Origin of the sequence: Streptomyces sp. NPDC058683 (assembly GCF_042716195.1) — a bacterium.
Classification (GTDB): Bacteria; Actinomycetota; Actinomycetes; order Streptomycetales; family Streptomycetaceae; genus Streptomyces.
In genome coordinates this window covers 1-57,671 of sequence record NZ_JBHXSK010000008.1, presented here as the reverse complement: position 1 = coordinate 57,671, position 57,671 = coordinate 1, and the positions used below count along the sequence as shown (strand labels likewise).

The 57,671-nt window shown below is 68.2% G+C and carries 42 protein-coding genes and 1 pseudogene (1 of these 43 running past the window's edge); 23 read left to right on the top strand and 20 right to left on the bottom strand.

The genetic code is table 11. The features are described from left to right. Window positions 1–184, top strand: the final stretch of a protein-coding gene (locus ACFWXC_RS10610) for an APC family permease (protein ID WP_384476270.1). The gene continues 1,862 nt to the left of window position 1, outside the view; only the last 184 of its 2,046 coding nucleotides appear in the window; the start codon falls outside the window, past its left edge; it ends in the stop codon at window positions 182–184. Between the two features lie 124 nt (window positions 185–308). Continuing rightward, window positions 309–1,637, top strand: a complete 1,329-nt coding sequence (locus tag ACFWXC_RS10605) for a class I SAM-dependent RNA methyltransferase (protein WP_384476267.1) — start codon at window positions 309–311, stop codon at window positions 1,635–1,637. 41 nt (window positions 1,638–1,678) lie between these two features. On the opposite strand, the gene ACFWXC_RS10600 is transcribed toward ACFWXC_RS10605, so the two are convergent. The 3 genes from ACFWXC_RS10600 to ACFWXC_RS10590 all read right to left on the bottom strand — a co-directional run bounded on the left by ACFWXC_RS10600 (window position 1,679) and on the right by ACFWXC_RS10590 (window position 4,347). Next, window positions 1,679–2,761 carry a hypothetical protein gene (locus tag ACFWXC_RS10600; protein ID WP_384476264.1) on the bottom strand — a complete coding sequence of 361 codons (1,083 nt, stop codon included), beginning with the start codon at window positions 2,759–2,761 and terminating at the stop codon, window positions 1,679–1,681. An 82-nt stretch (window positions 2,762–2,843) separates the two neighbouring features. Then, window positions 2,844–3,656 carry a hypothetical protein gene (locus ACFWXC_RS10595; RefSeq protein ID WP_384476262.1) on the bottom strand — a complete coding sequence of 271 codons (813 nt, stop codon included), beginning with the start codon at window positions 3,654–3,656 and terminating at the stop codon, window positions 2,844–2,846. Between the two features lie 187 nt (window positions 3,657–3,843). Beyond that, a complete protein-coding gene (locus ACFWXC_RS10590) occupies window positions 3,844–4,347 on the bottom strand; it encodes a CGNR zinc finger domain-containing protein (RefSeq protein ID WP_384476259.1) in 504 nt (167 codons plus the stop codon). 136 nt (window positions 4,348–4,483) lie between these two features. Between ACFWXC_RS10590 and ACFWXC_RS10585 the strand changes: the two genes are divergently transcribed. After that, a complete protein-coding gene (locus ACFWXC_RS10585) occupies window positions 4,484–5,722 on the top strand; it encodes an MFS transporter (protein ID WP_384476256.1) in 1,239 nt (412 codons plus the stop codon). A gap of 83 nt (window positions 5,723–5,805) precedes the next feature. Here ACFWXC_RS10585 and ACFWXC_RS10580 read toward each other — a convergent pair. Further along, a pseudogene (locus tag ACFWXC_RS10580) lies at window positions 5,806–6,081 on the bottom strand (amidase family protein); the annotation flags it as partial. Between the two features lie 63 nt (window positions 6,082–6,144). On the opposite strand from ACFWXC_RS10580, the gene ACFWXC_RS10575 reads away from it, so the two are divergent. After that, complete coding sequence (locus ACFWXC_RS10575; protein WP_384476253.1) at window positions 6,145–6,858, top strand: TIGR02391 family protein; 714 nt, start codon at window positions 6,145–6,147, stop codon at window positions 6,856–6,858. 134 nt (window positions 6,859–6,992) lie between these two features. On the opposite strand, the gene ACFWXC_RS10570 is transcribed toward ACFWXC_RS10575, so the two are convergent. The 3 genes from ACFWXC_RS10570 to ACFWXC_RS10560 are packed head-to-tail and all read right to left on the bottom strand — an operon-like array spanning window position 6,993 to window position 8,264. Then, entirely contained in the window at window positions 6,993–7,250 is a 258-nt protein-coding gene (locus tag ACFWXC_RS10570) for a hypothetical protein (protein ID WP_384476251.1), read from the bottom strand. Then, window positions 7,238–7,462 (bottom strand): hypothetical protein, encoded by a 225-nt coding sequence (locus ACFWXC_RS10565; RefSeq protein ID WP_384476248.1) that lies wholly within the window; start codon window positions 7,460–7,462, stop codon window positions 7,238–7,240. The genes ACFWXC_RS10570 and ACFWXC_RS10565 overlap by 13 nt, the downstream gene beginning before the upstream one ends. Further along, a complete protein-coding gene (locus ACFWXC_RS10560) occupies window positions 7,434–8,264 on the bottom strand; it encodes a TauD/TfdA family dioxygenase (RefSeq protein ID WP_384476245.1) in 831 nt (276 codons plus the stop codon). Before ACFWXC_RS10560 ends, ACFWXC_RS10565 begins: the two co-directional genes overlap by 29 nt. Window positions 8,265–8,433: 169 nt before the next feature. Here ACFWXC_RS10560 and ACFWXC_RS10555 point away from each other — a divergent pair, with 169 nt between their 5' ends. Both ACFWXC_RS10555 and ACFWXC_RS10550 read left to right on the top strand, forming a co-directional pair. After that, the gene (locus ACFWXC_RS10555) at window positions 8,434–8,910 is read left to right on the top strand and encodes an NUDIX domain-containing protein (RefSeq protein ID WP_384476242.1); all 477 of its coding nucleotides are present in this window, start codon (window positions 8,434–8,436) and stop codon (window positions 8,908–8,910) included. A 6-nt stretch (window positions 8,911–8,916) separates the two neighbouring features. Further along, window positions 8,917–10,113 carry a helix-turn-helix domain-containing protein gene (locus ACFWXC_RS10550; RefSeq protein ID WP_384476239.1) on the top strand — a complete coding sequence of 399 codons (1,197 nt, stop codon included), beginning with the start codon at window positions 8,917–8,919 and terminating at the stop codon, window positions 10,111–10,113. Between the two features lie 28 nt (window positions 10,114–10,141). On the opposite strand, the gene ACFWXC_RS10545 is transcribed toward ACFWXC_RS10550, so the two are convergent. Beyond that, window positions 10,142–11,857, bottom strand: coding sequence for a relaxase/mobilization nuclease domain-containing protein (locus ACFWXC_RS10545; RefSeq protein WP_384476236.1), 1,716 nt, complete (start codon window positions 11,855–11,857; stop codon window positions 10,142–10,144). A 14-nt stretch (window positions 11,858–11,871) separates the two neighbouring features. On the opposite strand from ACFWXC_RS10545, the gene ACFWXC_RS10540 reads away from it, so the two are divergent. Then, window positions 11,872–12,270 carry a hypothetical protein gene (locus tag ACFWXC_RS10540; protein WP_384476232.1) on the top strand — a complete coding sequence of 133 codons (399 nt, stop codon included), beginning with the start codon at window positions 11,872–11,874 and terminating at the stop codon, window positions 12,268–12,270. A gap of 856 nt (window positions 12,271–13,126) precedes the next feature. Here ACFWXC_RS10540 and ACFWXC_RS10535 read toward each other — a convergent pair. Both ACFWXC_RS10535 and ACFWXC_RS10530 read right to left on the bottom strand, forming a co-directional pair. Further along, window positions 13,127–13,819, bottom strand: a complete 693-nt coding sequence (locus ACFWXC_RS10535) for an ATP-binding protein (protein WP_384476675.1) — start codon at window positions 13,817–13,819, stop codon at window positions 13,127–13,129. Continuing rightward, entirely contained in the window at window positions 13,816–14,733 is a 918-nt protein-coding gene (locus tag ACFWXC_RS10530) for a hypothetical protein (protein WP_384476229.1), read from the bottom strand. Before ACFWXC_RS10530 ends, ACFWXC_RS10535 begins: the two co-directional genes overlap by 4 nt. 500 nt (window positions 14,734–15,233) lie before the next feature. On the opposite strand from ACFWXC_RS10530, the gene ACFWXC_RS10525 reads away from it, so the two are divergent. From ACFWXC_RS10525 to ACFWXC_RS10515, 3 genes are all read left to right on the top strand, one after another. Beyond that, window positions 15,234–15,524: a helix-turn-helix domain-containing protein gene (locus ACFWXC_RS10525; protein ID WP_384476226.1), complete on the top strand. Its 291-nt coding sequence runs from the start codon at window positions 15,234–15,236 to the stop codon at window positions 15,522–15,524. A gap of 453 nt (window positions 15,525–15,977) precedes the next feature. After that, a complete protein-coding gene (locus tag ACFWXC_RS10520) occupies window positions 15,978–16,184 on the top strand; it encodes a helix-turn-helix domain-containing protein (RefSeq protein ID WP_384476223.1) in 207 nt (68 codons plus the stop codon). A 337-nt stretch (window positions 16,185–16,521) separates the two neighbouring features. Beyond that, complete coding sequence (locus tag ACFWXC_RS10515) at window positions 16,522–17,337, top strand: tyrosine-type recombinase/integrase (RefSeq protein WP_384476220.1); 816 nt, start codon at window positions 16,522–16,524, stop codon at window positions 17,335–17,337. 309 nt (window positions 17,338–17,646) lie between these two features. Here ACFWXC_RS10515 and ACFWXC_RS10510 read toward each other — a convergent pair whose 3' ends face one another. The 6 genes from ACFWXC_RS10510 to ACFWXC_RS10485 form a co-directional block, all read right to left on the bottom strand. Next, window positions 17,647–18,198: a hypothetical protein gene (locus ACFWXC_RS10510; protein WP_384476217.1), complete on the bottom strand. Its 552-nt coding sequence runs from the start codon at window positions 18,196–18,198 to the stop codon at window positions 17,647–17,649. Window positions 18,199–18,344: 146 nt separating this feature from the next. After that, window positions 18,345–20,606 carry a hypothetical protein gene (locus tag ACFWXC_RS10505; RefSeq protein ID WP_384476215.1) on the bottom strand — a complete coding sequence of 754 codons (2,262 nt, stop codon included), beginning with the start codon at window positions 20,604–20,606 and terminating at the stop codon, window positions 18,345–18,347. Between the two features lie 55 nt (window positions 20,607–20,661). Next, window positions 20,662–21,477 (bottom strand): hypothetical protein, encoded by an 816-nt coding sequence (locus ACFWXC_RS10500; RefSeq protein WP_384476212.1) that lies wholly within the window; start codon window positions 21,475–21,477, stop codon window positions 20,662–20,664. 102 nt (window positions 21,478–21,579) lie between these two features. Beyond that, on the bottom strand, window positions 21,580–22,218 hold the full coding sequence (locus ACFWXC_RS10495) for a Crp/Fnr family transcriptional regulator (protein WP_384476209.1): 639 nt from the start codon (window positions 22,216–22,218) through the stop codon (window positions 21,580–21,582). A 64-nt stretch (window positions 22,219–22,282) separates the two neighbouring features. After that, window positions 22,283–22,774: a hypothetical protein gene (locus ACFWXC_RS10490; RefSeq protein ID WP_384476206.1), complete on the bottom strand. Its 492-nt coding sequence runs from the start codon at window positions 22,772–22,774 to the stop codon at window positions 22,283–22,285. 1,069 nt (window positions 22,775–23,843) lie between these two features. Then, window positions 23,844–28,892, bottom strand: a complete 5,049-nt coding sequence (locus ACFWXC_RS10485) for a LamG-like jellyroll fold domain-containing protein (RefSeq protein WP_384476203.1) — start codon at window positions 28,890–28,892, stop codon at window positions 23,844–23,846. Between the two features lie 799 nt (window positions 28,893–29,691). Between ACFWXC_RS10485 and ACFWXC_RS10480 the strand changes: the two genes are divergently transcribed. From ACFWXC_RS10480 to ACFWXC_RS10470, 3 genes are all read left to right on the top strand, one after another. Further along, window positions 29,692–36,555: a polymorphic toxin-type HINT domain-containing protein gene (locus ACFWXC_RS10480; protein WP_384476199.1), complete on the top strand. Its 6,864-nt coding sequence runs from the start codon at window positions 29,692–29,694 to the stop codon at window positions 36,553–36,555. Window positions 36,556–36,586: 31 nt separating this feature from the next. After that, a complete protein-coding gene (locus ACFWXC_RS10475; RefSeq protein ID WP_384476196.1) occupies window positions 36,587–37,135 on the top strand; it encodes a hypothetical protein in 549 nt (182 codons plus the stop codon). Between the two features lie 1,765 nt (window positions 37,136–38,900). Further along, window positions 38,901–39,116 carry a hypothetical protein gene (locus ACFWXC_RS10470; protein WP_384476193.1) on the top strand — a complete coding sequence of 72 codons (216 nt, stop codon included), beginning with the start codon at window positions 38,901–38,903 and terminating at the stop codon, window positions 39,114–39,116. A 179-nt stretch (window positions 39,117–39,295) separates the two neighbouring features. Here the strand turns inward: ACFWXC_RS10470 and ACFWXC_RS10465 are convergent, their stop codons facing one another. The 3 genes from ACFWXC_RS10465 to ACFWXC_RS10455 all read right to left on the bottom strand — a co-directional run bounded on the left by ACFWXC_RS10465 (window position 39,296) and on the right by ACFWXC_RS10455 (window position 41,971). Beyond that, on the bottom strand, window positions 39,296–40,060 hold the full coding sequence (locus ACFWXC_RS10465) for a DUF427 domain-containing protein (RefSeq protein WP_384476190.1): 765 nt from the start codon (window positions 40,058–40,060) through the stop codon (window positions 39,296–39,298). A 58-nt stretch (window positions 40,061–40,118) separates the two neighbouring features. Further along, window positions 40,119–40,556: a VOC family protein gene (locus ACFWXC_RS10460; RefSeq protein WP_384476187.1), complete on the bottom strand. Its 438-nt coding sequence runs from the start codon at window positions 40,554–40,556 to the stop codon at window positions 40,119–40,121. 260 nt (window positions 40,557–40,816) lie between these two features. After that, entirely contained in the window at window positions 40,817–41,971 is a 1,155-nt protein-coding gene (locus ACFWXC_RS10455) for a ferritin-like protein (protein WP_384476184.1), read from the bottom strand. Window positions 41,972–43,566: 1,595 nt separating this feature from the next. Here ACFWXC_RS10455 and ACFWXC_RS10450 point away from each other — a divergent pair. The 7 genes from ACFWXC_RS10450 (at window position 43,567) to ACFWXC_RS10420 (ending at window position 53,500) form a co-directional block, all read left to right on the top strand. Then, the gene (locus ACFWXC_RS10450) at window positions 43,567–44,916 is read left to right on the top strand and encodes a hypothetical protein (RefSeq protein WP_384476181.1); all 1,350 of its coding nucleotides are present in this window, start codon (window positions 43,567–43,569) and stop codon (window positions 44,914–44,916) included. 320 nt (window positions 44,917–45,236) lie between these two features. Further along, entirely contained in the window at window positions 45,237–47,861 is a 2,625-nt protein-coding gene (locus ACFWXC_RS10445) for a tetratricopeptide repeat protein (RefSeq protein ID WP_384476178.1), read from the top strand. Between the two features lie 3 nt (window positions 47,862–47,864). Then, entirely contained in the window at window positions 47,865–48,848 is a 984-nt protein-coding gene (locus ACFWXC_RS10440; RefSeq protein WP_384476175.1) for a protein phosphatase 2C domain-containing protein, read from the top strand. Between the two features lie 23 nt (window positions 48,849–48,871). Then, window positions 48,872–50,224 carry a VWA domain-containing protein gene (locus ACFWXC_RS10435; RefSeq protein WP_384476172.1) on the top strand — a complete coding sequence of 451 codons (1,353 nt, stop codon included), beginning with the start codon at window positions 48,872–48,874 and terminating at the stop codon, window positions 50,222–50,224. Window positions 50,225–50,331: 107 nt separating this feature from the next. Beyond that, window positions 50,332–50,916: an FHA domain-containing protein gene (locus ACFWXC_RS10430; protein ID WP_384476169.1), complete on the top strand. Its 585-nt coding sequence runs from the start codon at window positions 50,332–50,334 to the stop codon at window positions 50,914–50,916. A gap of 169 nt (window positions 50,917–51,085) precedes the next feature. After that, on the top strand, window positions 51,086–53,056 hold the full coding sequence (locus ACFWXC_RS10425; protein ID WP_384476166.1) for a potassium transporter Kup: 1,971 nt from the start codon (window positions 51,086–51,088) through the stop codon (window positions 53,054–53,056). Between the two features lie 225 nt (window positions 53,057–53,281). After that, complete coding sequence (locus ACFWXC_RS10420; RefSeq protein WP_384476163.1) at window positions 53,282–53,500, top strand: hypothetical protein; 219 nt, start codon at window positions 53,282–53,284, stop codon at window positions 53,498–53,500. 213 nt (window positions 53,501–53,713) lie between these two features. On the opposite strand, the gene ACFWXC_RS10415 is transcribed toward ACFWXC_RS10420, so the two are convergent. Next, window positions 53,714–54,571 carry a helix-turn-helix transcriptional regulator gene (locus tag ACFWXC_RS10415; protein ID WP_384476160.1) on the bottom strand — a complete coding sequence of 286 codons (858 nt, stop codon included), beginning with the start codon at window positions 54,569–54,571 and terminating at the stop codon, window positions 53,714–53,716. Between the two features lie 235 nt (window positions 54,572–54,806). Between ACFWXC_RS10415 and ACFWXC_RS10410 the strand changes: the two genes are divergently transcribed. The 3 genes from ACFWXC_RS10410 to ACFWXC_RS10400 all read left to right on the top strand — a co-directional run bounded on the left by ACFWXC_RS10410 (window position 54,807) and on the right by ACFWXC_RS10400 (window position 57,550). Next, window positions 54,807–55,682 (top strand): helix-turn-helix transcriptional regulator, encoded by an 876-nt coding sequence (locus ACFWXC_RS10410; RefSeq protein ID WP_384476157.1) that lies wholly within the window; start codon window positions 54,807–54,809, stop codon window positions 55,680–55,682. A gap of 127 nt (window positions 55,683–55,809) precedes the next feature. After that, window positions 55,810–56,649 carry an SDR family NAD(P)-dependent oxidoreductase gene (locus tag ACFWXC_RS10405; protein WP_384476154.1) on the top strand — a complete coding sequence of 280 codons (840 nt, stop codon included), beginning with the start codon at window positions 55,810–55,812 and terminating at the stop codon, window positions 56,647–56,649. A 118-nt stretch (window positions 56,650–56,767) separates the two neighbouring features. Further along, on the top strand, window positions 56,768–57,550 hold the full coding sequence (locus ACFWXC_RS10400) for an SDR family oxidoreductase (RefSeq protein ID WP_384476151.1): 783 nt from the start codon (window positions 56,768–56,770) through the stop codon (window positions 57,548–57,550). The last annotated feature ends 121 nt before the right edge of the window (window positions 57,551–57,671 follow it).

The following is a 57,671-nucleotide window of genomic DNA, read 5'->3' as shown; positions in this document are numbered from 1 at the left end:
CGCCCTGCGTCTCAAGGGCCGGCTGCTGTTCACGCCGGGTGTCATGGTGACCTCGGTGCCCTACCAGCTGGAGTCCTCGGAGGTCGCGAGGAACCGGGCCCGCAAGCGGCAGGACTGGAACGCACCGGGCGCGGTCCGGCGCGGGCCGGCCGAACACCGGCCCAAGGAGCACAGCGGGGGGTGACCGCGGCCCGGAGGCCCCGGCGATCACGATCAGCCGGGGCGCCTCGGCGAGCACGTAGACTGGTGGGCTGTCGTCGGCCCATGCGCGGCCGTACCCCCTCTCGTTGATCTGGAGTCACCCCGCCATGCAGGCAGAACCGAACAAATCTCTGGTGGGGACGGAGTACGAGGTCGAGGTGGGCCCGGTCGCGCACGGCGGGCACTGCATCGCCCGGACCGCCGAGGGCCAGGTGCTGTTCGTCCGGCACGCGCTGCCCGGCGAGCGGGTCGTGGCCCGGGTGACCGAGGGTGAGGAGGGGGCCCGCTTCCTGCGCGCCGACGCGGTCGACATCGTGGACGCCTCCAAGGACCGCGTCGAGGCCCCCTGCCCCTACGCCGGCCCCGGCCGCTGCGGCGGCTGCGACTGGCAGCACGCCAAGCCGGGCGCCCAGCGCCGGCTCAAGGGCGAGGTGATCGCCGAGCAGCTGCGGCGGCTGGCCGGCCTGACGCCGGAGGAGGCGGGCTGGGACGGCACGGTGATGCCCGCCGAGGGCGACAAGCTGCCGGCGGGCGAGGTGCCGCAGTGGCGCACGCGCGTGCAGTACGCGGTCGACGCCGACGGCAACGCGGGACTGCGCCGGCACCGCTCGCACGAGGTGGAGCCGATCGAGCACTGCATGATCGCGGCGCCGGGCGTCAGCGAACTCGGCATCGAGGAGCGCGACTGGTCGGGCATGGTGTCGGTGGACGCGATCGCGGCGACCGGTTCCCAGGACCGGATGGTGATCCTGGAGCCCCGCCCCGGCGCCCGCCTGCCCCTGGTCGAACTGGACAAGCCGGTCTCGGTCCTGCGGGTGGACGAGAACGACGGCGGCATCCACCGTGTCCACGGCCGCGCCTTCGTCCGCGAGCGGGCCGACGGCCGCACCCACCGGGTGGGCAACGGCGGCTTCTGGCAGGTCCACCCGAAGGCGGCGGACACCCTGGTGACGGCGGTGATGCAGGGCCTGCTGCCGCGCAAGGGCGAGATGGCGCTGGACCTCTACTGCGGAGTCGGCCTGTTCGCCGGCGCCCTCGCCGACCGCCTCGGCGAGAAGGGCGCGGTGCTGGGCATCGAGTCCGGCAAGCGGGCGGTGGAGGACGCGCGCCACAACCTGGCCGACTTCCCGCGGGTCCGCGTGGAGCAGGGCAAGGTCGAGTCGGTCCTCCCGCGCACCGGAATCACCGAGGTCGACCTCATCGTCCTCGACCCGCCCCGCGCGGGCGCGGGCCGCAAGACGGTGGAGCACCTGACTTCGCTGGACGCCCGCCGCATCGCCTACGTCGCCTGCGACCCGGCCGCCCTCGCCCGCGACCTGGCGTACTTCCGGGACGGCGGGTACCGGGTGCGGACGCTGCGGGCGTTCGATCTGTTTCCGATGACGCATCATGTGGAGTGCGTGGCGATCCTGGAGCCTGCCGGAAAGGCCGCCTGACCTGCGGGTTCGGGTGGTGTGCGCTATGTGCGGTGTGGGCGTTACGGGCGATATCTTGACGCTGAAATGACGCTCGCCGGGGTATCTTGACGCTCGTTTGACGCTCGTTCTGATGGAGCGTCAGGCGGGGGTGGCGCCTCCTGGCGCAGTACGTCGACGAGTGCTTCGCAGAGACTCTTGGCGTCGTCCAGAGCCCGGCGGCACATGTCCTCGGTGAGCACCAGGCGCTGTCCGACCCGTGCTGAGGAAGCGGGCACCCGGGTCAGGTACTTCTCGTCCACGATGCCGTCGTTGTGGGTGAAGACGTGCCGGGCGGCCCAGGTTTCGAGGAGGCGCTGCCAGGTCTGTGGGCCGAGGGCGGCCCGCAGGTCGGGGTAGCCGGCGGTGATGAGCAGGTCGGCCATGGGGTCGAGGCGCTGGAAGATCCCTCCTTTGCCGACCAGGAGAGCGTTCGCGTTCGGCACGGTCGCTTGGAAGAGCGCAGAAGCCAGGGCCTCCACGGTCCCCACCACGTTCTCGACGGTGTCGACCCAGTTGCGGGTGAAGACTCCCTGCTCACGGAGTGGGGCTTTCACTTCAGGGGCAAGTGCTTCCAGCGCGTCCAGGCGAGCGGCGTCGGCCAGCAGTGCGTCGAAGGCCACCGAAGGGGCGGGGAGCTGACCGCACACGGGGCAGTACCGGTGGTCTGAGAAGACTGCGTATCGGTTGTGGCAACTCGCGCAGGTGCGGACGCGGATGAGTTGCTCTTCGTCGATCCCCGGCAAGGGTCGAGGGGAGAAGGGCCGGGACTTGTACGAGAAGGAGATGGCACCGCCTCGCGAGCGGCGGGCAAGGCCCCGGAACGTCTTGTCCAACTCCCGGCTGACCCTTTGCATGGCGAAGTCGCCTACCGCTCGCATGACGCGCTCGCGCTGCTGCTCGGTGATGAACTCCGAGTGTTCCGCGTGATGTCCGCAGTAGACGCACCAGAGGGTCAGGTTCTCCGGCAGGGCCTTGTACTGCTCGGCGTCCATACGGAAGATCAACGCGCATTCCGGGCACTGGCGGCCGAGGAACCCGTTGTCGTCGAAAGGGATGCTGATCTGCATCTTGAACGAGTCGTCCTGCTGGTCGACCAGCTCCACGCCGTCGGTCAGCCTGAATCTGTGATTGTCGCGCATGAGTTGATTGTTCTCCTCGGTACTGACATCGCCGTCCGGCCACGGGTCAGCGGTGGCAGGTGGCGCGCTCCTTGAACAGCTCGAAGCCTCGCTGCAGCATTGCGACGGTGCGGTCCGTGGCCCAGAACAGCACCTTCGGGGAGCTCGTGATCTGGGTGAGGTTCACGCGGCCGTGCGTGTTGACGACGTTGCGTTCCAGGATGCTGAGGGTGCCGTAGACGTCGCCGTGGGCCAGCGAACTGCAGCTGCTCCACACGACCTCGGCCTGGTCGGCGCCCATGGAGGTGAGGGCGCCTGCTTCACGCACGATCTCCGAGTATGTGGTGGGCCGGAGGGCCTTCTTTGCGTCGGCCGGGTCCGTCCCTGCGCTGACGACGAGGTCCGTCAACTGCTGCATGCGTACGGCCGGCGACCGCTTGGGCTGCTGTTGCAGGAGGGCGGTCATGCGGTCGGACTTCTTGTACTCGCCGGCCTGCGTGCACAGTCGCCTCTGGACGCGTACGAGGCGCAGAGCCGGACCCAGCATCCACACCGCGCGAGCGCTGTTCTCGAAGGCGCCGCGGAGGAGCGAGTACTGCCCGTGCGTGTGGAGCGTGATGGACACCGAGTTGTCGTGCGGGTCGCCCGCAAAAGTGGAACGGAAGCAGTGGAGATGGTCGACGGCCACGCTCAGTGCGTTCCAGGCATTGTGGGAGACCTGGTAGGGGTCGGTCTTGGCGTCGTCCCCGGCGAGGGCGCTGCCCGGCTGGACCTGCCACTGTTTGGAGTCGGTCTGGGTGAGGCTCTCGTACGGCCGGGCGCTGTCCAGCAGGGACAGAATCCGCCGGAGGAATTGATCTTCCTCGGTTGTGATTGTCACACCTTGAGGGTATGGGTGTTGCTCATGATGATGCGCGGCATTTACGTGCCTCGCTGAATCGTCAAGGCAGCAGGTCGGGACGGCCAGTTGGTGATTGGGGGCAGCCACATCGTGGAGGACCCGTTCGACTATCGGCGCCGCCGAGTTCGGCATGCGCTCCCTCTTCGAACAGGCCGCTGAGGAACGGTCACCTCGCGGCGGCGGACGAGGTGCGGGCCCGGTGGCGGCGTACCGCGTCGCGGTTGGCGCAGCGCAGGGAGCAGTAGCGCTGTCTGCCGGTGCGCGAGGTGTCCGCGAAGATCGTGGTGCACTCGGTGACGGCGCAGCGCTGGAGACGGTGCATGCCGCGACCGGCGAGATGGAGTGCGGTGCCCATCGCGAAGAGGGCGGACAGCAGTCGGCCGACGGACTGGTCGTCGTCGCGGTAGTGCACGTGCCAGCCGCTGTCGGCGTGGTCGGTCAGACGGGGATGGCTGGTGGATGCGGCGAGCATCGCGTTGACCAGGTGGGCGCGCTCGTGGTCGCCGGCGGCGTCGACGATCCTCTCCCATCGGTCGAGCGTGTCCAGGGTGTCGTCGAGGTCCTGTGGCGTGGCGGGGGAGTGCAGCACGAGCCCTGCGGCGCGGCAGCGGTCCGTGAGCTCGGCGGCGCTCGTCGGGCGGCGGTTCGCCAGGTCGGCGGCCAGGTTCACGGCATCCTCGCCGTAAGGGTTGAGGTGCGTAAGGCCATTACAGCAGGGGCGGAGTGGTGTGCGGCCCGGGTCGGGTGCGAGGGCGCCGGCCCGGACGCGCCGTCCCTGTCGTATGCCCAGAACGCGGAGCCCTGTCTTGTCTCGGCTGATACCGGCGCCCGGACCGCAACGCGTCCTCGCCTTCTCGAACTTCGTCTACACGATCGGCAGCGGTCTCTATCTGACCGCCGGCGTCCTGTACTTCACCCAGGGGGTCGGTCTCCCAGCCGACCAGGTCGGGCTCGGTCTCGGTATCGCCGGATGCGTCGCGCTGGTTCTAGGCATCGCCGTAGGTCATCTCGCGGACCGGCGAGGCCCGCGCGGCGTGTACCTCGCCACCCTGCTGGTCCAGGCACTGGCGACGGCCGGTTTCCTGCTGGCGGAGAGCTTCTGGGCGTTTCTGCTCGCCGTGAGCGCGGCCGGTGGTGCGAAGGCGGGCGGGCTGGCCGCGCGCAGTCCGCTGATCAGGCGCTACGGCGGCGACCGGCCGCAGGAATTCCGTGCCTATCTGAGAGCGGTGACCAACATCGGTGTCTCGTTCGGGGCCCTGCTCGCGGGATGGGCGGTTCAGGTTGGCACCCACGCCGCCTATCAACTCCTCGTCGTGGGCAACGCCGTCGCTTTCGCGGTCGCCGTGCTCCCGCTCCTCGCGCTGCCGCCCGTCGAGCCGGTCGTGGGTGGCGAAGGGCCCCGCTGGATCGCGTTGCGCGATCGCCCCTACCTCGTGCTCACCGCTCTGGACGGGGTCATGGCCGTCCAGTTCAAGGTGCTCACCGTGGCCGTACCGCTCTGGCTGATCGGCTTCACCGACGCCCCGCACTGGCTGGTCTCGGGCACCATGCTCACCGGGACCGTCATGGTCGTCCTCCTTCAGGTGCGTGCCAGCCGGGACGTCGACTCCCCGGCGGCCGGCGGGCGTGCCTACCGGCGCGCGGGTGCGGCCTTTCTCGTCGCGTGTGCGCTGATCCCGTTGTCCATGGGGGTACCGGCGTGGGTCGCCGTCGTGGTGCTGTTGACCGCGGTGGTGATCCACACGGTCGGGGAACTCTGGCACTCCGCCGGGGGCTTCGAGATCTCCTTCGCACTGGCCCCGGAGCGGGCCACCGGCCAGTACCTCGGTGTCTTCGGCTTGGGCGCCGGGCTGGCCGAGGCGTTTGGACCGGGCTTGCTCATCGACTTGTGCATCAGCTGGGGCCGGCCCGGCTGGTACGTCGTGGGGGCTCTGTTCGCCGTCACGGGCCTGGCGGTCCCGCCTGTGGTCAGTTGGGCGCAGCGCCCGAGGCTGGCAACACGGCAGTGGCTTCCGGACAGGCGCGCCAGCCACCGCGGTGTGTGACGTCCGTACCGGCAGCCGCGGAATCCGAGTCGCTCTGGAACCCCAATGTCCAGGTGCCCGAGTCGAGTTCGCCCCCCGGAGGCATGTGAGCGGGCCGCCGGGACCACGTCCGTCGTGTGGACCGGGCCGAGGGTGGGCTTGATGCCGACGATGCCGTTGAAGGCGGCCGGGACTCGGACGGAGCCCGCTGTGTCCGTGCCGAGGACGATGCCGGCGATGCCCCGCGCGACGGTGACCCCCGAACCCGAGCCAGAGCCGCCGGAGACCTTCTCAGGACGCAGCGCCGCCCGCACCGGGCCGTAAGGGGCGCGGCTGCCGATCAGGCCCGTGGCGAACTGGTCCATGTTCCTTTTGCCGAGGTGGCGGGGGCAGGCCGCCTCGCTCTTTCTCCTCTTGTCAGAGGTGCCTTCTAGGATGCCGCCGTGGATCGTGACTGGATGCGGCAGCAGCTTGAAGAGTTCCTCGACCTGGCCACCCGCTACGACGCCGGCAGGCGGCCGGGCGACTACATCGGCGACCCGAACGTGTACGCCCGGCTGCATCGAGCCGAGCCCACCGTCAAGCAGATCCTGCGCGTGCTCGACCCCGCGATCGCCGACAAGGTCGACATCGACCAGATGGCCGGCGTCGCCATGGCGCGCAACGAGGTCCAGCGCGGTCTTGGCATCCTGGCGGACAAGGACGAATGGGCGACTCGCCCGGTGCCGGACGCTCCGACGCTCGCCGCCGACCGGTTCCATCCGTGGGTATGGGAGCCGGCAGCTCCACTGTGGGCCGCGGAGGCCCGTCAGGACGCGGTGCTCGCCGCCGCCCGGACTGTGAACCGGCGCCTCCAGCAGAAGCTGAACCGGCACGACATCGGCGAGACCGACCTCTGCCTTCAGACCTTCGACCTGAAGGAGCCCGTCACCGGAAAGCCGCGTCTGCGGTTTCCGGGGGACCGGAACACGCCGACCTGGCGTGCCCGGCAGGAGGGGGCCAAGTACCTTGCCGCCGGAGTCTTCCTGGCGATCCGGAACGTCGCCGCCCATGAGGACGATGTGCCCTGGACCGAGCAGGAGGCGTTGGAGCACCTCGCCACCCTCAGCGTCCTCGCCCGATGGATCGAGGAGTGCACGGTGGAGTCCGCCGCTTGAGGGACCCCAGCATTATTGAACTGTCCGGAGCTGGTGTCAGGGAGCCGATGCGACTGCGATACCGATCACGAATCCGCAGGACGCTGAGATCACGATGATGAGCAGTGGTCCCGCGAAGCGGCCCAGCCAGGCGATCACTGGTCACCTCGCACATGCCGCCAGGTGCGCCAGGGCCGCGTGATGATCTCCCGGTAGGTGTGGTGCGATGGGTGCTGTCCGCAGTGCTCCAGCACCCAGTTCTGGGGCTCGGTGAAGTTTCCGCTGGTGGGTGAGGTTTCTCCGTCTACGGCGCATTGCATGGCGTAGGTGGTCGGTTCGGCGTCGGGTTCTCGGTCGGGTTCGAGCGTCCAGGTCTCGTACCGCAGGACCGCTCGCGCGCTCACAGGCCCCACCGTCCGTTGGCAACTGCCACTTTGGCGCTGATTTCCTCAGCCTGGGTGGGCGGCCGCAGCTCCTCGGGCGGGACGTCCCATTCCCTGCCGCCCTGTGGCGGGCGGAGTTGGACGTAGGGCCCCGTGTGCGCCATCACCATGCCGACCTGGTCGTTGCGCTTGTCGACCATCAGGGTTCCCCTTTCATACTGCGGGGATTCGGTCATGGTCATCACCTCGGGTGGGGCGAGTGCTGGGCAGAACCGAGACCGTCGGGTGGGGAGCGAAGCCGGCCGGCAGGGGAGTACGGGGTTCGCCGAGGGCGCGCAGGAGCTGTCGGTCTCCGGAGAAGCGGGTGCGGGCGTGCAACCAGCGGTGGTTGTCGAGGAGGTAGCCCTGGCCCACTCCGAGCGTCAGGCGATGTCGGGTGTCGGCGATGGCCGTACGGAGTACGGGCAGGTACGGCTGGACGATCGGGCTCCAGCGGGCCAGGCCGTCCTGGCGCAGCCGTATGGAGATCCGGCCGTCCGGCTGGACGGTGAAGACCTGGGTGGCATGGCCGGCACCGGCTCCGAAGTAGGCGGTCCGGGGCTGGGAGAGCGCGACCGCGGCCTCGCGCGACGTCGTCATGAGGCGGGCGTGCGCCTCGTGTCCGTCGGCGAGCAGTGTCTCGCCGCCCGTCGTGGAGGGGCGCAGGCACACGAGGAGGATCAAGCGCGGAGGCGCGGGTGTGCCGGATCGCTCGGTGTGGGGCTCCAGGTCGCCGCTGCCCAGACCGGCGAAACCGGCCCGGTGGGCGTGGCTGCCCGTGTTGTGGATCAGGGTCAGGCCGTCCGGGGCGCTGTGGGGATGCGCGGTGATCGTCATCAGCCGGGAGGCGAAGGCCAGCACCGTCCGTCGGGTGGTGAGGCCGTCGAGGGTGACGAGGCCGGTCTCGCGAAGCTGTGCGGCGATCACGTCTTGGGCGTGCGGGGTGCGGAGGTTGACGTAGTGGTCCGCGAAGAGCTTTTCGGACCCTGCGGAGGCGTCGGGCATCGCCGTACTCCTTCGATCGGGATCGGTGTGATCAGAGTGGGAAGGGGAGGTGGTCGGGGTAAAGCGACGGATTGTCGACTCGGACAAATCAGCTGCTAAAGGCGTCGGGTTGGTGAGTGCGTGCTACGTTCCGAAGGCCCGGCTCGCACCCCGCAGGACGAGGACCTTCATGACGTACACGCCTCCGCTCTGGCCCGTCTCCGTGAAGGGCGTCGCGCTCGACGCGCACCATCGCGTGCTGCTGTTGAAGAACGAGCGGGACGAGTGGGAGCTGCCCGGCGGGCGCTTGGAGATCGGCAGCCCCGACGGCACGCAACTGCCTGACGTCGGCCCGGAGGCGGCGCTGGAGCGGGAGATCCAGGAGGAGACCGGCTGGGAGGTGAAGGCCGGTCCGCTGATCGACAGCGGGGTGTGGATCTACCAGCCGATTCCCGGACGGCGGGTCCTGATCGTGACGTACGGCTGCACCGTACTGACCCCAGACCGGCCACCGGTCGTCAGCCACGAGCACAAGCAGCTGGGCATGTTCACTGCCGACGAGGTGCCGGAACTGAACATGCCGGACGGCTACAAGCAGGCCATCGCAGCCTGGTACGGCCTCAAGCGCGCAGACTCCCAGGCACTGGACGACTACGAGCGGAGGTAGCCGACGATGGCCGACGGCGAGATCGTGAAGCGAGCGGACACGGGCGGCAGTCGGCTTCCCCGGCCCTCGGCCCGGCACGCCCAGTGGCACTGGGCGACCCCGCAGGCCCAACTGGTCCTGGCAAAGGGCGAGCTGGCCGATGTACTGCGTTTCTACCGGCGGGTCCACGGCCTCAACCAGACCGCCCTCGGCGCCCTCCTCGGTTACGACAAGACATACATCTCGGCGTTGGAGCTGGGGAAGCGCGCACTCGACGACATCGGCTCCCGCCGACGGATCTGCGAAGCCCTCAACCTCCCGCCCCACGTCCTCGGCGTCACCGATCCCACCGACACCGATCACCGGGCGATGCTCCAGTTCGGCGAGTCCACGGTCAGGCTGTCCGAGATCGCCCGCCAGTCCGGGCACGCCTCCGAAGCCGTCTCCGAACTGTGGCCCCTCGTCGCCCGCCTCGAAGCCCGCGTCGACGACGGCCATACCGAGCGCGACGTCCTGCACCTGCTCGCCCGGGCCCGCGTCGGCCTCGGCGTCGCGCTGGGCAACGTGCTGCCCGAGGAACGCCTGGCCACCGCCGCACACTGGACAGCCAAGAGTCTGGAGGTCGCCGAATACTTCGACGACCCCCGCATGACGTCGTACGTCCTGCGGATGCACGGCAACGAACTGCGCAAGGCCAATCTCCGAGGCGCTGCCGTGCAGCGGTTGTGCCGCGCCGTCACCATCGCACCCGACGACACCGCCCGCGCCGCTGTCCTGCCGCTGCTCGCCCGTGCCTCCGGTGCCCTGGGCAACGGCGAGTTGTTCGACCGGGTGATGCGCGAGACGGACCTGCTGGTGGACCGGGTTGAGCACACAAGCTTGTTCAACCCCTTCTCGTTGCACGAGATCCGCCTGCGCGGTCTCGTCTCCACCGGCCGTACGAAGGCCGCGATGCGACTGGTGGAGACGAGTCCGGTTCCCACGACCGTCGTGGCCCCGCAGTGGCGTGTCATCGAGCTGATCACCGTGGCGCACGTCCAGCTGCTTGCCGACGATCGCAGTAGTGCCGCCGGGTCGCTGGACACAGCGACCCGGGAGGCGGTCACCCAGCGACTCCCTCACCAACTCCAGCGGATCATGCGCACTGCGGGGACACGGTTGCCCGCGCAGCAGGCCGCGGCAGCCGATTTCCTGGACCGGATACGAGGTGAGATGGCGGCCTGACCGGACTGGTGCCTGACGGCCGAGCCGGTCAGCGTCGGGGACGGGACGTGCCCGGCTGCCGAGGCGTTTGGGGAGTCGGCGTGTTGCTGGTGCTCTGTCCATGACGTGGGTTGGTTGCGTCGGCGGGTAGGTCTGCCATACGCCGCAGGCGCCACGTCAGGACGTCGCTGGTGGAGGAGGCGCTGTCCAGTTCCCGCAGGTCGGCGGCTTCTGCCAGAAGCGTCCGGGGATCGTGTCCGGCCTGCTCGGCCTGCGCCATGGTGGCGACGAGAGCCGGCCATCCGGCCTCGGCCATAACCGAGTCCGCGACGTCGGGAAGAGCCATGTGGACCTGTAGGGCGTACCAGTCGCGGACTGGCTGGATGATCTGTCGGCCCTGTTCCCGCAGCAGGGCGAGGGGCGCTTCGGATGTTGTGGCGTAGGCGGTACGCAGGTGGGCTGCGGCCTGGCGGGCGGCCTGCGCCTGCTGGGCATGTCGGCGGTGGGCGTGCCAGTGGGCAGCGGCGAGCATCAGGAAGAAGAGGGTGTCGATCAGCATGGCGGTGGTGGCGCCGTCTTCTCCTCTGCCTCGGGCGGGCCCGCTGTAGAGGAGTTCGCGTGCGGCCAGGCGCAGGGCTTGGCCATGGCGGTGCTCGGCGCGGGTGTGCGACAGACGTGCGCGTTCGAACACCCAGGCCGCCTCTTTGAGCTGCTGGCGGGTGTCGGTGGCGCTGGTCATGGCGAGCGCGTCGAGGATCTCGCCGGTGGCGGTGATGCGAGCGGCCGTCGCACCCTCACCGTCCTGGTCGAAGATGCGCAGGGCGACCCAGGCAGCGTGGGTGGCCGAACGCCGAGCGGTGGCGGGGGCGGACGGCTTGTGCCCGTTACTGCCTGTTCCGTGGTCCGCGGTGTGCTGGTGCGCCTCGGCCGGGGTGGTGGTGAAGCGTTCTCGGATGCGGGGCAGGGACAGATCGGCAGAGAGGGTGGAGCCGGCGTAGTAGACCGGTTCGCCGGCCTGGTTTCGGTCGTCGGGGAGGGCGACGTTGTAGCCGAGCAGGTCACCTGATGGGGCCAGGCGCTGTCGGACGAGGAGACCGGTGGCATGGAGTCGGGCGAAGAACTCGTCTTCACTGGTTGCGCCTGCCAGGGCCTGCCGGACGGCTGTCCGCAGCTCTTCTCGTGCGGCGCGCTCGCGTCCCTGCCGGTCGGCTTTGTGCTGTTCGGCGCTTGTGGGGCGTTTCGGTGCGGTGCCGTCGCCAGGCGTCACTCGGTGCAGGTCGTAGCTGGCTTCGATGCGGCGGGCCTCGTCCTGGGCGCGCCTGCCGGAGCGGTGATGGTCGGGGCGTCGTCCGTCCTCCCGGACGAGGGTGGCGATGATGTGGATGTGGTCGTCGGCGTGCCGGACGGCGGCCCAGCGGCAGCCGGCGCCGTCGTCGGGGTCGATACCGGTGGCGGCGACCATGCGGCGTGCGATGTCCGCCCAGTCGGCATCGGACAGGACGCGGTCGCCCGGTGCGGCGCGCACCGAGCAGTGCCAGACGTGGCGGGGCGGGCGCTGGTCGTCGTCCAGGAGGTGAAGCGGCTGGTCGAGGATCTGCTGGAGAGCGGTGAGGCTGACGTTCCCGTCCCGTCCCGGATCGGGGGCCAAGCCGTCGTACGAGGCGACCAGATGCGGGTCGACGTGTTCTTCCTTGGTGCCCTTGCCGTACAGGTAGTTGAGCAGGCCGTAGGTGTTGCTGCCCTGTTTGTGGATCTTCGGGATCATGCAGCCTCGCCATAATGGCCGCGCTGCGACCGGGGTTGGGGGCTGCTCGGGTCGATGAGGGCGATGAAGTGCTGGACGGCTTCGTCGACGCGGTCGCGTGTGGTGGCCGTCCGCTCGATGGCATCGTTCAGGTACGGGACTTCCGCTCCGGCGTTGAGAGCCGCGACGGCCTGGTTGAGGAGGTTGCCGTACTGGGTGAGGGCACGGCGGGCGGCGAACAGTTCCTGAAGGACGTGGCGGTTGTCGGCGATCGCGGTGGTGACGCCGGTCAGGTCGCGGGCGGCGGCGAGGCCGGACTGGGCCAGGAACCCGGCCAGGGTCAGGTTCGCGGCCTGCGCGCCGGCTTGGGCGAGGGCTCTTTCGCTGCTGCTGAGCCGGACACTGACAGCCGGTCGCTGCTTCGGCTTTCGTGACCGGGATCGTGGCCTGGGCTTGCCCGGAGAGGGCGCGGTGGGCCCTGTTTGCTCGCCCTGTTGCGGTCCGCCCTCGGTCGCAGCCTGGTCGACCGGTGGCCCCTGGCTCCGGTCGTCCGCCTCCGCCACCCCCGGGGCGGAGACGGGTTGGGACGCTTCCCCTGCGGGGGAGTGTCCCAACCTCCAACTTGCTCCGGCTGAGGCCGGCGTTGTCGTCTCCTGCTGGTTGAAGGGGTGTTCGTGGTGTCGGTCGTGCATGTGCGGTTCTCCGGGGTGGGCTCGGTGTGGGAGTTGAGTCGTCGGCTGCTGGCCGGTGCGATTCGGCTGTTGTGGGACGTGGCCTGGTAGGCGCGAGGTAGGGGTTTCCCGAGTCGGAGCTGGGGCTGCGGGATCGGCTTCGGGGACCGGTCCCCGACGTTCTGCCGTCCCGGTCCCCAGACGCTTCGGGGACCGAGAGGGCGACGTTCGGGGACGGTCCCCCTGACACGTCGTCACGGGGACCGTCCCCTTCCACGGCACGATCCCGCTCCCCGAAGGGGCCGGAGCGGGAGGCTGCGGGAGGCGGTCCCGGTTGTCGGGGCACTGCGAGGACGGGCCTGATATGCCATCTGAGCTGCGGTTCCGAGAGGACCGGTCCCCACTTGGTCCCCGGCTCAGTGCCGCCACGGTCCCCGATTCCGATGCGCGACGGTCCCCACCAAGTGGCGAACGTGATCGCGGGGATTGTCGGGGACCGTAGCTCGGTCCCCGTGATGGGCGGTCCCCGATCGTCCGCGGTCTCCGGTGGATCAGCGCGCGGTCCCCGATCGGCTTTTGGCTCGGTCCCCGAGCACACGCCGACCTGGTGCTGTGAAGGTCAGGTGCGGGTGTGCCGTCTGCGGTCGGGGCCGGTGAGGACGACGCGCTCGGTCATCTCGGCGAGGCGGGAGGCGACTCGGTCGCCGAGTGCGGTCCGCAGATCCGGGATCGGCAGGTTGGTGGTGATGAGGGTGGGGAGCATGTGCTCGTACCGGTGGTTGATGAGCCGGTAGGTAAGTTCCTCCGTCCACTCGCTGCTCTTGGCCGCACCGAGGTCGTCCAGGACCAGCAGTGGGCAGCGGGCCAGCGTCTGCAACTCGCGTTCGCCGTCGTGGCCTGGGCGGGGGCGGAGCCGTGCGTGGAGGTCGGCGGAGGTGGTGGCCTCCCAGCGGAGCCTGACACCTCGCGTGAGGAGGGCGCGGACGGCGCCGTACGCCTGGTAGGTCTTGCCGGTGCCGGTGGGGCCGGCGATCAGCAGCGATGGTCCCTCGGCGATGCCCGGTCCGCCAGGGCCCGGGCGCCCGGCGCGGGCGACGTGGTCGGCCCAGGTGGTGATCTGGGGGTGGTCGGCAAGGGCGCGGCGGTAGCGGGCGGGGATGCGGGCGTCGGCGAGTTCGAGTGCCGTGACAGGCTCGGCCAGCGGTTCGTTGGCTGTGACGGCGGGGTCGATTCCCCTGCTGGCCAAGATTGTGTGCAGCCGGTCGGCGAGCGGGCCGGCCCGGTGAGGCTCGCGGGTGAGGGTGGCGTTCAGAGTTCACCTCCGTAGGCGGCATCGACGTCGCTGGGGTTCGTCCACGCCTTGTGGGGGACCGGCTTGGGTGTGGCGTTCATGGCCTCGTGGACGAGGCTCGGCAGGATGCTGGGGTGTAGTCCCTTGGCGCGGTGACGCGCCAGTCCCGCCCGGACGTGGGTGGCCGCGATGCCTTCGTCGAGGAGCTTGTGCACCTCGCGCCCGAGATGGCCCAGGACGCTTTCCGGCGGCCGGTGAGTGCACGCGGCGGCGTACTCGGCGATCAGCTGCTGGGCCGAGATGGTGTCGGGCGCGGGGGCGCTCGCGCCCCCCGAAGGGGTACTTCCTAGATCCATGATCCTAGGTCCTAGATCCGTACCCTGAGTGCTCACGGTTGCTCCATGGAGCGCTCCCTGCTTCCTCACGGAGGGCTCCGTGAATCGCTCCTGACCTGCACGTTCACCGCCATCCCTTGAATTCAGTGAGGGCTCCCGCATCTTGTGGGAGTTCTCCCGGAGGCTTCCGTGAGGCGACGGTGAGGGGGCGGTGACGTCGGCCGTCCCGACGAGCGCCGTGGTTCCGGCGGGTGCGTCGTGGTGCGGGCATCCGGGGAGACGGCTCTTGCTGGGGCGGTTGATCTTCTGGTGCTGGTGCCACGTGACGATGTGGAGGTACCGCTTGTCGTCCGGCCCCTTGTAGCGGCAGATCAGCCTGGCGGTGGCGAGCTGGGCGAGGTCCGTCTCGACGTCCGTGGGGCCGTGTTCCGGGCGCAGGACCCACAGCTGTCCGGCGATGATCGCGGCGTGGTCGCGGTGGCGCCCCTGGTCGTCGGCCTGGGTGAGCAGGCCGATGAAGGTCCGCTCGGCGGTCAGGGAGACCGCGGCCAGGGACTCGGAGACGAAGGCTTCGGGTTTGATGGTGCGGATTCGTGCCAAGAGCGGGGCGGTCCTCACTCGGTGGCCTGTGCGCGCGGACATCACGGCTCACCGTCGGTCGGGGCGGAATTCGAGGGGGCGGGTCGGCGCGGATGCGCGCCTGGAACCGATTGCGGTTTATGGGGATGTCGTCAACATAGCCACACCCGAGTCGCGCAAGTCCAGCCCTATCCAGCGCAATCTCTCACGGCAGAAAGGTCGCGAGAAAGTAGGCCGGGTAGCGGGCGGGAGCAAAACCGTAAGGCACGATCGGCTGTTGGCCAAATAGTTGCCCGGCCTGCAGAGCCAGAAGCATCACATCGGGAACCTGTTGACGTGCTGGCGACGGCGAAGCTACAACACAACACCCCACGTCAGAGGCGTATCGAGGAGTCCGTGCGAGGTCGCACCACATCTGCGTGGGAGCCGAAATCACCGACCTGCTCGCTTCGCAGGCGGGCGCAACATAGCCGACGATCGCCGGTTCACCAAACCGGCGAATGAGCGCTACAACTGGAGCCATGGCAGCACGCTCTCTGGAAATAGGTCCGGCCGGAATACGGACCGCCCGCACCATCGAAATCATCCGTACCGAACGCGGTCTCGCCCAGCGTCAGTTGGCCGACCGCGTCACAGCCCTCGGCCGCCCGATGTCCAACACGATGCTGTCCCGCATCGAACGCGGACAACGCCGCTGCGATGTCGACGATCTAGTCGTGATCGCCGAGGCCCTCTATGTCTCTCCGCTTGCTCTCCTTGAGGGGGATGCTGCGCTCGTGACACGCGATCCGAGCGCGCTTTGGGGCTTATAGCACCCATTTCCCGGTTTCCGAAACCGGTGATTCTCCGGATGGTTGCGGTGTCCATCGGGGCCAGCCTCTCTGCCCCACACCCACCCACACCTCAACCAAAGGAAGAACGGGACATGCCTGCAGTCCCTTCACTCGCCCCATCGCAAGATCGACCGCCGCCAGGCGCATGCCGCCTCTGGTCTCGTCGGATCGGCCATTCTGGCCGGTCCTGACCCGTTCGAGCGGTGAGCCGAGCCTGGGGCTCCGCTCGAAGTACGAAGTGGGCCGGCACCCGCTTGCCTCGCACAACGCCGGCCTTCGTGCCGACGACGCCGTCACGCCTTCGCCTGTGACGCCTCACGTGTCTGACAAGGCCGTCGACCTGGCCTTGCGACTGGCCGACAGCCCGGCTGCCCCCACTCGATTCCGCTTCCGGGCCCCATCCCACCCCACCTGCACCGCCAAGGACTCCCCATGCCTGCCCTCCTGTTGTCCATTCCCGCTGTCGCCGCCGCCCTGGACGTCGACCGCCGTACCGTCTACCGCTTCATCGCCGCCGGCGACCTGCCGGTCGTCGACCTCCGTACCGGTCCCGGACGTTCCCGCGTACGTGTCCCCGCCGCCGGGCTCGAAGAGTTCATCAGCAACAGGACCGTCACCACGCCCAAGGCCCGTCGCTGACCCTGAGCCTGTCTCCGAAACTCTCGGCCGTCGAACAAGGAGTAGATCCACGTACCTTCGGAAGCTGGCATCCGGCAACTGGCAGGCCACCGTACGCAATCGGGCCGGAGACCGGTTCAGCGAGTCGTTCCCCCTCAAGGCACAAGCCCGCGCGTGGGGCGCCGATCTGGAGACCCAGTTCGCTCGTGGCGCCCTGCGCGACCCGCGGGCGGGCGAGATCTCCTTCAGCGACTGGCACGACCGGTGGTGGAACGCTCGCATTGTCGAGCCCCACACCCTGCGAGGTGACGCCTCCTCCATCAGGAACCATGTCCTGCCCTATTGGGACGGCTGGGGGATGCGGGCCATCACCCGCATGGACGTCCAGAGCTGGATCCGCGCCCTGGTGGAGAAGGGCGCGGGGGCCGCCGCGATCAAGAGGGCGTACAACCTGACGGCCTCCATGATGCGCGCGGCCGTCGACGACGATGTCCTCGCGGTCAGCCCCTGCCGCAACATCGACCTGCCGACCATCGCGGTCAAACCGCCCCAGTGGTTCACCCTCGACCAGGCACAGAGCATCCTGGACGGACTGCCCACCGCGTGGCGGACGATGTGCCTGCTCGGCTTCTACACCGGTTTGCGCTGGGGAGAACTGTCCGGTCTGCACCGGCACCGCATCGACCAGCGGCGCTCGCGACTGTTCGTGGTGGAGGTCAACACCAAGAGCGGCATCAAGGAGTACCCTAAGAGCTCCAAGAGCCGCCAGGAAGTCCCGCTGCCACCTCATGTCCTGGAGGCCCTCGAACGCCACATCCACCGGCTCGACCGGGACGCCGTGGTGTTCACCACCCTCACCAAGGGCCGGGCCGGGCGTTTCCTCGCCGACAGCAACTGGCGACGGCAGACTTGGTGGCCCACCGTCGAGGCCGCCTACTACTTCGACACCGACGGCGAGCGGCAACTCGTCCCGCACTATCCGCCGCACTCCATGCGCCACACCTGCGCCTCGTGGCTGGTCCAGAAGGGAGTCTCGCTCTACGAGGTTCAGCACCTCCTCGGCCACGAGAGCTTCCAGACCACCCAACGCTACGCCCACTTGCAGCCGGACGCGCACAAGGCTGTCCTTGGAGCGTGGGAGCGTCTGGACAGTCCGTTGACAATTGCCGCATGACCTGCGTCTTCGCCCTGTCAGCAGGACAGGGCGAAGACGCAGGTGTGATTGCGGGGTGCATGGGTCAGGAGCGCCGGTCGGTCGGCTTGTCGCTCCTGGATGGGGTAGAGGGCGACCGGATACTGGACTGCTGGTCGGGGGACGCGGCTCGGTGGCCATGGAGTCGGTAGACCATGTCGTCGGGATTGCGATGCAGTCGGGCTTGGCGCCAGGCAGCGTCGTAGGACAGAGGAGCTGCGCTGCGCTGTTGAATGAGCAGGGCTCGGAGGCTGGTCAGGGGGGCCAGCAGCGCCCGCCACAGGACGAGCTTCATGGATGTGCCCTTCGATGCGCCTCGTCGGACTCCGGTATGTCCACCGGCCCGATGCTGTTGGGCAAACTGCCGCCGTTGAGCGCCTTGAGGGAGTCGGAGAGCACGACCATGGCTTGCTGGCGCTTCTCGATGTTCGTGAACCCTTGGCCGACCTGCTCCCACTGGGCCAGGAGCGGGAACCACCAGCGGTCGCAGGAGTAGATCAGTCGTGCAAGGCGCTGGAGCTCGGCAACGTGTTCGTCGCCCACGGCGCCGGCGGCGTGGTGTTCGAGTTGGTCCAGGACGACGAGGTCTGGGTGGTCGTAGAGGTTCTGCTTCAAGAAGCGCAGTCGGCGGACGCGTTGCTCGTCCGCCGCCCGCTGCGCCAGTAATTCGTGTGCTGCCCTGGGCAGTCCGAGCGCCGCGTGGACGTCCAACAGGCGGTAGTTCGGGGCGCGGCGAGGCAGGCAGCCGAGGGCGCCGTTGACCGCGTCCGTTGCGGCGGCCACATCCGCGGCTCCCAGACGCGCCGCTGTCTCGGCGGCCTTGTCGTGAACGGCGGCGCGCACGGTCTCCTCCGCATTGGGAGGCACACGCCAGAGGGGGCGCCAGGTGATCGTGTACACGACCTCGAACGCGATACCGTCGGTGGCACTGGGCAGCAGACGCGGCTGGACAGACCTACTAGTACGGCTTGCTCGTAGCCATGGCCACCTCATACGAGGTTCTCTTCGAGCGGGAACACCGTGCGTAGACGGCTGTCGACGAGGTGGTTGTGGAAGTCGTCGGCCACGCTGACGCCCTCAGCGGTGGAGATGCCGCGCAGTTCGTTCATGAACCTCCAGCTGGCCTCGAACATGTTGTGGCCGCGCAGCGCTGGCAGGAGTTGGTCGCGCAACTGCGTGTAGGCGCTGGGATCGCCGGCACACGAACGGATCCAGTCCGTCAGCCGCGAGATGACTTCGGCGGCGGTATCCGATGAGGAGAGCAGTTCATGGACGGCTCGCTGCACGTCGATGTCTGTGGGAGGTGAGCAGACGAGCTGGGGTGTGCCGTCGCGGCGCACGGTCATCAGTGCGAGGAAGGCCATCTTGCCACTCCGGGCGGAGGAGCCCTTGCCTTGCTGCCATCCCTGGACCTCCCCGACCAGACGATGGGCCATGGTGGGATGTTGGGCCAGAGCATCGAAAGCAGCGAGGACCTGGCCGACTACGGTGGGGTCAGTGTTCTTCTGCGCGGCGCGGCGCAGACGCACCATTGCCCGCTTGGCCAGTGACGTAGTGATGGAGGAGTCCTCAAGGACGCGTCGGCACAGTGCAATCACGGCGGGGGCGTAACTCTTCTGTTCCGCCCACCCGTACAGCGCCTGCCAAGCGAGGCGTCCGACGTGCTCGTTTCGGACGGCGCTGTCCATGACCGCACCGAGCACCTCGGGATGACTGCTGCCGACGAGGTCGCCCAGCGTGGTGAGATAGTCCACCGTTCCGTGCCGCACAGTCAGCTCGGCCAGCGCGGCCACCGCGTGGTCTTGGGGGTCGTCGCCCTGGGCTGTCGCGACGAGCCAAGTCAGCAACGGCTCGCGCATGACGTCGTAGTTGTCCCAGACGTACTCCAGCACCGCGCGTCCGTAGGCGGGTCGGTCGAAGAGCACGGTGTCCTGCAAGTCCACCCGGCCTCCGACATCCTGGATGCGCCGGCGCATCCCTCTCCCGGCCAGGGCGTTGAGGGCCGGTGAGGGTCCTGCTGCGGCGCCCGGAGCGTCGGGGATGTCTTCGATGGCTTTCAGTAGGACGGCCGCACTGCGTGCGACGACGGGCATGGGCCCGGACTGTTGCACGGCCATGGCGAGGAGTAGACAGCGGTCTTCCACCGTGAGCGATGGGTTGTCGCGGGTGTGCACGCTGTTCATTTCGCCGAACCTGCTGTCGAGTTCATCTCGCCAGTCAGTGAGCGCCGCGACGATGCGGTCGTCCAGGGTGACCGAAGTTCCGCCCTCGCCGTTCATCTGTACAGGCGGCTGTTGGGACCCGGCTTCGATGTGCTCCTTCCAGGCCATCATTGTGGCGTGAGCGGCCCGTACGGCGGCCACTGCCGTCAGTCCGCGCAAGGAAGCGGTGGCTTTGGGGAGGGAGCGCAGCGACGTGACCAACTGCCCGTAGCCGGAGGCATTCAGATGCGCCTCGACCACTTTCTGCGCATCAGGCGCCTCGCGCAGGCGGACCACTTGGATGCCGTCACGATCGCTGAGGCGGTGGTCCTTCCACAGGTCCTGTGCCACGGTCATCGCAAGGTACGAACGGCAGTTCCGGAGGTTGGTGGCGTGTTCCGACAGTGCGTCGAGGAAGTCGATCGTTACCCGATCATTCTCCGGATGCTTGAGGTCAAGCTGGTAGGCGTAGCCCCTCTCCAGAGGTAGGCGTCCCTTGCTGGGAGTCTGCCAGTCCGCGTCGAGCTTGACGACAGCGATGTTGTTGGCGGTGTGTTCGGCCAGCAGTCGCAGAGCTAGGGTTGTAGAGCCGCATGAGCGGGGCGCCACAATGATGATCACGGGTTGGTGAGGGCGGCCTGTAGTGGGATTGATGATCTGCTCCCAGACCGTCTCCCAGTGCGCGTTTCGAACGAACGGCTGGTCGAGCAGTCGCTCACGGCTTTGCTCGATGCCCTCCAGCAAGTCCCGTTTTCGAGTCTCCAGGATCAACTGTTCGACGTAGTTGGCGACCACTTCGGGGTCCCCGTACACGTTTGTTGCTGCACCGTCGGTCTCGTACACGCGTGGCGTGGGTGGCGCAGGATCCGGTGATGGGGGAGCTGGGGAGTGGGATGGGTCGTCGCGGTCCGCGCCCAGCCGGTCGGGAGCGCCGGCGCCGGGACGCAGCCGATGCAGCCAGCTGCCTGAGCCATTGGAACGGTTCTCGCCAGCCTCACTGGTCGGCGGGGTGGTGTCGGAGCGCGTGGGGTCGAACGGTGTGTCAGACATGCGGGAACTCCACGGTGAGGGTGGGTAGAAAGGGCCGGACGGGCAGGCAGACACCTCACCGGTGGCGGCGGTCGATCCGTACGGTTTCGATGCGATCGGCGATCGTCGCGTCGCTGACCTGACCGTGGAACTGGAACGTGCCACCGCTGCTGCGAGCCGGTGTCGCCGGGCCATCGATCGGTTGCGGGGTGGAGGCGGCAGCGGCAGTCGGCGCCAGGGCGTCGGCGAGGTAGGGGCGTACGGCGGTTCCGGTCAGGCCCGGCACGTGGATCCGGCAGGGCTGCTCGAAACCGGACTTGCCGCTGACACGGGCAGTCGCCTCAAGGAAGTGGTGTGGCCCCAGATCCGGCGTGCGTCCCGCGCGTACGGTGCGCTGGTAGACGATCTCGGAGAGCGCGGCCGCAAGGAAGGCACCGCTGTCCTTCGCGGCAGACAGCGCCTGGCGGATTGCCTGGCAGTCGAGCAACCGGGCGGTGTCGTTGATGGCGTCACCGCGATGGTCGGGCAGGGACAGCGGGCCGACGTGCACACTGGCCCGTAGCCGCAAGATGGGACTACTGGCCAGCCGCTGCCGTTCGTAGCGCGTCAAGGCCGCGTTGAGCTGGCCCATTAGCGGATCCACGAGCCGTGTCAGCATCGCGGGCGAGAACAGCAGGATCGCCCCGTCGCCGCTGTCCTTGTAGCCGCCGGGAAGCTCCTGTGGGTCGGGCAGCCCACAGTCGGCCAGCACGGTCGCCACGATGTCGTCCACGTCGCACCGAGCGGCGGCCATCTTCGCCTCGGAGATCTGGCTGTATTTCTCCATGTCGATCGCCACGAGGGCGACTTCGGCAGGCACGTCCAGCGGCTCTGCGTGCAGCGGCGCATCCATCGGCCACCGTCCCTTCAGCACAGGCGGTTTGAGAAGTGCCCATGCTGATCGGGCGGAACGGCCGTCGCTGCCCAATAGTGGGCACACCCGGCGTGCGGCCTGTCACGCCTGCGTACGCGCGTGCGCCTGAATCGAATGGATGTCGCGAACGAGGAGCCCGCCACCCGAGGTGGTGCGGACCCAGTCCTGCTCGCGCCACGGCTTCAGGGCGTTGACCACCGCGTTCCGGGAAGCGCCGATCATCTGAGACAGCTCTGTCTGCGTCAGCCGTACGGCGAGATCCGAGGTGGAGGTGGATGCAGTGTCGACCAGCCGAGACAGGGCTGAGGCCAGACGCAGCGGAACAGACGCAGTGGCCAGTTCGAGCCGGACGGCCTCCGACTCTCTGACTCGGGCGATGGCGTGGCGCAGCAGAGGAGCGAGCAGATCATGCTCTTCGACGAACATGAGGAAGGCAGCAGCCGGGATGATGCGGATATGGCAGGTCTCGGCGGCGATGACCGTCGCGGTGCGCGGCTGGGAGTCCAACACGGCCAGCTCTCCGAGTAACTCTCCGGCACCGCGCACGGCGAGAAGCGCTCTTTCCCCACAGGACCCGGACAGGGTGATCAGCGTTGACCCGGATTCCAACACGATCACGTGGGTCGCCGGGTCTCCCTGGCGGAGCATCACGCTCCGGGCGGGCCTGACCCGCTGCGGTGCAAGCGACTTCAGGTGCGCCCACAACTCGTCGCCGATCACCGTGGCATGCGACCGATACACACGTCCCCCTGCTGCGCGGCCCCAACATACTTAGGCGATCGTCTCAAGTAACCAGAATGTTGCTCAATAGGCATATTCCAGCCATCAAGAGAGCTGCCAGGGCAAAGTCGACGGCCAGGCGGGCTGCTCGCAGCTTCCTGTCCGCCAGCCAGGCAAGCACGTGTAGTCGGCGGGCCTCGCCATGCTGTTCAAGCTCCATGCGCGCGACCGCACTCACACCGATCCGGTGGTCAACTACCGCCTCGTTCACCAATTCGGCATGCAGCCCCACTCTGGGAACCACGGGACGCAGCGCGAGCAGCGCAGCCCCTATCGAGGCCATCAGCAGCAGGCACATCAAGACCAGAGGGCACATCCCGATCAGGGGCATGCCATGTGTACTGGACAGGACGGCGACCCCGGCGGCCAGCAGGCCGCCGGCTATTCCACACAGGGCTGTCGCTTTCGTGTCCGCCCGCTGCACCTCGACGAAGGCGCGATCCGCGTGCCCTTGTAGTCGCTCCATCTCCGTCGGAACACTGCTTGGCTCGTGCATACTGCCTCACACCCCTCCGCAGCCGTCGTGCGCTCGACATGGCAGTTGCCAGCCTGGTCGCAGTTGCCGAGCGCCGATGCCTACCGCGGGGCACGGGGGGTGGTGGGTGCCTCACTCCGCGGTCTTCCGCGGCCAGTAGAAATGAAGTCGGGGGACGGTGTCGGCAAGCCAGAGCCAGGGCAGCGTCACTGCCTTACCCAGCCGTACATCCATCGGTGGTGACGCTCCCGGAGGGCGAATGGTGTACGTGGTCGCCACTCGCTGGGCCTCGGCGGGCGGAAGGCGGCGCAGGCTTCGGCCGTGACGCTCGTTTGACGCTCCGGGCGTCCGAAGGACCGCCTCGTGCGGCTCTAAATGGCCTCGAAATATGTCAGGCTCTCCTCCTGCTGACATCATTCCGATGACGTCGCACGTGGAGTGCGTGGCTATTCTTGAGCCCGCCACAAAGAGGATTTGACCTGCGGTTTTCCTGTGATGCTCAGGTCTGGCTGGGTGTGCTCGATCTGTTTTTCGAAGTCCGCGACGTGAAGCGCGTAGGCTGCTGACGAACGCCGTCTGACCTGGCGTTTTAGATGGCGTATCGGGATGACGGTGCGGTCGTCCCCTCTCTCGGTACGAAGGGAAACCGGCCGCCTCGACGCTCAGTTGACGCTCGTTCTGATGGCTCGTCATTGAGTGCCACCAGCCAAAACATGATCAGCTCATGGACGCCATTGCCGTCTTCTCGGTCGTGTCGGATTCCTCGGCATCCGTGAACCGCTTGTTGCGGCACACGAAAGATCAGAAGGAGGCCCCGATCAATGCCACGCCGATGAGGTGCAGGAGATCAGGCCGGTGATGCCGGACAGCAGGACCGTCTCGGTCTCGTCGACGTGCGTCTGGGCGTGGGTGACGAAGGTCAATGCGGTGACTCTGAACTGCTGTCTTATCGCCTGCGTCCATGGCGACATTTTTCCTATGACGAGGTGATCATTGCTGGCGGGGTCTCGCCGTACACCGCGCGCAGGTTAGGGGCCGGGCCCAGCCTCTGCTGGGCCCGGCCCCTAACGGTTATGGCTTGGTGGGTTGGTCAGGTGTAGTAGCCGCTGGAGTCGACGATGAAGTCTGCGGAGCCGTCGCTGGTGTTGTAGATGCTGATCTGTCCGTTGGTGTCGGTGGGGGTGAGGGTGAGGTTGGCGAGGGTGTCGCCGACGCCCCAGTTGAGGTTGTTGAGGGGTGTGGGTTTGCCGACGGCGGTGGGGTAGACGGTGGCGTAGCCAACGGCGGTGGGGTTGGTGACGGTGACCATGGTGGCGATCGTGGGGGTGGCGGCGGTGGTGACCTGTTGGGTGATGGCGGAGGTGAGGTTGTAGGCGGTGTTGGGGGCTACGGGGGTGGTGGTGCCGCCGATTCCGTTGCGGGTGTCGACGAGGCGGGTGGGGTTGATGGTGTGGAATTTCTGGCCGGTGGTGCCGGTGGTGTAGTAGCCGGTTATTTCGGCGATGACGGCTGCGGCGCTTGTCTGGACGGAGATGGTGATGGTTCCCGAGGTGCCGATGGGGACGTCGCCGGCGAGTGAGGTGATGGCGTTGCCGGCGGTGAAGCTGAGGCTGTGGGTGGAGGTGGGGGTGTATCCGGTGGCGTAGGTTTCGAGGTAGCCGGTGTCGGTGGCGCTGGCGGCGGCGAGGTTGACGGCGACGGCGGTGGCGTTGCTGGGGACGCCGTTCAGCCCGGTGATCTGGAGGGTGAAGTCGGTGCCAGCGGCGACGGTGCCGGTTTTGGTCAGGCTGGTGTGGGCGATGCTGGAGCGGGTGTCCAGGGCGCGGACCGCGCTGGTGAGCGGGGTGTAGGTCTGGTCGCCGGTGAGGGTGGCGTCGCTGGTGAAGTAGCCGGTGAGGTCGACGACCAGGGCGGCGGTTCCATCGCTGGTGTTGATGTGGGTGTAGAGGTTGATTTTGCCGTCGTTGCCCACGGGGACGATCTGGTAGCCGGTGGCGGTTGTGTGGGCGAGGAAGTTGGTGGATGAGGTCTTGGGGCGCTGGGTGCCGTCGGCGTAGGCGGTGACGTAGCCGCTGTCGGTTTCCCCGGTGACGGTGACGTCCACAGCGACCGCGGTGACGGTGCTGGGAATGGTGGTGGGGGCGCCACTGACCGGTGTGGCGACGGTGTCACCCGCGATCTTGAGGTGGGTGACGGAGTCGGCTGGGACGGTGCTGGCGCCGGCGGTGATGCCGCTGGTGTAGGTCAGGCCGCTGCTGCTGCGGGTGTCGAGGATGCGGGTGGGGGTGACGGCCTGGTGGTAGCCGGCCGGGGTGTAGGGCTGGGCCGGGCGTACGACGGCGCCGGTCCAGGTCTGGGCGCGGGCGAGTTCACCGCTGAAGTAGTCGGTGCGGGCGGAGGCGTTGAGCGCGTCGCCGAGCTGGAAGTTGCCGCTCGCGCCGGTACTGGGCGCGGTGTGGCTGGTGTAGCCGACGAAGACGTCGTCGACGTACAGGCTCATGACGCCTGTGGATTTGTTGTAGGTGGCGGTCAGGTGGGCCCAGGTGCCGAGGTGGACAGTGCCGCCGGTGACGGTGTCGAAGTCCCAGGTGGTGCCGGCACCGGTGTTGAGGCTGAACTGCCAGCCGTCACTGGTGGGCAGGAGCAGGATGCCGGAGTCGGCGCTCCCACTCTGGGACACTACCGCGCCGCCGTAGGCGGTCGGGCTGGCCCAGATGGACACCGTGAACGACTTGGTCAGATCCAGGGCCTTGCCGCCCTGGAGGTAGTCGTGGTCTGCGGCGTCGAGTTGGACGTCGGGGTCGAAGAGTCCGCCTTCGGGGGCGGTGACGCCGCTGGTGCCGGTGAGGGTGATCGCGCTGGTCGCGGCGTCGTCGGCGGTGGTGTCGTAGTCGTTGAGGGGCCAGTCGTGGGTGTCGGTGCTCAGTGCCTGGTCGGCGGGCGTGGTCCATGTGGCGGTGGTGCCGGACAGGGTCATTTCATGAGCGGTGGCGGTGCCGGTGCTGTTGACGGTCCACAGGTCGGGTGTGCCGTCGTTGTTGATGTCGGCGGCCTGCAGGGTGGGCTGGCTGCCGGCGTCCCAGCCGGTTGAGGCTGCTTCGACGGAGGTGAGGGCGGAGTCGATGGCGCCGTTGGCGAGGTAGTCGTAGGTGAGGGTCTGCAGGCTGGCGGAGCTGAGGTACCACAGCTGGCCGTGGGAGGGATCGCTGGTGTCCGTGCTGGTGTCGCGGGCGAACAACTCCGGTAGGCCGTTGGCGTCGAGGGTGCTGGTGATGGTCCAGCTGCTCCAGTCGGTGGTGCAGCTGGTGGTGCTGGTGTTCTGGGCGAGGCAGTAGGGGTTGTAGTCGGCCAGGACGGTGGCCTGGTCGGCTCCGGGGTAGAGGCCCGCACCCACGTTGGAGGGTTCGTCCCACAGGGAACCGTTGATCAGCAGCAGAAGGTCGGGATAGCCCGTGGCGGCGTCACTGTTGACGGTGTTGTAGAGGGCGCCGCCGCTGGCGATGGAAGTGGCTGGTGTGACTGTGTTGGTGGTGGTGCCGTCGTTGTCGGTCCGGGTGAAGACGCCGGCCGCGTTGGTGATGGGATGGGAGTCGATGGGCTGCAGGTCGGTGCCGTCGCCTTGGCCGCGCAGGATCTCGCCGCGGACGGCGCCGGTTGCGGTGTCGTAGGAGTAGTCGAGGACGTCATTGAAGCCGGAACCTCTGAAGAAGTGGCCGGTAATGGCCTGGCTGCCGGTGAAGGAAGTGGCGGTCTGGCTGGTGGAGACGCCATTGCCGTCGATGCCGATGTTCCGGGCGACAGCGTCGACTTTGCCGTCTCCGGTGCCGGTGGCCTGCCAGAGCCCAGCTGGGAGGGAGTTCTTGCCGCCGACGGTCAGCAGGTCGGCGTTGCCGTCGCCGTTGAGGTCGTCCGCGGTGGCGGTTGCGGGAGCCTTGGCGATGAACCGGTAGTCGTAGGTGTCACCGATATTGCTGCTGGTGCCGACGGCCGTGACGGTCAGGACGTTGGTCTGGGTGGTCGGTTTCAGCGAGATGGGGGCGGTGTAGGGACTGGAGCTTGAGGCGGGGACGCTGACAGGGTTGCCGCCGTTGAGCTGGTAGCGGTAACTGCCGGGCGCGGCGGTGGTGTTGGTGTCGGTGATCGTGAAATTCGCGGCGGTGCCCACCGTGCAGAGACTGTCGCCCGAGGGGCTGCCGGTGAGCTCGGGGCACTGGCTCGTGGACGAAGCGACAGGGGTGATGGTGGGAGCGCCGGGGGCGGTGGGGTCGTAGTAGAAGTGGCAGATCTTGGACTTGGTGCTGCTCAGGTCCTGGTCGGTGACGGTGAGATACCAGGCGAACTCGGTCTTCGCGGTGAGCGCCAGGAAGGGCCCGGAGCTGCTGGTGTGGGAGAAGAGAGTGCTCGCGGTGGTGCCGCTGGTGGCGTTGATCGCCCGCGTGTAGGTCGTGCCGCTCGCCATGTTGTTCAGGGTGAAGTTCGCGGTGAGCGGGCTGGTGGTGCCGTCCGGGTCGGACACCCTGGACCGCAGGGTGACGTCGTTCAGGCCCAGCGAGGTGGGGGTGGTGGCGGTGCAGTTGGTGCTGGGGCTGGTGGTCAGTGAGGTGGGGGTGTTGGGAGTGTGGTCGTAGGTGGTGGTGATGGTGGCCTGCTTGCTGAACTGCTTCCAGGCCAGGTCGTTGCTCTCGTCAGCGGCGCGCAGGCCGAAGGTGAGCTTCGACCACTTGCTGTCGGCGGCCGACTGCATCAGCGACCGGATGTCGAAGGTGACGTCCTCGGGCCCGCAGGTGGTGGACCAGCCGTGGGCGACGGTCTGTGCGTCAAGCTTGCTGAACCAGAACTTCTTGTCGGGGTCGCTGGAGCTGTGCGTGTTGTTCCAGGTGGTGCTGGAGGAGATGGAGCCTGTGTGCCACAGGTCGACCTCCTCCTTGGTGCAGGAGGCCGACCAGTTCTCGTAGAAGGAGATACTGGAGGAGATCACATCCTGTGCGCCCCAGATGCTGCTGTGGACGCTTGTCTGGAACAGGGCGCGGTTGGTGGAGACGTCAGGGGTCCAGTCGGTGTAGCCGACGTGCAGGGGGCCGGGAGTGGACGCGGCGGGCTTGTAGAACGAGGTGTCGGGCCACTCGCTGTCGACGAACGCCCACGCCTGGGCGGTGTCGGTCTGACCGGAGGGGGTGAAGGACGGGTCGATGTAGACCGGGTAAGCGGTGTGCTTGCCCCTGAGCAGGGTGGCCGGGGGCGACAGGCTGATGTGTCCCCGGTGGTAGGCGGCCTTCAGGCTCGCCTTGCGGGCGGCGTCGCCCGGCGCAGCCGGGCTGGAAGCGAGGGGGGCGCCATTGCGGCGGTCTACGGTCAGACCGGTGCGCGGGTCTGTCGTTTTGGGCGTGTTGGCAGCGGGCCGGCTGGAATCCCACATGGTGGGGGCGGTGGCTGAGAACACGGTCCGCCCGGCGTGGTCCTTGGCGGTGATGTCGCCGGCCGTGTCGCTGGCCAGGCTCACGCCCATGGCCCTGGTGGTCAGGTTGAGGTCGGTGAGTGCGGGATTCGCGGCGGCTGTGGCGTTCTTGACGACCAGGACCTCGCTGAACCCGCCGGTGTCCTGTGCGGTGACCGTGAGGTTCACGCCGGGCAGGACGTCGTGGTAGGTCGCTGTGGGGCCGGACAGGGCAGGGGTGCGCAGGGTGAACGCTGCGGGCAGCGAGACGGCCAGGGACCCGCTGCCGGCCCGCATGGTTGCCAGCGGGGCATCTGTGCTGCCGTCGGACAGGGTCAGGGAACTCGTGGCCACTTTGGGGGAGATGGTGCCGTCGGCCTGACGCACCAGTGTCGGATCCAGGTCTTTCCATCGGCCGCGCACCAGTTTGCGGACCGGGGCGAGGGTCTGTCTGAGCGTCAGGGTGCCGTTGGGGTTTGCCGTGAGCGTGGAGGAGTCCGTTGTGTCGGCCGTGGCCTGGACCGGCTTGCCGGTGGCCCGGGCCTTCGTCAGGGCCTGCTGCTCGCTCACTCCGCGGGAGGCGCCGCCAGAGGCGTGATTGGTGGTGCTGGAGTGAGGTGTCGGCGTGGCTGCGTGCGCGAGGCCGGGAAGGCCCAGGGCGCCGGTGACCGCGATAGCGGTGGCGCCGACGACGGTGCGGCGCACCCATGAACGAGGCAATGATTCCCGCGAAGTCTTTTGCATTTTCTTTCCCCCAAATATTCATACTGATGGGAAATTCGGCCAGGGCTACCCTCGACCGACGTTGACCGACCCTGAGCAGGGGTCAATGCTTGGTAAAGCTCTCTTGGTGATCTTGTGGTGATCCGTCGTTCAGCTTGAGGGCTGTGACGGGGTGAGTTCACTGAATGGGCAGGTCGGGGCGGCGACACCGTATGGGGGTGGGGGCGCGCCGCGTGAGCCTGTGTGACTCAGATCACGACATATGTGCGTCTCGGATGTCCGCTTGTGTTGAAGTTTGTCAATTTTCCTTACGTCTTTCTTTTCGAATTCCTTACTCTTCGGGATTGAACCTTCATGTATTTCTTTCCCCGGGCGAACGATCACCGCATGGGGCAATAGGCCCGGGTGACCGTTCGGTATTTCGGCATGTCTTCATGGCGAGGGGGAGACCGTGTCCGGTAGACGCGTGCGCGGAAACAGCGGATCGGCAAAGGCGCGGTACCGGCGGACTGCCGGGAGGCTGCTGGCGGGGTGGGCCGCAGTGCTCGCCTGGTCCTTGTGCCTGAGTCTCGCCTTCGGATCGACAGCGACCGCGCTGCCCCTGTCCTCCACCACAGCTGCCGGGTCGGCTGCCAAACCGAAGGCTGATCTCGGCCGTTCGGTCGCAGGGCTGACGCCTGTCCCGCACAAGAATGTGCATCTGTCCGATGAGACCCGGCACACCGTGGTGCCCACTCGGACGGCATGGCCCGCTGCCAAGACCGGCACGCTGAAACTTGCCGTGCCGAAGCACTCGGCGGTCACCGGCTCCAAGGCCACCGCGTCGGGAACACCGGTGTGGGCGCAGACCGTGGCTGCCAAGAAGGGCGGCTATGCCGGCCCCACGGCGCTCGGGGTCTCGGTCCGGTCCCGGTCACTGTCGGCGCGCCTGGGTGTATCCGGCCCCGTCTGGTCGCTCACCCCCGCCCGGACCGCTGCTGCAGCCTCGGGCTCGGGCCGGGTGAAAGTCGGCCTGGACTACGGCGCCTTCCGTGACGCCGTCGGCGGCAACTACGCCTCCCGGCTGCGTCTGGTGGAGCTGCCGGCCTGCGCGCTGACCACTCCCCAACTGGCCAAGTGTCGTAAGCAGACACCGCTGACGTCCCGCAACGACCCCAAGAACACGGCCGTATCGGCGCAAGTCACGCTCGCCGGTGCTGCTTCGGTGAAGAACGCCGCCGCCTTCACCGGCAAGCGCACGACTGTTGCCGGGGCGGCGGCTTCGGCTGTCTACACCGGCTCCGTCTCCGAGTCGGCAACGGCGCAGACGGCCTCGACGTCCGGCGCGGCCACCGTGATCGCGGCCACCGACTCGACCGGTCAGGAGGGCGGGGGCGGCGGCAACTACGCCTCGACCCTGTCGTCCGCGGGATCCTGGGGCCAGTCGGGGTCCTCGGGTGACTTCACCTACACCTACAAGGTGGACTCGCCGGCGGCCACGACGTCGATGGCGCCGGACGCCTCACTGTCCTACGACTCCGGCAGCGTGGACGCGCAGACGGCCAACACCCAGGCCCAGTCATCCTGGGTCGGTGACGGGTGGACCACCCAGGACTCCTTCGTGGCGCAGGAGTTCACGCCGTGCCCGGACTCTCCGGAGGGCAGCTCCGGTTCGGTGACCACACCGGACGAGTGCTACGACGGGCCGGTCCTGACCATGTCCTTGAACGGGTCGTCGACCTCGATCGTCTATGACAAGGACACGTCCACCTACAAACTGGCCGACGACAATGGTGAGACGGTCACGAAGGTGACCGGCTCGTCGAACGGGTCGGGCACGTATGACACCTCGTACTGGGTGATCACGGAGCGGGACGGCACCAAGTACTACTTCGGCCGCAACGAACTGCCCGGCTGGGCCTCTGGGAACGACACGACGAACTCGGTCGACTCCGAGCGCGTGTATGCCGCCCACTCCAGCGACCCCTGCTACAACTCCACGGCCACCAGCAGCTACTGCACCATGGCCTACAAGTGGCACCTGGACTACGCCACCACCGCCACCGGCGCGGCGATGGCGTACTACTACAAACAGGACACCAACTACTACGGCGCCCACAACGGGGCCTCCGAGGTCAAGTACGTCCGCGACTCCTACCTCGCGCATATCGACTACGGCTTCACCACCGCCACCGGCCCGTACGGCACCGTCCCCGACAAGATCGTCTACGGCACGTCGGCGCGCTGCACCTCCACCAGCGGCAACTGCGGCAGTGCGGAGACCTCCTCCAACGCCTCCTCCTACCCCGACGTCCCCTACGACCTCATCTGCGCATCCGGGGCCACCTGCAGCGCGTACGCGCCGTCGTTCTTCTCCACCGTCCGCCTGACCTCGATCACCACGCAGCAGTACTCGGTCTCCTCCAGCGGGTATGTGACGGTCGACTCCTACGCGCTGACACAGACGGAGCCCTCTACCGGGGATGCGACCAGCGCGACCCTGTGGCTGTCCTCGATCCAGCGCACCGGTTCAGACACTACTGCCGGTGGTTCGACCTCGTCGATCAGCATGCCGGCGGTGAAGTTCACCGGCTCGGCCCTGGAGAACCGGGTGAGTACCTCCACTTACCCGGGCTTGTTCCGGTACCGCATCACGGCGATCACCAACGAGTTGGGTGGGGTCACCGGGGTTTCCTACACGCTGCCGACCACCTGCTCGACCTCGGCCACACCGTCCTCGAACACGGCATCCTGCTTCCCGCAGTACTGGACCCCCAGCGGCTACATCAGCCCGATGCTGGACTGGTTCAACAAGTATGCGGTGCAGGAGGTCCTGGAGACCGACACCACCGGTGGCTCGGCCACCAAGGAGACCGACTACTCCTACAGTGGTGCGGCCTGGCACTACGACGACGACGAGAACACCAAGGCCAAGTACCGCACCTACGGGCAGTGGCGCGGCTATCAGAAGGTGACCACCACCACCGGCAACGGCGCCGGTGATGCGCAGACGAAGCAGGTCGACTCCTACTACCAGGGCATGGACGGCGACTGGCTGTCCTCCACCTCGGCCCGGAGCGTGTCGCTCACCGACTCCCAGGGCGGCAGCCACACCGACGCCGCCCAACTCGCAGGCGCGGTACTGGAGTCCACCTCTTACCTCGGCAACGGCGGCGGTGTCGACAACTCCGCCATCACCTCGTACTGGATCTCCGCTGCGACCGCGACCCGCACCCGGTCCGGGCTGCCGGACCTCACCGCCAACGCGTCGGGTACAGCGGAGCAATGGACCCGGCAGCGGCTGACCGACGGCGGCACCACCAGTTGGCGCTACGCCGAGATCGACACGAGCTACGACGCCACCCGCTCCGACGACGACTTCGGCCTGGCGACCTATGAGTACGCACACAGCGTGCCGGTCGACTCCGCCTATGACCGGTGCACGGCAACCACCTATGCACCGGCCAACACCAGCGCGAACATCGTCGGCCTTGCCTCCGGCACCGAAGAGGACTCGGTGGCCTGCTCTGGCTTCACCGAAGGATCCACCTCCTCCGTCCCCAACGGGCTGAACACCCTTGGCGCCCCCGACAGTGTCACCCGGCCCGACCAGGTCGTCTCCGCCACCCGGACGTTCTACGACGACACCAGCTTCTCCACCGCCTTCCCGCAGGCCAGCGCCCCGACCATGGGCCTGGTCACGATGACCCGCAAGGCCACCGACTACGGGTCGGGCGCCTTCACCTGGCGCACCACCGAGAAGAACACCTACGACAGCACTTACCACCGCCTGGCCAGCACGACCAGCGGTAACGGCAACACCACCACGACCGCCTACACGGTCAACTCCGTGTACCTGACCACCGGACAGAGCGTCAGCCAGCCCACCGTCGGCGGCGTCGCCCACACCAGTAGCTCCACCGTCGACCCGGAGCGGGGCCTTGCCCTCACCACGACCGACGCCAACCATGTGGTTACCACCGCCCAGTACGACGCGCTGGGCCGGCCCACGTCGGTGTGGAAGAACTCCCGTGCCACCACCTCGCTGGCCAACCAGACCTACACCTACACCCTGTCCAGCAGCTCCCTGTCGGGCATGGTGACCAACACTCTCAATGACAACAGCGGTTACCTCACGTCGGTCAGTATCGAGGACTCCCTGGGCCGCGCCCGCCAGACCCAGACCTACACCCCTCAGGGCGGCCGCCTGATTGACGACGCCCTGTATGACTCACGTGGCTGGGTGGCCAAGAAGAACACCGGCTACTGGGACTCCGCCACCACACCGACGCTGTCGCTGAAATCGGTGGCCGACAACCAGGTTGCCGACCAGGACGTTTACACCTACGACGGGCTCGGCCGGCCGATCTACGACGCCTCCGAAAGGAACGGCGTCGTCGTCTCGACCGCGACCACCGTCTACAACGGCGATGCCACCACCGTCATCCCGCCCAGCGGGGGCATCACCCAGACCACCCGCACCGACCCGGTCGGCCGCACCAGCGAACTCGACCAGTACACCGCCTCACCCACACTGACCACGCCGTTGAACGCCGCCACCGGGGTCTTCTACCTCACCGGCGGCACGACCAGCGCTATTAAGTACGGCTACGACGGCCACGGCCAGCAGTCCACCACCACCGACGCCAAGAACCAGGTGTGGACCAACACCTACGACCTGGCTGGAGAGGTGACCTCCAAGACCGACCCCACGGCCGGCAAGACCTCCGCCATGACGTACGACGGGGACGGCAACCTGCTGCAGGCGAAGGACTCCCGCGACCAGTACGTCTCCTACACCTACGACGCCCTCGACCGGAAAACCGGCCAGTACGCCGCCGCCACCGCCGACCAGGCCGCCTATACCTCCGTCAGTACCCCCGGCAACCAGACCGCAGCGTGGGTGTACGACAACGCCAACACGGCGATCTCCGGCATGACCTACCCGGTCGGCCACGTCACCACGGCGACCTCTTACAGCGGCGGCTACGCCTACGTCCAGCAGGCCTTGAACTTCAACGTCTTCGGCGAATCCCTGGGCGAGGAGACCATCATCCCGTCCGCCGCACAGGGCACCGTGCTCGGTAAGACGTGGAAGATCACCCACTCCTACACCAGCGTCAACGGGCTGCTGTGGACCGACGGCTACGCCCTCGGTGGCGGACTGCCCGCGGAGACCGTCACCCACGGATACAACAACGACGATGAAGAAGACGAGCTCGCCACCAGCGCCTACAGCTACCTGCAAGGCACCACCTACAGCGCCTACAACCAGGTCGCCCAGGTCCAGCTCGGCTCCGCCAGCTCCTACGCCAGCGTCACCGACAGCTATGACGACCACACCGGGGAGCTGAAGGACCAGCTCGTCACCCGCTCCACCACCACCCCCGCAAGCGTCGACGAGACCGCGTACGAGTACGACCTGTCCGGCAACATCACCCGCCAGACCGAGACCCGCTCCGGCTCCAGCACCACGGCCGAAACCCAGTGCTACACCTACGACACCCTCGACCGCCTCACCACCGCCTGGACCACCGCCTCGACCGCCACCGACACCTGCAACGCCACGCCCATCAGCAGTGACCACAGCACTGTCGGCGACGGCATCACCGGCGGCACGTACTGGACCACCTGGACCTATGACGACATCGGCAACCGGCTCTCCCAAACCCAGCACACCGTCTCCGGTACCGGCAGCGACACCATCACCAACAGCGTCTGGTCCAGCGATCAGCCCAACACCCTGACCGGCACCACCAACACCGGCGGGTCCACCAGCTCGACCAGCTACACCTACGACTCCGCCGGCAACACCCGCACCCGCACTACAAGCACCGGCGACCAGACCCTCGTCTGGAACAACGCCGACCAGCTGACCAGCGTCTCTAACAGCACCACCGGCACCGCTACCAGCTACATCTACGACGCCGGCGGCAGCCTGCTGCTGCAGATCGACCCCAGCACCACCACCCTGTACCTCGGCAGCGAACAGATCACCCTCAACGACTCCGCCGGCACCGCCACCGGCGTGCGCTACTACAGCGCCCCCGGCGGTTCCACCATCGTCCGCACCGGCACCGGCACCAACTACGGCTTCGAAGTCGCCGCCGACCAGCACGGAACCAACAGCCTCTACCTCGACAACACCGCCCAGACTCCCACCTGGCGCCAGTTCGACCCCTACGGCAACCCCCGCGGAACCACCACCGCCTGGGCCGACAACCGCACCTTCCTCAACAAGACCACCGACACCACCACCGCTCTCACCAACATCGGCGCCCGCGAATACGACCCCACCATCGGCCGCTTCATCAGCCTCGACCCCGTATTCGAAGCCACGAGCCCCCAGGAACTCAACGGCTACACCTACGGCGCCGACAACCCCGTCTCCAACAGTGATCCCACGGGGCAGAGAAGCGAGGAGTGCGGCACCCTCTACAACTGCCACGGCGGGGTCATCACCCGCCACACCACCGAGTACACCTCTCCCCAGGCTCAGACCAGGTACTACGAGACCACACCCACATACGGCTCCATGGGCACGGCCACGCGTTACGGGGCCATCGAGAAGCAGGTCGACAAGAACGAGCACTACAAGACACTGAGGCCCGTCTCAGTGAAGGACTCCCTCGCGGGCGCCATCGACTCCCTGGTCAGCGCCGCCGAGGCCCTCAGCCCCGCCTGTACCTTCGGCGTCTCCTGCGGCGCAGCCACCGGAGCCTACCGATCCGCCGTCTCGCACCTGGGCGTGAACACGTCCTCCCATTCATACGATGCCGGCGGCTTCATGATGAGTGGCGCCCTTGCCCTCTTCGGCGGCGGCGAAGCCGAGGAAGGGGAACTGGGCGCCGCCGAAAGGTGCAGCTTCAGCCCCGAAACACCCGTTCTCATGGACAAGGGCAAGACGAAGCCCATCGGGAAGATCAAGGCCGGCGACAAGGTCGAAGCTGCAGACCCCAAGACAGGCAAACACCAAGGCTCCCGCACGGTCCAGCACGTGTGGATCAACCACGACCACGACCTGCTCGACCTCACCGTCCGCACCAAGGACGGCCACACTTCCACCCTTCACACCACCGCCAACCACCCCTTCTGGGATGACAGCACCCATACGTGGTTCCCTGCCGGCCAACTCCGCTACGGTGACGCTCTCAATACAGACTCCAACGGCCACGTCTACGTCGTCGCGACCAAAGCCACACCGGGCACAGCGAACCGCTGGAACCTCACCGTTCAGCAACTCCACACGTACTATGTGTTGGCGGGCGGCGTCCCGATCCTCGTTCACAATACGGATGGGGAAAAGTGCGTCATTACGCTCAAGTACAAGAGTGGCTGGTCGGCGGACCAGATCAAGGCTGCTGATGCGAAGGTGGCTTCGTTGAATGCGGCTGATAAGTTGGTGGTGAGTGATGCCGAGGCCGCGCGAGGCAGTACTAGTGCTGCCGACCTGTGGCGAAACGCAGGTAATGAGACCGAGGAAGGTAAGGACATTGACCACGTGATCGACCTTCAACTCGGCGGCGCAGACGACATAGGCAATTTGTCGCCACTCGACTATTCGGTAAATCGCAGCCTTGGCCCCCAAATCAATCGACAAATCAAGAGGTTGGGCCTTCAAGTCGGGAATGTAGTTGATTCTGTTCGCATTATCCCTCGAAAATGACCGCTTGCAGTGATTGTGAATGGATGCACTGATGGATTCGACTCCCCAGCAGGTTTCGAGGACCGTTCGAACGGATGCTGGTTTGTGCGCAATCTGGCAGACGGAGTACTTCACGGAGACAGGCGACCCCGATGACTGGGACGACTGGGCCTCGGATGATGAACTCCTGGTCCAGGCCATCTCCGCAGGGGCTCTAGTCCCCATCGGAGTAGGGGCGGACGGGGTCTTTGAGGTACTGATTCGCTGGAACTTCTCTGGCCCAGGGCTTACGGAGCGAGAAAGGCGTTGTGTTCTCGTCTCTTCTGAGCCGTATCTATTGGCTTCCCCGGGTGTGATCTACGTTGGAGGGCTTGAGGAGTCAGGCGATCTTCCGGGGCGGGATGCAAATCGGATCGAGCTGCCGAGGGGGCTTTATTCGGTGGTGGTTAATCTGATCGACTGGAAGGCCGAGCCAGAATCAGTGGGTAAGGATGGGCGCCCGCTGGAAGGCGCCCTGCCGGATTTCGTTGTAGAGATTCGGGCGGAAGAAGAGACGGGAAAGGCCTATAGAGCCAAGTCCGCTACTTTCGATAGACCCTAATAGGCTTCCTGGCAAGACGCTGCTCTCAAGGTTTAATAGAGTTCGTGTTTTTTCGCGGGCCACCGCTTCGTCTCGGGAGCGTCTGCGTAGAAATGACAGTGGCTCCACCGGAATATGGGAGTCGGCCTCTGTGGGGCGTCTGAGCTCCAGCAGTGGGATTGGCTGGAGCGGGAGTTGCAGCGGGGCCCGCTCGCGCATGGCTGGGACGACGAGTTCCAGGGGTTTACGCTGAAGCGGGTCAAGCTGTCGATCGGGTGAAGCTGTCGCGGCGGCACGGCTGGTCCGCGCAGGTGTCCCTGAGGCGGGCGGTCGAACGCGAGGACGAGGCGATCGAGGCGTGGAAGTCCGTGGGGGTGCCTCACCTTGCGGGGGAGGTGTGGGCGTAGGTAAAAGGACTGCGGCGAACGTGGGCGCCCACATCTACTTCGAGGACGAGGCAGGTCAGGGGCTGAGGCCGCCAAAGGGACATACCGGGGCACCGTGCGGAGTCCGGCCGGTGGTGCGGGTGCGCGGCCGCAATCGGGGACGGGTCAACATCGCAGGTGATCGTCATGACCCACCTGCGGCTCGATGCCCCGGTGGTGTGGTGCCGGGACAACTTGAACGCGCACCTGGTCAAGGAGCTGGCAGACTTCGCCGAGTAACACCAGGACTGGTTGCAGATTTTCCAGACGCCCTTCTCTGCTCCGGTGCTGAACCCCGCCGGGGGGATCTGGTCGCTCCTCAAGTGGCACCTGGCGCCGTTTTCGCTCTGTGCGAGAGCTGCGGAAGCTGCGAGGCGAAGCTCGCGCACGTGGCAACCGCTACGGCGAGCCGTGCCGAGGAGTGCCCGCCGACTGGGGCAGGACGGCGCGGAATTGCCAGCGCCATCAGCTATATGCCGCATCTGGTAGTTCGGCTGGCAGGCCAGAAAGAACGTGCGGTCCCGCTCACTCCGTGACGGAGCCGCCGCGCCGCTGAACCAGGGGCCGCAACGGTACGCGCCGACGGCGATCACAGCCGCGAGGGTGCGAGTGTCGGCGATCTCGCACTCGCTGCTGTCGCGCTGGTGACCCGACGTTCGTAGTCATCACCCTTGATGGGCCAGCCGACATGCAGCTCTCTGCCGTGACGCTCATTTGACGCTCGGTGCGCCTGAAGGTCCCCAGGCGAAGCCGGAAAACCGTTTCTGACCTGCAGTTTCCCTAGCCTGGATCTGGGTGATCTGTTTCCGATGACGCATCATGTGGAGTGCGCGGCGATTCTTGAGCCCGCAGCAAAGGGCCTTTGACCTGCTGATTTTCTGATTCGTCAGGTTGCGGGCGGGGCGTGCCGACATGTTTCCGTGGGTCCACCGCGTGGAGCATGCTGCAGGTTCCCGCCACGTGTCTCACATGCGGTTTCGCAGCGGGGGCGTGGTCGAGAAGGCTCTGCCTCAACTCTGTGAGGGACGGGTTCGGAACATGTCTTGACGCTCGTTCGACGCTGTTTCTGACGGAGCGTGAGGTGGTCGTGTCGGGCTTAACCCGTCGAGCAGGATGCGGTGTGTCGAACGGCCGCAGTGGAGCGGGGGATTGCGTCCGCCGATGCGCTCTTCTCTCTGGAGGGCATCCCAGAAGGAGCCGTCGTACCAGAGCCGGAGGGCTTGGCGGCGACTGAGGCAGCGGTCGAGCGACTCGGTAGCCGGTTCGCCGGACTGGACGGTCAAGTACGGCACGCGCTGAGACGTACCCGAGATCACGCAGGCAATCTGTCCAGCGACCGTCTCCAGGGACTCTCGGAGATCGTGCAGAATGCCGAGGACCTTGACGCCACGGACGTACGCATTCTGACAAAGGAACGGGAACTCCTCGTCGCCCACAACGGCAGTCCCGTACGGCTGCCGGACGTTCTGGTGAAGGGAGCACTGGCCCCCGTCGCGACCGGCGTGGTGGCCGGCGCGGCGGCGGGGGCACAGGATTGGGCCCGGACGGCGATCGAGGGTTTGACCGGCATCCTCTGATCAGCGAAGGCGTCAGTGGTGTCCCGCAGCTACGGGCCCGCGGCAGCTATGTGCGGCGTGCCTGTACGCGGTGGCCCGTGCGCACGCCGGACAGGGATCGAAGACGGTGGTCGGCTGTTTCATGTCATCGGGCGACAGGTGGCCACTCCCTTCCAGAAAAAGCTTCTTCACCTGGCCTGTCAGGCCGGCCTCGGCAGAAGTTCTCCGTCGACGTACAGATCAACGCGCTCGTTGAGGAATGCGACCATGCCGGCAATGCGGTTGGCCTGGACCGTCGGTAGGTCGTAGCCCCATGCGATGTCGTCATGCGTGGCGACTTCGCCGTCGAACGACCAGTAGCCGCTCGTCGTCCCCTTGTACGGGCATCGGGTCACCGTGTCGGAGTGGCGCAGCCTGGTGAAGTCGACGTAGAGGCGGTCGAGGTAGTAACGCGTCGGCAGCCCGGTCTCGAACAGTTTGACGCAGCGCGGCGCTTCCGCCAGCACTACCCCGTCCATTTCCACGCGGACGTTGCTGGAGGAGGGCAGCGCGTCCACGCGGGAATAGGGGCTCCTGGGGTGGACGAAGACCGCCTCGTCCTCTTCGAACCAGGAGTCCAGCGCCTCCCACTCGAAGCGGACAGTTCCGTGCAAGGCCTCGGGAGCGCCGTCCTCCCACACCCACGCCGCACCCTCTCGGACCTCTGGTCCCACCTGCAGGGTGTGGCGCCGTGCGGGTCCGGCGCCGTGGAACTCGCTGTGTCCTTCGTCGATGAGCGTGGCGTCGATCATGTCGCGGACGGGGATGCTGAACTGGGGGTAGGTGGGCCGCTCCCACACATACAGTGCGCGCCGTGTGTCGAAGGCGACGCGGCCGCCCAGCGTCCCCCGGATGCGGCGGGGGACGGGCTCGAGATGCCCGACCGGCGCGATCAGGCTCGGGTGCTGCACATTCTCCGTGGTCATCGTGAGTACCTCTATCAGTGGTGGGGGCTCGGCAGGGGAAGGGGCGCGGGCCGGTGGGTCAATCGGCATGGAGACCGCGAAGCAGGCCGGTGGACTGGCCCACCTCGATGAGGTAGCCGTCCGGATCGCGCAGGTAGCAGCGCAGTTCCGAACCGCGGTCGAGGGGTTCGGTGAGGAAATGAGCGCCCTTGGCGACCGCGTCGGCGTGGAAGGCGGCCATGTCCGCGACGCGGACATTGAGAAAGCTCGACACCCGCTCGGTGCTCCGGGGCGCCTCAAGCGTGACACCGGGTTTGTCGGGGGTGGGGCCACCCCCGGGATTCATGATGATCCAGCTGTTGGCCACCTTCACGATCGCCGGGCTCTCCTCCATCACCACCTCACCGTCGAACACGTCGGCGTAGAAGCGCCGTGATCTCTCCACGTCGCGCACGGTCAGGAAGTGCGTGACAAGGAGCCCTTGTTGCGGGGCGGGTAGATCACCGTGAGCCGTCATGGTCCGTCATCCTCACTGTGCAGGGTGGGAAAGTGGCGCCGGTCGCGAGCAGGAGCGACCCCTCCATCTGATTCGTGCCGTCGTGATGCCGGCACGACCTCGAGTTCGGTGAGGGCGCTCATCCGGTCACCGCTGTGGTGCGGCGCTCCGGGGCAACGCCCACGGCACCTGGAGGGCGCTGCTCGGCCGGGCGGTGCGCGGTTCCCGGAATCCGTGACCGTTGTGTTCGGGACGGTCGCGTGTCGCTTGTGGGCGGCGGCTTACTGGCGGAGCTCGGCTGCGACGTACTCGAAGGTCGGGCCGGCTGTGTTGTCGTCGCCGTCGAGGGTCTGCATCAGGTTCTGCGCCTTGCCCTTGAGCGCGTACATCGTGCCCATGGTGGCCCCGAGCATCTGCGGCTTGCCGTTGAATACTTGCTCCAGTTGTTGGAGCAGAGCGCAGTACGCCTGGTTGAACTGGTCCTGCGCGCCGCGGATCGGATCGCCCACAGGGTGGTCCGCGAGCCGGGGATTGGGGCGCATGGGGTAGATCCCGTCGAGGTCGACCACCAGGGCTTCACCCGTGGGTCCGGATTGCGGCGTGTCACCGGGCTGGTGTCGACGGCCCAGCTTGAGCTCCAGGAAGCGGTAGTAGTGCGAGACCTCGTTGCGGTCTGGGTGGAAGACGTCCTGGTCGTTGTCCCAGACCGCCCCGCGTGCTGCCCCCTCGCCCTGTTCGACGATTTCCTCGATCGCCGTCAGTGCCGAGGCGAGATCGGTGACCGCGGTCACCTGCCCGCTTGTGTGGGCGAAAGGGCCCGCGGTGAGCTGACGAGCCGGGTCACCGGTGAAGACTTTATGCTCACCGAACTCGGCACTGAGATGGCGCAGTCCTTGTTCGATCGCGTCATAGAACTGCCCGATCGTCTCGTAGTCGTCTCCTTCAGCCCGGGCGCCGGGCAGGGCCGGCTGCTCGAGGCGGAGGAACATCTCCAGGGCTTCGGGTCCGAACGGGAGGAGGGACAGCTGTATGGAGCGGTCGCCATGGGGCAGGGCGCGCGGGTGGGCCGGCAGCATGTGGGGGGCGTCCAGGACGGGTTGGCCACCGACCGCGTTGAGGAGATTCGCCGCCAGCGCCAGGTGGAGCATCTCCTCGACGAAGACACCGCTGACGGCCTGAACCGCGTCCGGGTTCTGGTGCGGATCGAGGGAGTAGAGGGCGCACAAGTAGGGCGGCAGCGTTGCGTGTTCCAGCTCGACCGCCCATTGAAGGTGTTCGCGGAGACTTTCGAGTGTTGTGATCGGCGCCCTTGACGGCGCCGCGTCGCTCTTGAGCTGTTGAGAGTTGTTCAACGTATTCTCGCTGGGGTCGTCGCCACGGGTGGGTGCGACGGCAGAGCCTGTGACAAGGTGGACAATTACCGCTTTTCCGCCCACCGAAGGCACCTTCTCTGCCGATCATCAGCATTGACAGGACGGTCGGCGAAACTGTGACAACAGCAGCGGGATGGTGTGCTTGATCCGGCGTCCTCACAGGTACGCCGTGTCCGGGCTCAGACGTTCCGGTGTGGTGCGCGGGCGTCCCTCTCCGGTGCGAGGCACGCGGATGCGTTGAAGGACGGGGATCGTCTGCGGTGCGTCGCCCCATCGGCCCGGAGTGACCAGCGGAGCGAGGGGCCTGCAGTTGCCGTCGCCCGCCAGTCGACAGCACGAGCCGGACCCTCTTGCCCACTTCGAGGTGGCCGTTGACAGCCTTGAGGATCTTCCCGACCTCCACGATGCTCCACTCCCCTTGGGAGGGCACGTCCTGGGCCTGCTCGCATCACGGCCCGTCCGTTCATCGACTTCGAACTCGATGCCCTCACCCACTCGGCCACGAGGTTCCAGACGGATCGCGGATGCCTTGCCTGTGAGCAAGTCCGCCACCCGCAGCGCCGTCCACCAGTCCTCGTCCAGGTTTCCCGCCTTGTCGGCCCTGCCACCCGGCAACCCCAACTGGTTCACCCCACCTGCTGCCCTGACTGATGGTGTCACTGACTTTTGACCCGCCCACTGACAAAGCCTGACGATCAGAGCTGCCTCTGGCATTCGAGGATCACGCGGCCATGGCTCGACTGCACACCGATGCCGGCCGGAGCCCTGCCGGAGACTGGGTCACGGCTGAGATGGACGGCCGTTACCCGTGCGGCACTGCACTGGATGGGTCTCAGGAACGGGGGGCAACGCATACCTCGGCCTTGACGCTCGTTTGACGCTCCGAGTGTTCAAGGGGCTCTTCGGTGGAGTCGCAAATGCCATCTGACCTGCGGTTGCGCCCAGGATCCCCACTTCTGACATCTTTCCGATGACGCATCACGTGGAGTGCGTGGCGATCCTGGAGCCGGTCGCGAAGGGCGCCTGACCGCTCGTGACGCTCGTCTGATGGTGTGTCAGGCGCGCTGACTAGCTGGTCAGGCCGCCTGAAATGGAGGGTTGCCGAAGGCTTTTCCGAAGGCAAGGCGGTCTTTGGGCACCCTGAATCCGACGTCGTCCAGGCTCAGTTGCACCACGTCCTGGACGGACTGAAGGCATAGTTCACCAACACCGCTGCTGGGCTTGGCGCTGCTCCCCGGACAGCCCCGCCACCCGAATCCCTCGTCCCGTGCGCCCCTTCGGTCCCGCGTCAAGATTCCGATGACGTGGCGTCAAAGACGCGACAAGACAGGACTACTCCGTGTTCGAAACGCAAGAGTGGCCCTCGCGGAAGGCGCGGCGCAGGCCGCTCCGCAGCGCGAAGGGGATTCAACGCAATGCCGGACACCAGCGCCACGGAACAGCGCCCCGCGGCACCGCCCCGGACGTCGGTTCCGACGGGGGCCGACTCCTCCCGGTCGTCCAGGGGTCGGCACCGCGAACCGCGTGTTTCCCCTGACAGTTGGATACGTCGACCGCTGCGCAGAACACGACGGCCGCGCCTCGGCCCCCCGCAACCGTGGCGCGGCCGTCTTCCTGCGACCGTCCCCCAGTGGTTGAGACTGCTGCGCGGTGCCGCGTTGAGCGTTTCGGCGCTGCTCGTCATCGCGCTCGTCCTGACCGGACTGTTCACGCGCTCCGCCTGGTCGGACATCCGGAACCACTCCGCACCCCAGATCACCAGCGCCACCGGCCTGTACTTCACGCTCAACGACATGGACGCCCAGCTGGCCAACCAGCTGATGTTCGGCACCGACAAGGACCTCGCCGACGACCGGAGCACCGCCGCCCACATCTACAACCAGCGGCGCAGCCAAGCGGGCGTCTACCTTCGCGATCTCTCGGTCGCGGCCCAGGGCGACCCGGTCGCCGAGGCGTCCGTCGCCCAGGCCATCGCCGACTTCGGCAGTTACGAGGAGGGCGCCTCCCACGCGCTGATCCTCAGCAAGCAGCACGCCTACGCCGCGGGGAAGACCGACGCCGACACGCTGGCCGCCTACCGGTCGACCACCGATCTGATGCGCAGCCGCCTGCTGCCCGAGGCCGACCAGTTGGTCACGGCCAACAACATCGCCTTCAACACGACCTACGCCACCGCCACGGACAGGCTGTCCTCGGCCCGGATCGGTGTCCTTGCCGCCGGTCTGCTGCTGGTCGCCGTACTCGTCGTTCTCCACCTCTTCTTCACCTTCCGGTTCCGGCGCATCGTGAATCCGGCCCTGGCGGCCGCCGTTCTGATCGCTGTCGGCGTCTCGATCGCCGCGAGCGTGCAGATCTCCGCCCAGCAGGACCACCTGCATGTCGCCCGCCGTGACGCCTACGACTCCGTCGTCGCCCTCACCCGGGCCCGCGCCGTCGCGTACGACGCCAACGCCGACGAGTCCCGCTACCTGCTGGACCAGCCGAACGCCGCCGAACACGAACAGCACTTCTTCGACAAGACACAGCAGCTCATGCGGCTGCCCGGAGCCACCATCCACACCTACGACGCGAAGGCCGCCGCGGCCATGGCCGCCTACCGCGTCGGCCAGGAGGACCTGCGCTTCACCGGCTTCTTCGGCGACGAGTTCCGCAACATCACCTTCCGCGGGGAACGCGAACAGGCCGAGGTCGTCGTCGCCCGCTACCAGGTGTACGAACGGGACGACCGCAAGATCCGCGCCATCGCCACGTCCGGGGACCTGACCGGGGCGATCGCCTACTGCGTCAGCTACAAGCCGGGGGAGTCCAACTGGGCCTTCGGCGAGTTCGACACGGCACTGCAGAAACTGATCACGATCAACACCACTGCGTATGAACGGGCTTCGTCAGAAGGTGCCGGCAGCGCGCTCTCCGCGCCGGTCGGCCTGGCCGGCGCCGCGGTCGTCATCGTCGCTCTCGCCGTGGTCGGCCTGCGGCGACCCCTGGCCGAGTTCCCCAGGAAGGGCTGAGAGCGTGGCCGAGACCGGGTGGCGGGGGATGGCCCCGCCAGACCACTTCGGAGCCCTGCTGCCCGGGATCTTCGCTCATGACCTCCAGGGTGCGCCGCAGGGTGATACCTCCAGGGTGCGCCGCAGAGCGATGGCGGACCGGCCCGGGAACGGGTCCACGAATGACTCGGCGAAGCCCTGGTCGGCCCAGGTCTCCTCGACGACGGAGTGCGGCCGGCGTGTGCACGGCCGGTACCGGTCCCGGGCCGCCGGAGCCCGCGGCTCCCGGGCGGGGCGGTGAACCCGCGCATGGACATTCGATGGGGAACAGGGTGGACACCATGAGCAAGTGCCGACGCCCGGGCTGCGCCGGGACCATCGAGGACGTCGGCGGCGGCGATCTGTACTGCGACGTCTGCGGGCGCGCGCCCGTGCCGCAGCGAGCCGGCACCGGGCGTATCAGGGGTGCCGGGGGCGCCACGCGGGCGGGGGCGCCGTCCGGGAACGAGGGCCTGGGGCGCAGCGGCTCCGGGAACACCTCGGCCTCGCCCCCTTCCGCGCTCGGGCGGCTGTCCCGCACCCTCACCGGCACCGTCGGCGGCCCGTCGATGACCGTGCGCAGCTCCGGTTCCGCAGGCAGCGGCCCGACCCGTGGCAGGCTCGGCGCCGGTCTGGTGTCCGTACCTCCCCTCCCGCGTCCCGATCCGGCCGCCACCGTCCTGAAGAACCCCCAGGTCCCGGAGCGGAACCGCTACTGCGGCAAAAGCGCATGCGGTGCGCCGGTCAGCCGCGGTCGCGGTGACCGTCCGGCTCGCCCGGAGGGCTTCTGTGCCAAGTGTGGCCACCCGTACTCCTTCACCCCCAAGCTGCGGGCGGGCGACGTCGTCCACGGCCAGTACGAGGTCGCGGGCTGTCTGGCGTACGGCGGGCTCGGCTGGATCTACCTCGCCGTCGACCGCGCGGTCAGCGACCGCTGGGTGGTCCTGAAGGGCCTGCTCGACACCGGCGACGAGGACGCGCTGGCCGCCGCCGTCTCGGAGCGGCGGTTCCTCGCCGAGATCAAGCACCCCAACATCGTCCGCATCTACAACTTCGTCGAGCATCTCGACCAGCGCACGGGTTCCCTCGACGGCTACATCGTCATGGAGTACGTCGGCGGCAAGTCCCTGAAGGAGATCGCCGAAGAGCGGCGCGGTCCGGACGGCAAGCGCGAGCCGCTGCCGGTCGAGCAGGCCATCGCGTACGCCGTCGAGGTCCTGGAAGCCCTCGGCCACCTCCACAGCCGCGGGCTGCTGTACTGCGACTTCAAGCTCGACAACGCCATCCAGCAGGAGGACTGGCTGGAGCTCATCGACATGGGCGCGGTCCGGCAGATGGACGACCAGGACTCCCCGATCTACGGCACCGTCGGCTACCAGGCCCCGGAAGTCGCCGAGTCCGGCCCGTCCGTCGCCTCCGACCTCTACACGGTGGCCCGCGCCCTCGCCCTCCTCACCTTCGACTTCCCGGGCTACACGAACGTCTTCGTCGACAGCCTCCCCGGCCCGGCCGACGTCCCCGTCTTCTCACGGTACGAGTCCTTCCACCGGCTCCTCGTCCGGGCCACCGACCCCGACCCCGGCAACCGTTTCGGCTCCGCCGCGGAAATGTCAGACCAACTCCTCGGCGTCCTCCGCGAGATCGTGGCCTCGCAGACAGGCAAGCCCCGCCCCGCCCTGTCCGGCATCTTCGGGCAGGAACTGCGGGTCGTCGAGGACAAGCTGGTCGCCCCTTTGGCCGGCGCCGCGTCCGCCCTCGGTGCACACGTGTTCGCTGTGCGGCGCGGTGCCCCGCGCCGGCCGGTGAACGGGGCCGCAGGCGTCCTGCCGGGGCATCCGGCAAGCAGGGCAGGGGAGTTTGTTCACGCCCCGGCGCCGGTCGGCCCGCCGGGCAACGCCGTCATCGGTCGCACCCCGTCCCCGCCCGGTACGCCCGACACGGTGCCGGAGCGGGCTGCCGGCCCGGCCGGTGAGGCCGGGGGAGGAGCAGTGCTCGGCGTGGCGCGGCTCGACGCGAGGGCCGCCTCCCTCGCGCTGCCGGTGCCGCTCGTGGACCCGGCCGACCCCAACGCCAGGTTCCTGGCGGGCCTGGCGGCCGCGACACCGGCGGAACTGGTCACGGCCCTGCGGTCGGCGCCCGTCGACTCCGTCGAGAGACGGCTGCGGGTCCTGAGGGCGCGGCTGGAGCTGGACGACGTCGAGGCGGCGTCGCGGGTGCTGGCGGCGCTCGCCGACGACGATCTCGACGACTGGCGGGTGGTGTGGCACCGGGCGCTGACCGCGCTGGCGACCGGCGACCACGAGACGGCCGCGCTGGCCTTCGACGCCGTGTACGACGCCTTCCCGGGCGAGGCCGCGCCGAAGCTGGCGCTGGGCGTCTGCGCCGAGATGCTGGGCCGGCTGGACCGGGCCGCCGCGTACTACCGGCTGGTGTGGACCACCGACGAGCGCTACGTCAGCGCCGCGTTCGGCCTCGCCCGCGCGCTGCTGGCCTCGGGCGAACGGGCCGGGGCTGTGGCGGCGTTGGAGTCGGTGCCGGATTCCTCGATCCATTTCACGGCGGCCCGGGTCGCCGCGATCCGCGCCCGGCTGCGCGAGCGGTCTCCACGGGAACCGCTGCTGGAGGACCTTCGTGCGGCAGCCGCCCAGGTGGAGGAGTTGCGGGAGCTCGGTATCGGCGCCGACCGGAGTGAGCAGCTCTCCACCGAAGTACTGGGCAGCGCACTCGACTGGATACTCTCCGGCAGCCCCGGCGCAGGCCCGGAGGCCGTCGGGACCAGACTGCTGGACTACGGCCTGACCGAGCGCGAGCTGCGCTTCGGCATGGAGCGCTCCTACCGTGTGCTGGCCCGGCTCGCCCAGCAGCACAGCTCGACGACCGAACTGGTGGAACGGGCCAACCGCTTCCGCCCCTGGACGTGGGTGTGACAGATGCCGCAACCGACCACCTGCCCCTTCTGCGCCGAACTGCCGGAGCCCGAGGACAAGTTCTGTGGCGCCTGCGGCACGGAACTGACGTCCCCCGGCGAGAAGCCGTCTGCCCGGCCGCGCCCGCGCGACCACCGGGAGCTGGCGCTGGAGGGAGTGGCGGCGGTCAGTGACCGGGGGTTGCGGCACCACCGCAACGAGGACGCCTTCGCGGTGTCCGCGACCACGCTCCCCGACGGCACCCCCGTCGTGCTCGCCGTGGTGTGCGACGGGGTGTCGACCGCGTACCGCCCGGACGAAGCGGCCGCGGCCGCCACCGAGAGCACCACCGGGTCGCTGCTCGGAGCGCTGCAGCGCGGCGCCTCGTTCGAGGACGCGATGCGCGACGCGCTGCTCACCGCGGACCAGGTCGTCACCGACCTCGCCGCCGAGGATTCCGCAGGGGCCCGGGCCCCGCACCGGATCGCTCCGGCCTGCACCTGCGTCAGCGCCATCGCGTCCGGCAAGGTCCTCACCGTCGGCTGGATCGGCGACAGCCGCGCCTACTGGATCCCGGAGGACCGCAGCACCCCCGCATCGCGCCTCACCGAGGACGATTCCTGGGCGACCTGGATGGTCTCGACGGGTCTGCCGCCCGAAGAGGTGTATGCGGACAGCAGTGCCCATACCATCACCGCCTGGCTCGGCGCGGGCTCGGACGAACTCGATCCGCACACCACTTCCTTCGAGCCGGACGGACCGGGGGTCGTGGTGGTGTGCACCGACGGGCTGTGGAACTACGCCGAATCCGCCGAGGAGTTGGCGTCGGCGGTACCGGCGGACGCCCGCGCGCACCCCCTGCGGTGCGCGCAGGTGCTGGTGGAGGCGGCGCTCGACAGGGGCGGCCGCGACAACGTGACGGTCGCTGTCCTGCCGTTTCCGGTGTCTGCCGCACGGGCGGAGCACGAACCCGCGCAAGCGGAACACGAACCCGCGTCATCCGCGTGAAGCGGGCCTAAGGAGCGCAATCGATGGCTGTCTTCTCCAAGCCGACCGTGCCGCAGTTCGCGGTCGACATCTACCAGAACGAGTACCTTCCGGAGGGCGGCCGCGAGGTCAACGCGATCGTCACCGTGACCGCGACCGGCGGCGGTACCCTCGGCGGCCGACCGGTGGGGACCCCGAGCCCGTCCTGGACACCCGGGACCGCACCGGCCGCGGCGGTGGTCGTCATGGTCGACTGCTCCGGCTCGATGAACAACCCGCCGGCCAAGATGCAGAACGCGCGCGACGCGACCGCCGCCGCGATCGACACCATCCGCGACGGCGTGGCCTTCGCCGTGATCGCCGGTACTCATACGGCCCGCGAGGTCTACCCCGCCGACGGCCGGCTCGCCGTGGCCGATTCCGCCACCCGTCACCAGGCCAAGCAGGCCGTGCACAGCCTGGGTGCGGACGGCGGCACCGCGATCGGCAGCTGGCTGTGGCTCGCGGACGAACTGCTCGCCACGGCCGACGTCCCGATACGCCACGGCATCCTGCTCACCGACGGCCGCAACGAGCACGAGGAGCCCGGTGCGCTACGGGCCGTACTCGCCGCCTGCGCCGGACGCTTCACCTGTGACACCCGGGGCGTCGGTACCGACTGGGAGGTGAAGGAGCTCACCGATGTCGCCTCGGCGCTGCTCGGCTCCGTGGACATCGTCGCCGACCCGTCCGGCCTGGCCGACGACTTCCGGCAGATGATGGAGAACGCGATGGGCAAGGGCGTCGCCGATGTGGCGCTGCGCGTCTGGACCCCGGAGGGCTCCGAGATCAAGTGGGTCAAGCAGGTCGCCCCCACGGTCGGGGACCTGACCCTTCGCCGTGCTGAGACCGGCCCCCGCGCCGGTGACTACCCGACAGGTTCCTGGGGCGACGAGTCCCGGGACTACCACGTCTGTGTCCGGGTTCCCCACTCGGAAGTCGGCGAGGAAATGCTGGCCGCCCGGATCTCCCTGGTGGTCCCGCAGCCCGACGGCACGACGCAGGCGGTCGCGCAGGGTCTCGTACGTGCCTGCTGGACCGACGACATGGCCGCCTCCACCCACATCAACCCCCAGGTCGCCCACTACACCGGGCAGGCCGAACTCGCCCAGGCCATCCAGGAGGGCCTGGAAGCCCGCAAACAGGGCGACTTCGACTCCGCGACCGCCAAGCTGGGCCGCGCCGTCCACCTCGCCAGTACCTCCGGCAACGACGACACCGCGAGGCTGCTGGCCAAGGTGGTGGATGTCGTCGACGCCGCGACCGGCACGGTGCGGCTCAAGGCCAAGGTGGCCGGCGTGGACGAAATGACACTGGAAACACGCTCGACGAAAACCGTACGTGTGAAGAAGAAGTAGTGCACCCCGTGCACAGAGGGGCGAAGAGAGAAACAACGAACATGTCGACCTGCCCGAACGGCCATCAGTCCGGAACAGACGACTGGTGCGAGGTATGCGGGCACCGCATGACCTCCGCAGCGGCCCCCTCCGCCTCCGCAGCGTGCCCCGCCTGCGGCGCGCCCCGCGGCGACCTCGCCCGATTCTGCGAGGAGTGCCGCTACGACTTCACCACCCGGGTCGGCGCCGTCTCCGCCCCTCCGTGTCCCTCCTCACCGCCTCTCCCCGAGGCGGCGGTTCCCGAGGGCGCGCCGACCTGGACCGCCACCGTCCGCGTCGACCACGAGTACTTCGCCAAGGTGATGGCCCGCAGCGAGCCCGAGGATCAGGGACGCTACTTCCCCACCCACTCCCCGGACCTCCGCATTCCCCTCACTCACGTCCTGATCACCATCGGCCGCCGCCGGTCCACGGGCCACACCCCCTTCATCGACCTGGGCGGTGACCCCGAAGACCCGGGCGTCTCCCACGAACACGCCATCCTCATCCAGCAGCCCGACTCCACCTGGTCCCTCATCGACAAGGGCTCGACCAACGGCACGACGGTGAACGGCACCGAGGACCCCATCGTCCCCTACAGGCCCCTGCCGCTGACGGACGGCGACCGCGTACACGTCGGACTCTGGACAACGATCACCATCCACCGGAGCTGAACCGCCCCGGTGCGCGCAGCGCCTCGTGCTCGGTCCGGCCGAGCGGTGGGCGCTGTCCCTGCCTCACCGGGCGAGCCGGCCACGGGGTGTGCTGTCGGGAGGTGTGCGCCGGACCTGTATCGTCCCGCACGACATGCCCGGCAGCCGGCCTGCGCCGAGGAGAATCGACATGACCAGCCATCGGCACCCGACCGGCTCGGACGAAGGACCAGCAGCGGGGCTGTCAGGGCCGCATGCTCCGGACCCGCGGGCCGCGGTCCGCCTCTCGCTGATGGTCGGGGCGCTCGGTGTGGTGTTCGGCGACATCGGGACCAGCCCGATCTACACCCTCCAGACGGTGTTCAACCCCGGCGACCCGCACCCCGTCCCGGTCAGCACGGAGAACGTGTACGGGGTGGTGTCCCTGGTGTTCTGGTCGGTGATGATCATCGTCACGGTCACCTATGTCCTGCTCGCGATGCGCGCCGACAACGACGGCGAGGGCGGCATCATGGCGCTGATCACCCTGCTGCGCCGGTGGAGCGGACAGCGCGGCGCACGGGCCGCCGGCATCCTGGCGGCCCTGGGCATCTTCGGCGCGTCGCTGTTCTTCGGCGACAGCATGATCACACCGGCGATCTCCGTCCTGTCCGCGGTCGAGGGCCTGAAGGTCGTCGAGCCGTCACTGGGCGACGCGGTCGTGCCGATCACCGCAGTGATCATCGTGGTGCTGTTCCTCGTCCAGCGCAGAGGAACCGCGGCGGTGGGCCGGGTGTTCGGGCCGATCATGATCGCCTGGTTCCTGGCCATCGGCGCCTGCGGCGTCGTCGGCATCGCCGACCACCCGGAGATCCTCAACGCGCTGTCGCCGACCTATGCGGCGGGCTTCCTGTACGGCCACTTCGGGACCGCCTTCTTCGCCCTGGCCGCGGTCGTGCTCGCGGTCACCGGCGCCGAGGCGCTCTACGCCGACATGGGGCACTTCGGGCGGCGCCCGATCACGCGGGCCTGGCTGTTCCTCGTCTTCCCGGCGTGTGTCCTCAGCTACCTCGGCCAGGGCGCGCTGATCCTCGCCGACCCGGGCAACATCAGCAGTCCGTTCTTCCTGCTCGTGCCGGGCTGGGGACGCTGGCCGATGGTCCTGCTGGCCACGGCCGCCACGGTGATCGCCTCCCAGGCGGTGATCACCGGCGCGTACTCGGTGACCTCCCAGGCGGCACAGCTGGGCTACCTGCCGAGGCTGCGGATCGCGCACACCTCCGAGTCCGCCGTGGGCCAGGTCTACGTCCCCTGGATCAACTGGCTGCTGATGGTCTCGGTCCTCACCCTCGTCTTCGCGTTCCGCAGTTCCGCGGCGCTGGCCTTCGCCTTCGGTATGGCGGTCACCGGCACCATCACCATCACCACCCTGCTGTTCTTCTACGTCGCCCGCGCCAAGTGGGGCACACCGCGCTGGCTGATCGGTACCGGCGCCGCGCTGCTGCTGACGGTGGATCTGCTGTTCGTCGCCGCCAACCTGACCAAGCTGGTCCACGGCGCCTGGCTGCCGCTCCTGATCGGCCTCACCGTGTTCACCGTCATGACCACCTGGCAGCGCGGCCGCGAGCTCGTCACCGCCGAACGGGCCCGACGCGAGGGCCCGCTGGAGGAGTTCATCGAGGAACTCCGCGCCAAGGAGGCGACGACGCTCCGCGTGCCCGGCACGGCCGTCTTCCTCAACCGCGGCAAGGAGACCGCGCCCCTGGCGATGCGGGCCAACCTCGAACACAACCATGTACGGCACGACCACGTCGTGATCCTGGCCATCACGACCGAACCCATTCCCCGTGTCCCGGCCGACCGGCGGATCACCGTCGACGGCCTCGGCTACGCCGACGACGGGATCGTCCACGTCACTGCCCACGTCGGCTACATGGAGACACCGGACGTGCCCGGCGTCCTGGCGGCGCTGGACCCGGCCTCGACCGAGGGGCCGCTGCAACTCGACGAGGCGTCGTACTTCCTGTCCACGATCGAGCTCCGCCGTGGAAAGGCGCCGACGATGGCGCCCTGGCGCAAGCGCCTGTTCATCGCCACGTCCTACATCACCGCGGACGCCGCCGAGTACTTCGGCCTGCCCCGCGACCGGACGGTCATCATGGGCTCGCACATCGAGGTGTAGGCGAGCGCCGACCTCCACACCGAGAGCCGTGGCCGGAGTTCGACGAGACAGAGTGCGCGTCCCTGACCGAGGACGTTCGACAGTCGGCATCGGGGCAGCACACACCGTGGGTCACAAGCGGATTCCCTCGAAACCGGCTTCGCCGTGACGCCGACGCCGGCACTGTCATCGCCGAAGCCCTTCTCGTCCCGCCCCTCGTCCTGCTGCGGGGGAAGCAGGCCGCAGATGAGGAAGAGACCAAGGCCGGAAAACGTCGGCGACACCGAGGGCCGGATGCTCTTCGTCACCACCCCCGGAGGCGCCGAGCCGATGTTCGAGGGCCTGGCCGACCTGCTCGCCGCGCCGGGCCCCACCGACCGCGGGCGCATCGCCGAACTCGTCGAGACCCGCGACGCCGTCTACCTCGAACAGCCGCCCCCGACCCGGGTAGGAGGAACCCGATGACCCCGGCCGCTCGTATCCCGTCCGTCGCCCTGGTCACCGGCGCCAACAAGGGCAACGACCTGCGCACCGCCCGCCGCCCTCACGGACGAGGGCGCCGACGTCCGGTAGGTCCGGCTCGACGTCACCGCCCGTGAAGGTTCCGTCGTCGGCAGTCGGGGGCGCCGCGAAGGCCGCGTTGTTCCCGGGTGTGCCAGGGCCGGCCGCCGTCGGAGGTCACCTGCCGGCGTCCACCGCTCCGGTCCGGGCCTGCTGCGGCCGGGTGGCCATGGCGCGCAGTGTCTCGAAGGCGGTCGCCGTCGGGCTTGCCGGTTCGGCCTGGTAGACCACCAGCTGCTGGTGCGGGGCCCCGTTGACCGTGAAAGCCGCGAACTTGATGTGCAGGTCGCCGACCTGAGGGTGTTTGAGGTGCTTGCCCTCCTGGGACTTGCCCTTGACGTCGTGCAGTTGCCAGAGCGCGGCGAACTCCGCGCTCCGGGCGGACAGTTCCGCCACGACCTCGGCGATGCGGGCGGACTCGGGGTCATGGCCGTAGGCGGCCCTGATCTCGGCGACGCAGGAGTGCGCGGCCCGCTCCCATTCCTGGTAGAAGTCGCGTCCCGCCGGGTCGACGAACACCATGCGGGCGAGGTTGTCGAACTGGTCGAAACCGCTGTGGAGCGCCGTGGCCAGGGAGTTGCCCGCCATGATGTCGAGGGCCGGGCCGACGACGAAGGCCGGAGTGTGCTCCCATCCCTCCATCAGCTGCAACAGCTGCGGGCTGACGTCCGTCTCGCCCCGGTCGTGGGGGCGCTGCGAGGCGGCCAGGCAGAGGCGGTTGAGATGGTCGGTGGACTCCGCGTCCAGTTTCAGCGCCTGCGCCACGGCATCGAGGACCTGCGGGGACGGGCTGTTCTCACGCCCCTGTTCCAGCCTGATGTAGTAGTCGGAGCTGACTCCGGCGAGCAGCGCGACTTCCTCTCTGCGCAGTCCCGGCACCCGGCGCCGCCCGTGTTCGGGCAGGCCGACGTCGTGTGGCTTCAGGGCTTCTCTGCGGGCTCGGAGAAAATCACCCAAAGGCGTCCCATTGCTCATGCGGCAAGACTAGATGGATTTCGCCCGGTGAGAAGTGCCGGGCATGCAGTATCACATCAGGTCGCTTGCCCGTCGCACAGGGTGATTCCGTGCCGGGGTGTCGAAGAGGGGAGGACGGCCGAGATGTCAGGCCGCAGTCCGGCACCGCGCCGCCCCGTGCGGCGCGTAATCCTGGGTGTAATGCACCCACCGTCGGCGGAACTTTTCCGGGCGCTTTCCGCCTAGCCTCGATGACATGGACAAGGACACGCACCTCGACTCGGTGGAAGGGCTGGGTCGGTTTCTCCGGGCCCGTAGAGAACGCCTGAGCCCCCTGGCGGCGGGACTGCCCGCCGCCGGCCGGCGACGGGTGCCCGGGCTGCGGCGCGACGAGGTCGCGACGCTCGCGGGCGTCAGCCTGGGCTACTACAGCCGGCTGGAACAGGGCCGTGAGGTCAGTCCGTCGCCCCGGGTCCTCGAGGCCATGGCCCGGGTGCTGCAACTCGGGGACGAGGACAAGCGGGAGCTCTTCCGGCTGGCCCAGCCGGCGGCCCGCCGTACGAAGGCACCCGTCCGGGTCGAGCGTGTCCGGCCGCACCTGCGACAGCTGATCGGGAGCTGGACCAGGACACCGGCCTTCATCATCGGCCACGCCCAGGACCTGCTGGCCACCAACGCACTGGCCGACGCCCTCTACGGCGACTTCGCGCAGCACGACAACGTCCTGCGCATGCTCTTCCTGGACCCCGCCGCGAAGACCTTCTACCGCAGCCCGGAGCGGGCCAGGCACCGGGCGGTCGCCGACCTTCAGCAGACCGCCGCGAGCACCCCGGAGGACCCCCGCATCCTGGAGCTGGTCGGCGAGCTGTCGGTGCGCAGCGGCGAGTTCCGCGCCCTGTGGGCACGCGAGTACACCCGGGTCCCGCCGTACGAGATCAAGCAGGTGTACCACTCCGTCGTGGGAGACCTGGAGCTGCGGCACGAGGCCCTCGGCATCCGCAGCGCCCCGGGGCAGCAGCTCGTCGTCCTGCAGGCCGAGCCGGGCTCCCCCTCGGCCGACGGGCTGGCCCTGCTGGGCTCCCTCGGCGCGCCCGAAGTGCCGCACCAGCCGGACCCCGCGCACGGCACCTGAGCCTCATCCTGGGTGCAGGACTCCCAGGAAAACCGCTGCCTTCATATCACCGTGCTGGAGGGACAGACTCGAATACGTCAACAAGAAATCCCCCTCGGAGGGGAAATCGACGAAAGAGGTTTTTCTCATGGCTACGTGGTTTGTCACCGGTGCCTCCCGAGGAATCGGCGCGGAAATCGCTCGTGCCGCTCTGGCCGACGGTAACAATGTCGTGGTCGCCGTACGAAATCCGGAGCGTGTACCGGACGATCTGAAGAGTTCCGAAAAGGTCTTCGCGGTCGCCCTGGACGTCACGGACAACGACAGCATTCCGCGCGCGGTCGAGGCCGCCGTGGAGCGGTTCGGCGGTATCGACGTCCTGGTGAACAACGCCGGCCGCGGCCTGCTCGGCGCGCTGGAGGAGATCTCCGACGCGGAGGCCCGGTCGCTGTTCGACCTCAACGTCTTCGGTCTCGTCAACGTCACCCGCGCCGTGCTGCCCGTGATGCGCAAGCAGGGCTCGGGCCGGCTGGTGCACATCGGGTCCCGCTCCGGTTTCGAGGGTGAGCCGGGCGTCAGCCTGTACAGCGCCTCGAAGTTCGCCGTCGCCGGCATCAGCGAAGCGCTCTCCGCCGAAATGGCGCCGTTCGGAATCCAGTCGATGGTCGTCGAGCCGGGCGTCTTCCGCACCGACTTCCTGGACGCCAGCTCCCTGTCGGTCGCCGGGAACCGCATCGGCGACTACGACGACACCCCCGCGCACGTGACGCTGGACTGGATCGACCGGGCCAACCACGCGCAGCTCGGCGACCCCGTCAAGGGCGCCGCCCTCATCGTCGAGGTGGCCGCCACCGAGAAGCTGCCCACGCATCTCTACCTCGGACGCGACACGCTTGAGCGGCTCGACGTCAAGTACCAGCAGGTGCAGGACGACCTCGCCCCGTGGCGCGAGAAGTCCGCGGCCACCGCGCACGACGACGCCGCCTGACGCCGACGCTTTGCCGGGTGCCCGACCCGCTCGGGCACCCGCGGCGGCCCGGCGCCCCCGCCCCCCACACGCCGAACCGTCGCTCTCCGAACCCCGTGATCAAAGAGATTGAGGTTTTGTGATGTCTGCTGCCCTGCTCACCGGTACCCCCCTCGCCGGCCGTGTCGCCGTCGTCTCCGGCGCCTCCAGCGGCATGGGGGCCGTCACCGCCGAGCGCCTCGCCGGACTCGGCGCGACCGTGGTCGTACTGGCCCGGCGCAAGGAGCGGCTGGACGATGTGGTCAAGAACATCGAGGCCGCCGGCGGCACCGCGCTCGCCCTGGCCGTCGACGTGACCGACCGCGCTGCCGTCCAGGCCGCCGCCGACCAGGTCGCCGAGCGCTTCGGCACGGCCGACCTCGTGTTCAACAACGCCGGTGTCCAGCTCATCTCCGGCATCGAGGAGCTCAAGGTCGACGACTGGCAGCGCCAGATCGACCTCAACATCGGCGGCCTGATGAACGTGATCGCCGCGTTCGTCCCGCACCTGACGGAATCCGCCGCCGCGGGCAGGCCCGCCGACCTGGTCAACACCTCGTCGATCGCGGCCACCCGGATCCTGACGAAGTTCTCCGTCTACTCCGGCACCAAGGCGTACATCAGCCACCTCACCCGGCTGCTGCGCGTCGAGCTCGGCCCCAAGATGGTCCGGGTGGCCACCATCGAGCCCGGCATGGTCGACACCGAGCTGCCGGACCACGTCACCGACCCCGACGCCTCCAGGCTGATGGCCGACCTCATCCACGACATCGACGTCCTGCAGAGCGCCGACATCGCCGAGACCGTCGCCTTCATGGCCGCCGTCCCGCGCCACGTCAACCTCACCGAGATCACCATCCTGCCCACGGCCCAGGCCATCTGACGTTCGTTCCGGCGTGGCGGGGGGGTGCAGGCCCGGTGGGGTGTTCCCCCCCCCCCCGCCCGAGGGAGTCGGGGGGGGGGGCCGTGGGGTGGTAACCGACCTCGGGGGGGGGAGCAAGCCC

Bases quoted from the DNA above. Each gene is read 5' to 3' on its own strand.
- ACFWXC_RS10605 (WP_384476267.1), top strand. From the start codon at position 309: ATGCAGGCAGAACCGAACAAATCTCTGGTGGGGACGGAGTACGAGGTC.
- ACFWXC_RS10565 (WP_384476248.1), bottom strand. From the start codon at position 7,462: ATGACCATGACCGAATCCCCGCAGTATGAAAGGGGAACCCTGATGGTC.
- ACFWXC_RS10560 (WP_384476245.1), bottom strand. From the start codon at position 8,264: ATGCCCGACGCCTCCGCAGGGTCCGAAAAGCTCTTCGCGGACCACTAC.
- ACFWXC_RS10555 (WP_384476242.1), top strand. From the start codon at position 8,434: ATGACGTACACGCCTCCGCTCTGGCCCGTCTCCGTGAAGGGCGTCGCG.
- ACFWXC_RS10550 (WP_384476239.1), top strand. From the start codon at position 8,917: ATGGCCGACGGCGAGATCGTGAAGCGAGCGGACACGGGCGGCAGTCGG.
- ACFWXC_RS10545 (WP_384476236.1), bottom strand. From the start codon at position 11,857: ATGATCCCGAAGATCCACAAACAGGGCAGCAACACCTACGGCCTGCTC.
- ACFWXC_RS10540 (WP_384476232.1), top strand. From the start codon at position 11,872: ATGGCCGCGCTGCGACCGGGGTTGGGGGCTGCTCGGGTCGATGAGGGC.
- ACFWXC_RS10525 (WP_384476226.1), top strand. From the start codon at position 15,234: ATGGCAGCACGCTCTCTGGAAATAGGTCCGGCCGGAATACGGACCGCC.
- ACFWXC_RS10520 (WP_384476223.1), top strand. From the start codon at position 15,978: ATGCCTGCCCTCCTGTTGTCCATTCCCGCTGTCGCCGCCGCCCTGGAC.
- ACFWXC_RS10515 (WP_384476220.1), top strand. From the start codon at position 16,522: ATGCGGGCCATCACCCGCATGGACGTCCAGAGCTGGATCCGCGCCCTG.
- ACFWXC_RS10505 (WP_384476215.1), bottom strand. From the start codon at position 20,606: ATGTCTGACACACCGTTCGACCCCACGCGCTCCGACACCACCCCGCCG.
- ACFWXC_RS10500 (WP_384476212.1), bottom strand. From the start codon at position 21,477: ATGGATGCGCCGCTGCACGCAGAGCCGCTGGACGTGCCTGCCGAAGTC.
- ACFWXC_RS10490 (WP_384476206.1), bottom strand. From the start codon at position 22,774: ATGCACGAGCCAAGCAGTGTTCCGACGGAGATGGAGCGACTACAAGGG.
- ACFWXC_RS10475 (WP_384476196.1), top strand. From the start codon at position 36,587: ATGGATTCGACTCCCCAGCAGGTTTCGAGGACCGTTCGAACGGATGCT.
- ACFWXC_RS10465 (WP_384476190.1), bottom strand. From the start codon at position 40,060: ATGACCACGGAGAATGTGCAGCACCCGAGCCTGATCGCGCCGGTCGGG.
- ACFWXC_RS10460 (WP_384476187.1), bottom strand. From the start codon at position 40,556: ATGACGGCTCACGGTGATCTACCCGCCCCGCAACAAGGGCTCCTTGTC.
- ACFWXC_RS10445 (WP_384476178.1), top strand. From the start codon at position 45,237: ATGAGCAAGTGCCGACGCCCGGGCTGCGCCGGGACCATCGAGGACGTC.
- ACFWXC_RS10440 (WP_384476175.1), top strand. From the start codon at position 47,865: ATGCCGCAACCGACCACCTGCCCCTTCTGCGCCGAACTGCCGGAGCCC.
- ACFWXC_RS10435 (WP_384476172.1), top strand. From the start codon at position 48,872: ATGGCTGTCTTCTCCAAGCCGACCGTGCCGCAGTTCGCGGTCGACATC.
- ACFWXC_RS10430 (WP_384476169.1), top strand. From the start codon at position 50,332: ATGACCTCCGCAGCGGCCCCCTCCGCCTCCGCAGCGTGCCCCGCCTGC.
- ACFWXC_RS10425 (WP_384476166.1), top strand. From the start codon at position 51,086: ATGACCAGCCATCGGCACCCGACCGGCTCGGACGAAGGACCAGCAGCG.
- ACFWXC_RS10420 (WP_384476163.1), top strand. From the start codon at position 53,282: ATGAGGAAGAGACCAAGGCCGGAAAACGTCGGCGACACCGAGGGCCGG.
- ACFWXC_RS10415 (WP_384476160.1), bottom strand. From the start codon at position 54,571: ATGAGCAATGGGACGCCTTTGGGTGATTTTCTCCGAGCCCGCAGAGAA.
- ACFWXC_RS10410 (WP_384476157.1), top strand. From the start codon at position 54,807: ATGGACAAGGACACGCACCTCGACTCGGTGGAAGGGCTGGGTCGGTTT.
- ACFWXC_RS10405 (WP_384476154.1), top strand. From the start codon at position 55,810: ATGGCTACGTGGTTTGTCACCGGTGCCTCCCGAGGAATCGGCGCGGAA.